This is a genomic window from Pseudoduganella sp. (assembly GCF_041914865.1).
In the GTDB taxonomy this organism is placed as follows: domain Bacteria; phylum Pseudomonadota; class Gammaproteobacteria; order Burkholderiales; family Burkholderiaceae_D; genus Rugamonas.
On sequence record NZ_JAYSCO010000005.1, the window covers coordinates 53,462 to 109,538 of the forward strand.

The 56,077-nt window shown below is 64.2% G+C and carries 48 protein-coding genes and 1 tRNA gene (2 of these 49 cut by a window edge); 16 read left to right on the forward strand and 33 right to left on the reverse strand.

Going from position 1 to position 56,077, the window contains the following annotated elements:
- A protein-coding gene (locus ACE3TQ_RS03805; RefSeq protein ID WP_374580616.1) for a response regulator crosses the window boundary here: on the forward strand, positions 1-1,358 show its 3' portion. 301 nt of this gene lie to the left of the window's left edge; 1,358 of the gene's 1,659 nt are visible here — the last part of the coding sequence; the start codon falls outside the window, past its left edge; it ends in the stop codon at positions 1,356-1,358.
- Here the strand turns inward: ACE3TQ_RS03805 and ACE3TQ_RS03810 are convergent.
- On the reverse strand, positions 1,355-2,572 hold the full coding sequence (locus ACE3TQ_RS03810) for an HD-GYP domain-containing protein (protein ID WP_374580617.1): 1,218 nt from the start codon (positions 2,570-2,572) through the stop codon (positions 1,355-1,357). The genes ACE3TQ_RS03805 and ACE3TQ_RS03810 overlap by 4 nt on opposite strands.
- A gap of 329 nt (positions 2,573-2,901) precedes the next feature.
- On the opposite strand from ACE3TQ_RS03810, the gene cysT reads away from it, so the two are divergent.
- Genes cysT through ACE3TQ_RS03835 form a run of 5 tightly spaced genes read left to right on the forward strand, consistent with a single transcriptional unit; the run spans position 2,902 to position 8,321 of the window.
- Positions 2,902-3,708 (forward strand): sulfate ABC transporter permease subunit CysT, encoded by an 807-nt coding sequence (gene cysT / locus ACE3TQ_RS03815; protein WP_374580708.1) that lies wholly within the window; start codon positions 2,902-2,904, stop codon positions 3,706-3,708.
- Entirely contained in the window at positions 3,705-4,589 is an 885-nt protein-coding gene (cysW, locus tag ACE3TQ_RS03820; protein ID WP_374580618.1) for a sulfate ABC transporter permease subunit CysW, read from the forward strand. The genes cysT and cysW overlap by 4 nt, the downstream gene beginning before the upstream one ends.
- Before the next feature lies 1 nt (position 4,590).
- Positions 4,591-5,655, forward strand: coding sequence for a sulfate/molybdate ABC transporter ATP-binding protein (locus ACE3TQ_RS03825; protein ID WP_374580619.1), 1,065 nt, complete (start codon positions 4,591-4,593; stop codon positions 5,653-5,655).
- The gene (locus ACE3TQ_RS03830) at positions 5,652-6,584 is read left to right on the forward strand and encodes a CysB family HTH-type transcriptional regulator (protein ID WP_374580620.1); all 933 of its coding nucleotides are present in this window, start codon (positions 5,652-5,654) and stop codon (positions 6,582-6,584) included. The genes ACE3TQ_RS03825 and ACE3TQ_RS03830 overlap by 4 nt, the downstream gene beginning before the upstream one ends.
- 15 nt (positions 6,585-6,599) lie before the next feature.
- Positions 6,600-8,321 (forward strand): methyl-accepting chemotaxis protein, encoded by a 1,722-nt coding sequence (locus ACE3TQ_RS03835; RefSeq protein WP_374580621.1) that lies wholly within the window; start codon positions 6,600-6,602, stop codon positions 8,319-8,321.
- Here the strand turns inward: ACE3TQ_RS03835 and ACE3TQ_RS03840 are convergent.
- The 4 genes from ACE3TQ_RS03840 to ACE3TQ_RS03855 form a co-directional block, all read right to left on the reverse strand.
- On the reverse strand, positions 8,318-10,078 hold the full coding sequence (locus ACE3TQ_RS03840; RefSeq protein ID WP_374580622.1) for a methyl-accepting chemotaxis protein: 1,761 nt from the start codon (positions 10,076-10,078) through the stop codon (positions 8,318-8,320). The two genes, ACE3TQ_RS03835 and ACE3TQ_RS03840, sit on opposite strands and share 4 nt — an antisense overlap.
- A 204-nt stretch (positions 10,079-10,282) precedes the next feature.
- Entirely contained in the window at positions 10,283-11,164 is an 882-nt protein-coding gene (locus ACE3TQ_RS03845; RefSeq protein ID WP_374580623.1) for a PHB depolymerase family esterase, read from the reverse strand.
- A 67-nt stretch (positions 11,165-11,231) separates the two neighbouring features.
- Positions 11,232-12,278, reverse strand: coding sequence for an aldo/keto reductase (locus tag ACE3TQ_RS03850; RefSeq protein ID WP_374580624.1), 1,047 nt, complete (start codon positions 12,276-12,278; stop codon positions 11,232-11,234).
- A 9-nt stretch (positions 12,279-12,287) separates the two neighbouring features.
- Complete coding sequence (locus ACE3TQ_RS03855; protein WP_374580625.1) at positions 12,288-13,328, reverse strand: quinone-dependent dihydroorotate dehydrogenase; 1,041 nt, start codon at positions 13,326-13,328, stop codon at positions 12,288-12,290.
- Positions 13,329-13,388: 60 nt separating this feature from the next.
- Between ACE3TQ_RS03855 and ACE3TQ_RS03860 the strand changes: the two genes are divergently transcribed.
- Entirely contained in the window at positions 13,389-14,720 is a 1,332-nt protein-coding gene (locus ACE3TQ_RS03860; protein WP_374580626.1) for an amidohydrolase, read from the forward strand.
- Here the strand turns inward: ACE3TQ_RS03860 and ACE3TQ_RS03865 are convergent.
- Genes ACE3TQ_RS03865 through ACE3TQ_RS03875 form a run of 3 tightly spaced genes read right to left on the reverse strand, consistent with a single transcriptional unit; the run spans position 14,689 to position 16,756 of the window.
- Positions 14,689-15,447 (reverse strand): arginyltransferase, encoded by a 759-nt coding sequence (locus tag ACE3TQ_RS03865; protein ID WP_374580627.1) that lies wholly within the window; start codon positions 15,445-15,447, stop codon positions 14,689-14,691. The genes ACE3TQ_RS03860 and ACE3TQ_RS03865 overlap by 32 nt on opposite strands.
- Before the next feature lie 26 nt (positions 15,448-15,473).
- Positions 15,474-16,181 (reverse strand): leucyl/phenylalanyl-tRNA--protein transferase, encoded by a 708-nt coding sequence (gene aat, locus ACE3TQ_RS03870; RefSeq protein WP_374580628.1) that lies wholly within the window; start codon positions 16,179-16,181, stop codon positions 15,474-15,476.
- Positions 16,178-16,756, reverse strand: coding sequence for an NUDIX hydrolase (locus ACE3TQ_RS03875; protein WP_374580629.1), 579 nt, complete (start codon positions 16,754-16,756; stop codon positions 16,178-16,180). Before ACE3TQ_RS03875 ends, aat begins: the two co-directional genes overlap by 4 nt.
- A gap of 124 nt (positions 16,757-16,880) precedes the next feature.
- On the opposite strand from ACE3TQ_RS03875, the gene ACE3TQ_RS03880 reads away from it, so the two are divergent.
- Together ACE3TQ_RS03880 and ACE3TQ_RS03885 are read left to right on the forward strand one after the other, a co-directional pair.
- Positions 16,881-16,957, forward strand: a tRNA-Met gene (locus ACE3TQ_RS03880).
- A gap of 148 nt (positions 16,958-17,105) precedes the next feature.
- The gene (locus ACE3TQ_RS03885; protein WP_374580630.1) at positions 17,106-17,357 is read left to right on the forward strand and encodes a hypothetical protein; all 252 of its coding nucleotides are present in this window, start codon (positions 17,106-17,108) and stop codon (positions 17,355-17,357) included.
- A gap of 31 nt (positions 17,358-17,388) precedes the next feature.
- Here the strand turns inward: ACE3TQ_RS03885 and ACE3TQ_RS03890 are convergent, their stop codons facing one another.
- From ACE3TQ_RS03890 to ACE3TQ_RS03980, 19 genes are all read right to left on the reverse strand, one after another.
- Positions 17,389-18,402, reverse strand: coding sequence for a MerR family transcriptional regulator (locus ACE3TQ_RS03890; protein WP_374580631.1), 1,014 nt, complete (start codon positions 18,400-18,402; stop codon positions 17,389-17,391).
- 60 nt (positions 18,403-18,462) lie between these two features.
- A complete protein-coding gene (locus ACE3TQ_RS03895) occupies positions 18,463-19,392 on the reverse strand; it encodes a DNA-3-methyladenine glycosylase 2 (RefSeq protein ID WP_374580632.1) in 930 nt (309 codons plus the stop codon).
- The gene (locus tag ACE3TQ_RS03900; RefSeq protein WP_374580633.1) at positions 19,389-20,288 is read right to left on the reverse strand and encodes a DMT family transporter; all 900 of its coding nucleotides are present in this window, start codon (positions 20,286-20,288) and stop codon (positions 19,389-19,391) included. Before ACE3TQ_RS03900 ends, ACE3TQ_RS03895 begins: the two co-directional genes overlap by 4 nt.
- Before the next feature lie 100 nt (positions 20,289-20,388).
- The gene (locus ACE3TQ_RS03905) at positions 20,389-21,396 is read right to left on the reverse strand and encodes an XdhC family protein (RefSeq protein WP_374580634.1); all 1,008 of its coding nucleotides are present in this window, start codon (positions 21,394-21,396) and stop codon (positions 20,389-20,391) included.
- Positions 21,397-21,416: 20 nt separating this feature from the next.
- On the reverse strand, positions 21,417-21,806 hold the full coding sequence (locus ACE3TQ_RS03910; protein WP_374580636.1) for a surface-adhesin E family protein: 390 nt from the start codon (positions 21,804-21,806) through the stop codon (positions 21,417-21,419).
- 8 nt (positions 21,807-21,814) lie between these two features.
- Complete coding sequence (locus tag ACE3TQ_RS03915; RefSeq protein ID WP_374580637.1) at positions 21,815-22,939, reverse strand: M48 family metalloprotease; 1,125 nt, start codon at positions 22,937-22,939, stop codon at positions 21,815-21,817.
- A gap of 10 nt (positions 22,940-22,949) precedes the next feature.
- Positions 22,950-23,399, reverse strand: coding sequence for a dUTP diphosphatase (gene dut, locus ACE3TQ_RS03920; RefSeq protein WP_374580638.1), 450 nt, complete (start codon positions 23,397-23,399; stop codon positions 22,950-22,952).
- The gene (gene coaBC, locus ACE3TQ_RS03925; protein WP_374580639.1) at positions 23,396-24,616 is read right to left on the reverse strand and encodes a bifunctional phosphopantothenoylcysteine decarboxylase/phosphopantothenate--cysteine ligase CoaBC; all 1,221 of its coding nucleotides are present in this window, start codon (positions 24,614-24,616) and stop codon (positions 23,396-23,398) included. Before coaBC ends, dut begins: the two co-directional genes overlap by 4 nt.
- A 10-nt stretch (positions 24,617-24,626) precedes the next feature.
- The gene (lspA, locus tag ACE3TQ_RS03930; RefSeq protein ID WP_374580640.1) at positions 24,627-25,133 is read right to left on the reverse strand and encodes a signal peptidase II; all 507 of its coding nucleotides are present in this window, start codon (positions 25,131-25,133) and stop codon (positions 24,627-24,629) included.
- Positions 25,134-25,266: 133 nt separating this feature from the next.
- Positions 25,267-28,131, reverse strand: a complete 2,865-nt coding sequence (gene ileS / locus ACE3TQ_RS03935; RefSeq protein ID WP_374580641.1) for an isoleucine--tRNA ligase — start codon at positions 28,129-28,131, stop codon at positions 25,267-25,269.
- 12 nt (positions 28,132-28,143) lie between these two features.
- Complete coding sequence (locus ACE3TQ_RS03940; RefSeq protein ID WP_374580709.1) at positions 28,144-29,094, reverse strand: bifunctional riboflavin kinase/FAD synthetase; 951 nt, start codon at positions 29,092-29,094, stop codon at positions 28,144-28,146.
- Positions 29,095-29,196: 102 nt separating this feature from the next.
- The gene (locus tag ACE3TQ_RS03945; protein ID WP_374580642.1) at positions 29,197-30,414 is read right to left on the reverse strand and encodes a tetratricopeptide repeat protein; all 1,218 of its coding nucleotides are present in this window, start codon (positions 30,412-30,414) and stop codon (positions 29,197-29,199) included.
- 84 nt (positions 30,415-30,498) lie between these two features.
- Entirely contained in the window at positions 30,499-30,921 is a 423-nt protein-coding gene (locus ACE3TQ_RS03950; RefSeq protein ID WP_202419649.1) for a biopolymer transporter ExbD, read from the reverse strand.
- Positions 30,922-30,975: 54 nt separating this feature from the next.
- Positions 30,976-31,401: an ExbD/TolR family protein gene (locus ACE3TQ_RS03955; protein WP_374580643.1), complete on the reverse strand. Its 426-nt coding sequence runs from the start codon at positions 31,399-31,401 to the stop codon at positions 30,976-30,978.
- A gap of 4 nt (positions 31,402-31,405) precedes the next feature.
- The gene (locus tag ACE3TQ_RS03960) at positions 31,406-32,314 is read right to left on the reverse strand and encodes a MotA/TolQ/ExbB proton channel family protein (protein ID WP_374580644.1); all 909 of its coding nucleotides are present in this window, start codon (positions 32,312-32,314) and stop codon (positions 31,406-31,408) included.
- Positions 32,315-32,401: 87 nt separating this feature from the next.
- Complete coding sequence (locus ACE3TQ_RS03965) at positions 32,402-33,067, reverse strand: energy transducer TonB (RefSeq protein WP_374580710.1); 666 nt, start codon at positions 33,065-33,067, stop codon at positions 32,402-32,404.
- A gap of 369 nt (positions 33,068-33,436) precedes the next feature.
- Positions 33,437-34,966, reverse strand: coding sequence for a SpoVR family protein (locus ACE3TQ_RS03970; RefSeq protein ID WP_374580711.1), 1,530 nt, complete (start codon positions 34,964-34,966; stop codon positions 33,437-33,439).
- 5 nt (positions 34,967-34,971) lie between these two features.
- Positions 34,972-36,240: a YeaH/YhbH family protein gene (locus tag ACE3TQ_RS03975; protein WP_374580645.1), complete on the reverse strand. Its 1,269-nt coding sequence runs from the start codon at positions 36,238-36,240 to the stop codon at positions 34,972-34,974.
- Between the two features lie 49 nt (positions 36,241-36,289).
- Positions 36,290-38,212 carry a PrkA family serine protein kinase gene (locus ACE3TQ_RS03980; protein WP_342119155.1) on the reverse strand — a complete coding sequence of 641 codons (1,923 nt, stop codon included), beginning with the start codon at positions 38,210-38,212 and terminating at the stop codon, positions 36,290-36,292.
- Between the two features lie 333 nt (positions 38,213-38,545).
- Here ACE3TQ_RS03980 and ACE3TQ_RS03985 point away from each other — a divergent pair, with 333 nt between their 5' ends.
- Both ACE3TQ_RS03985 and ACE3TQ_RS03990 read left to right on the forward strand, forming a co-directional pair.
- Entirely contained in the window at positions 38,546-39,559 is a 1,014-nt protein-coding gene (locus ACE3TQ_RS03985) for an adenosine deaminase (RefSeq protein ID WP_374580646.1), read from the forward strand.
- Between the two features lie 3 nt (positions 39,560-39,562).
- Positions 39,563-42,088, forward strand: a complete 2,526-nt coding sequence (locus ACE3TQ_RS03990) for an ABC transporter permease (protein WP_374580647.1) — start codon at positions 39,563-39,565, stop codon at positions 42,086-42,088.
- A 23-nt stretch (positions 42,089-42,111) separates the two neighbouring features.
- Here ACE3TQ_RS03990 and ACE3TQ_RS03995 read toward each other — a convergent pair whose 3' ends face one another.
- A complete protein-coding gene (locus tag ACE3TQ_RS03995; protein ID WP_374580648.1) occupies positions 42,112-43,107 on the reverse strand; it encodes a response regulator in 996 nt (331 codons plus the stop codon).
- A gap of 3 nt (positions 43,108-43,110) precedes the next feature.
- On the reverse strand, positions 43,111-44,340 hold the full coding sequence (locus ACE3TQ_RS04000; protein WP_374580649.1) for a sensor histidine kinase: 1,230 nt from the start codon (positions 44,338-44,340) through the stop codon (positions 43,111-43,113).
- Between the two features lie 92 nt (positions 44,341-44,432).
- Here ACE3TQ_RS04000 and ACE3TQ_RS04005 point away from each other — a divergent pair, with 92 nt between their 5' ends.
- Genes ACE3TQ_RS04005 through ACE3TQ_RS04015 form a run of 3 tightly spaced genes read left to right on the forward strand, consistent with a single transcriptional unit; the run spans position 44,433 to position 46,441 of the window.
- The gene (locus tag ACE3TQ_RS04005; RefSeq protein WP_374580650.1) at positions 44,433-44,825 is read left to right on the forward strand and encodes a group II truncated hemoglobin; all 393 of its coding nucleotides are present in this window, start codon (positions 44,433-44,435) and stop codon (positions 44,823-44,825) included.
- Positions 44,825-46,093, forward strand: a complete 1,269-nt coding sequence (locus tag ACE3TQ_RS04010; protein ID WP_374580651.1) for a DNA recombination protein RmuC — start codon at positions 44,825-44,827, stop codon at positions 46,091-46,093. The genes ACE3TQ_RS04005 and ACE3TQ_RS04010 overlap by 1 nt, the downstream gene beginning before the upstream one ends.
- Positions 46,094-46,105: 12 nt before the next feature.
- Positions 46,106-46,441, forward strand: a complete 336-nt coding sequence (locus ACE3TQ_RS04015; protein ID WP_374580652.1) for a hypothetical protein — start codon at positions 46,106-46,108, stop codon at positions 46,439-46,441.
- Here the strand turns inward: ACE3TQ_RS04015 and glp are convergent.
- Genes glp through ACE3TQ_RS04035 form a run of 4 tightly spaced genes read right to left on the reverse strand, consistent with a single transcriptional unit; the run spans position 46,438 to position 53,940 of the window.
- Positions 46,438-48,336, reverse strand: a complete 1,899-nt coding sequence (gene glp, locus ACE3TQ_RS04020) for a gephyrin-like molybdotransferase Glp (protein ID WP_374580653.1) — start codon at positions 48,334-48,336, stop codon at positions 46,438-46,440. The two genes, ACE3TQ_RS04015 and glp, sit on opposite strands and share 4 nt — an antisense overlap.
- Before the next feature lie 7 nt (positions 48,337-48,343).
- Positions 48,344-49,456, reverse strand: a complete 1,113-nt coding sequence (gene moaA, locus ACE3TQ_RS04025) for a GTP 3',8-cyclase MoaA (RefSeq protein ID WP_374580655.1) — start codon at positions 49,454-49,456, stop codon at positions 48,344-48,346.
- A gap of 13 nt (positions 49,457-49,469) precedes the next feature.
- Positions 49,470-50,828, reverse strand: coding sequence for a chromate efflux transporter (gene chrA / locus ACE3TQ_RS04030; protein WP_374580656.1), 1,359 nt, complete (start codon positions 50,826-50,828; stop codon positions 49,470-49,472).
- Positions 50,821-53,940 carry a ribonuclease E/G gene (locus ACE3TQ_RS04035; RefSeq protein WP_374580657.1) on the reverse strand — a complete coding sequence of 1,040 codons (3,120 nt, stop codon included), beginning with the start codon at positions 53,938-53,940 and terminating at the stop codon, positions 50,821-50,823. Before ACE3TQ_RS04035 ends, chrA begins: the two co-directional genes overlap by 8 nt.
- A gap of 569 nt (positions 53,941-54,509) precedes the next feature.
- On the opposite strand from ACE3TQ_RS04035, the gene rluC reads away from it, so the two are divergent.
- On the forward strand, positions 54,510-55,529 hold the full coding sequence (gene rluC / locus ACE3TQ_RS04040; RefSeq protein WP_374580658.1) for a 23S rRNA pseudouridine(955/2504/2580) synthase RluC: 1,020 nt from the start codon (positions 54,510-54,512) through the stop codon (positions 55,527-55,529).
- Positions 55,530-55,539: 10 nt separating this feature from the next.
- On the forward strand, positions 55,540-56,077 hold the 5' portion of the coding sequence (locus ACE3TQ_RS04045; RefSeq protein WP_374580659.1) for an HAD-IA family hydrolase. Its footprint extends 122 nt past the window's final position; only the first 538 of its 660 coding nucleotides appear in the window; it begins with the start codon at positions 55,540-55,542; its stop codon lies off the right edge, out of view.

Here is a 56,077-nt window from a genome sequence, read left to right on the forward strand (position 1 = left end):
GCACCATGGCCAACGGGCTGAAACTGCATATCATCGGCCGCCCGATCTTCGGCGCCGACGGCGCGGTCAGCGGCTTCGTCACCATCTACCACGATGTGACGGCCGAGCGGCGCCATGAGGAGGCGCTGGAAGCCAAGAACCGCGAACTGGAGCAGGCCCGGCAGCAAGCCGAGGCCGCCAGCATGGCCAAGGGCCAGTTCCTGTCCAAGATGAGCCACGAGATCCGCACGCCGCTGAATTGCGTGATCGGCATGGCTTACCTGGCCTTGAAGACGGAACTCGACCCGCGCCAGCGCGATTACCTGGAAAAGATCCGCTTCGCCGGCGAGCATGTGCTGGGCCTGATCGACGACATCCTCGATATTTCAAAAATCGAGGCCGGCAAGATGGAGGTGCAGTGCATCGACTTTTCGCTGCAGCAGGTGATGCAGACCGTGATGGCGGTGGTGGCGCCCAAGGCCGCCAGCCGCAACCTGGAGCTGGTCATCGATATCGACCCGGCTGTGCCGCCGACCCTGGTGGGCGACCCGCTGCGGCTGGGCCAGGTCTTGATTAACTATACCAACAATGCCATCAAGTTCAGCGAACGGGGCCGGATCGAGGTGCGGGTCCGCATGGTGGCCGGCGGCGGCACCGACTGCCTGCTGCGTTGTGAGGTGAGCGACCAGGGCATTGGCCTGAGCGAAGCGGAAATCGCGCGCCTGTTCGTTTCCTTCCAGCAGGCTGACGCCTCGACCACGCGTGAATATGGCGGTACCGGCCTTGGCTTGGCCATCTGCAAGGAGCTGGCCGAGCTGATGGGCGGCGCGGTAGGCGTGCGCAGCCAGCCGGGGCAGGGCAGCACCTTCTGGTTCACGGCCCGGGTCGGGCTGGCCGCCGCGCACCTGGCCGCGCTGGCCGAACAGGCGCACGAGGCCGCCAGCCGCCTGCTGGCCCAGGAGCACCCTGCGGCGCGGCTGGGGACGGCCCGCATCCTGCTGGCGGAAGACAATGAATTCAACCAGCAGATCGCGCAGGAAATGCTGGAAGAGGCGGGCGCCATCGTGCACGTTGCCAGCAACGGCGTGGAAGCCATGGACTTGCTGCGCCAGCATGCCTTCGACTGCGTGCTGATGGACGTGCAGATGCCGCAGATGGACGGGCTGGAAGCGACGCGCCGCATCCGCGCCGACCCGCGCCTGGCCCGCCTGCCGGTGCTGGCCATGACCGCCACCGCCACCACCGAGGCGCGCCAGCGCTGCATCGAGGCCGGCATGGACGACTTCATTTGCAAGCCGATCCAGCCGGCCCTGATGTGCCGCACCATCGCCAACTGGCTGGCGCCAGGCGCGCAGGCGGCGGGCGTGGCCCGTGCTTAAGCCGCGTCCAGCCAGTAGCGGCTCAGGTCCTGCAGCCCCCATTGCTCCTGGTCTTCGCGGCCGGTAATGCTGTCCAGCGCGCCGGCGGTCGCCAGGTCGAGGCTGAGGGGCGGGATGTAGCTCATCGACTTGGTCGAGAAGAAGACGCGCACCAGCGGCTGCAGCAGGGACTTGCTGTTGTCCACCACCACGGCCAGCCGGCCCGACTTGAGCTTGACCAGGGTGCCGACCGGGAAGATGCCGATGCATTTGACGAAGGCGCCAAACAGCTGCGGGTCGAAGTGGCCCTCCTTGGTCCACTCGGCCATGCGGCGCAGCGACTCGGCCGGGCACCAGCCCGCCTTGTAGGGGCGGTTGGAGGTGATGGCGTCGTACACGTCGCAGATGGCCCCCATGCGTGCATACAGGCTGATCTCCTCGCCCTTCAAGCCGTGCGGGTAGCCGCTGCCGTCGAACTTTTCATGGTGGTGCAGGCATACGTCGAGCACCATGGCCGGCGCGTTGCCGCTGCCGGCCAGCATGTCGTAGCCGGCCATCGGGTGCCCTTTGACCTTGCCGAACTCGGCATCGGTCAGCCGGCCCGGCTTGTTCAGGATCTCCAGGGGAATGGCCATCTTGCCGATATCGTGCAGCAGGCCGGCCAGGCCGCAGTCGCGCAGCTCCGCATCGGGCAGGCCGATCTGCTTGCCCAGCGCCACCATCATGGCCGACACGGCAACCGAATGCAGGTAGGTATAGTCGTCGGCCTGTTTCAGGCGCAGCAGGCTGACCAGTGCGCCCGGATTGCGCAGCACGGACGAGGCCAGGTCTTCCACCAGCGGCATGATGGTGCCGAAGTTCTGCAGGCGGCCCATGCGCGCGTCGTCAAACATGTCGCTCACGGCCTGGCGCGACTGCTTGACCAGGCGCGCCGCGTGCTGCAGTTCGTCCGCCATACTGGTCGGCTGCACATTCGCGAAGCGGAAAGGCGGCGCCGCTGCGGCAGTTGCCGCTGCCGGCGGGGCCGCGGCGGGCGCCTCGGCATCGACCACATCGAGTCCCTTTTCCAGGTCGATCCATAACTCTTTCACCCCGCTCGCCAGCAGTTTATGGACGATTTCCTGGCTATCGAGCGCGAAAGAAGGGGCCCAGAAAGGGTTTTTGATCCAGGAGCCGCGCATGGCATGCACGTACATTCCCCGGCGCACCTGGTCAATGGTGATTTTCTTAATCATGGCAAAGGGATAAACAAGCAGGCTCGGGGCCGGGAGCCTGGAAACAGCAGGAAGCTGCGGGAGGACGCGGGGAAGAGGCGTCCTGGACAGGATAGCACATCGATAGCATTTTGGCTTGCCCAGCCGGGCCCAGCGTCGCACCCCCGCAATAGCATCTAAGCAAATGACAAAAGGTTAGTTTGGTTTATAACGCGCGAATGCGACTATGCGACCCTGTTAGTCGAAAATGTAATAAGGGAGCGAGCATGTCTGCAGTAGCCGCATCAGTCCCACGCCCGGCGCCGCTGGCGGCGGGGGAGGTCAAGGCCAGGAAGGCGCCGTATCGGGTGATGCCTGGCTTTAACCTGTCGCTGGGATTCACCATCCTGTACCTGACGCTGATCGTCCTGATCCCGCTGTCGGCCATTTTCCTCAAGACCTTCACCATGAGCTGGGACGGTTTCTGGGCGGCCGTGACGTCGGAGCGCGTGGTGGCATCTTATAAGCTGACCTTCGGCGCTTCCTTCATCGGCGCACTGGTCAACGTCTTCTTCGGCGGCATCGTGGCCTGGGTGCTGGTGCGCTATCAGTTCCCCGGCAAGCGCATTGTCGACGCGCTGGTTGACCTGCCGTTCGCGCTGCCGACCGCCGTGGCCGGCATTACCCTGACCGCGCTGTACTCGTCCAACGGCTGGTTCGGCCGCTTCATCGAGGGCGTGCTGGGCATCAAGGTGGCCTTCACCCCGCTTGGCGTGGTGGTGGCGCTGACCTTCATCGGCCTGCCGTTCGTGGTGCGCACCGTGCAGCCCGTGCTGGAAGACGCCGAGCGCGAGCTGGAGGAGGCTGCCGCCAGCCTGGGCGCCTCGGCCTTCCAGACCTTCCGCCGCGTGGTGTTCCCGACCATCCTGCCGTCGCTGCTGACCGGCTTTGCGCTGGCGTTTGCGCGTGCCACCGGCGAATTCGGTTCCGTCATTTTCATCGCAGGCAATATGCCCCTGGTCTCCGAAATCACCCCGCTGTTCATCATCACCAAGCTGGAACAGTACGATTACGCCGGCGCCACCGCCATCGCCGTGGTGATGCTGGTCGCCTCCTTCATCATGCTGCTGACGATTAACCTGCTGCAGGCCTGGTCGCGCGGGAGGGCTGGCAAATGAGCGGCAGCGCAACCCCAATCCGCCGCGGCGAACTGCCGCAACGCCATGACGTGCTGGAGCCGCGCTGGGTGCGCTGGACCCTGATCGCGGTGGCGCTCACTTTCCTTACCCTGTTCCTGTTCGTGCCGCTGGTGGCTGTTTTTACCGAGGCGCTGAAGAAGGGCTGGGACGTGTACGCCTCCGCCATCCTGGAGGACGACGCGATTTCCGCCATCAAGCTGACCCTGTTGACCGCCGCCATCGCGGTGCCGTTCAACCTGGTGTTCGGCGTGGCGGCGTCGTGGGCCATCACCAAGTTCGAGTTCCGCGGCAAGAGCCTGCTGCTGACGCTGATCGACCTGCCGTTCTCGGTGTCGCCGGTGATCTCGGGCCTGATCTATGTGCTGCTGTTCGGCGCCCAGGGCTGGTTCGGCCCGTGGCTGGCGGAGCACGACATCAAGATCCTGTTCGCGGTGCCGGGCATCGTGATCGCCACCGTGTTCATCACCTTCCCCTTCGTGGCGCGCGAACTGATCCCGCTGATGCAGGCGCAGGGCAGCGAAGAAGAGGAGGCGGCGGTGGTGCTGGGCGCCAACGGCTGGCAGACCTTCTTCCGCGTGACCCTGCCGAACATCAAGTGGGGCCTGCTGTACGGCGTGATCCTGTGTAACGCCCGCGCCATGGGCGAATTCGGCGCGGTGTCGGTGGTGTCCGGCCATATCCGCGGCGAGACCAATACCATGCCGCTGCAGGTCGAGATCCTGTACAACGAATACAACTTCGCCGCCGCCTTTGCCGTGGCCTCGCTGCTGGCGCTGCTGGCGCTGGTGACCCTGGCAGTGAAAACCTTTATCGAATGGCGCCTGCACGAAAACTACGACGACGCCGCCAAGGAGCATTGAAATGACGATCGCAGTCAAGAACATCAACAAGCGTTTCGGCGACTTCGTCGCCCTGGACAATGTCACGCTCGACTTCCCGCAGGGCGAGCTGACCGCGCTGCTGGGCCCATCGGGCTGCGGCAAGACCACGCTGCTGCGCTGCATCGCCGGCCTGGAACATCCCGATTCGGGCCAGGTGCTGCTGGACGGCGAAGACGCCTCCGACCGCCACGTGCGCGAGCGCCAGGTGGGCTTCGTGTTCCAGCACTACGCGCTGTTCAAGCACATGACGGTATTCGAGAATGTGGCCTTCGGCCTGCGCGTCAAGCCGCGCAAGGAGCGCCCGTCGGAAGAGCAGATCCGGCGCAAGGTCAAAGAGCTGCTGGAACTGGTGCAGCTGGACTGGCTGGCCGACCGCTATCCGCCACAGCTGTCCGGCGGCCAGCGCCAACGTATCGCCCTGGCGCGCGCGCTGGCGGTGGAGCCGCGCGTGCTGCTGCTGGACGAGCCGTTCGGCGCGCTGGACGCCAAGGTGCGCAAGGAATTGCGCCGCTGGCTGCGCCGCCTGCACGACGAGCTGCACGTGACCTCCATCTTCGTCACCCACGACCAGGAAGAGGCGCTGGAAGTGGCCGACCGCGTGGTGCTGATGAACAAAGGCCACGTCGAGCAGCTCGGCTCGCCGGACGAGGTGTACAACCATCCGGCCTCGCCGTTCGTGTACGGCTTCCTGGGCAACGTCAACGTCTTCCATGGCCGCGTGCACGAAGGCGTGCTGGCCAGCGACGGCGTGGAGTTCGATGTGGAGGGCCACGGCAGCGGCAAAGGAACGGCCTACATCCGCCCGCACGACCTGGAGGTGGAGCGCTACCAGCCGGGCGCGGAAGGCATCGTGGTCAAGCTGCGCCGCGCGCATGCCATCGGCCCGCTGGCCCAGCTCGACCTGGAGCGCGCCGACAACGCGCAGATCATTGAAGCGACGATCTCCAACGAACGCTATATCGCGTTGAACCTGAAAGACGGCGAGACGCTGGTGGTGCGTCCCAAGCGCCTGCGCGTCTTCGTCGATGAGGGCGCCCACGCATGAACTTCCAACAGCTACGCTCCGTGCGCGAAGCCGCGCGCCGCAACTACAACCTGACCGATGTCGCCAACGCGCTGTTCACGTCGCAGCCGGGCGTAAGCCGCCAGATCCGCGAGCTGGAAGACGAACTGGGCGTCGTCATCTTCGAACGCAATGGCAAGCGCCTGACCGGTTTGACCGAGCCGGGCAAGGGCATCCTGAAGATCGTCGACCGCCTGCTGGTGGAGGCGGAAAACCTGCAGCAGGCCAGCCTGGAGTTCACCGGCCAGAAAAGCGGCACCCTCAGCATCGCGGCCACCCATACCCAGGCGCGCTACGCGCTGCCGAAGGCGGTCTCGCATTTCCGCAACGAGTTCCCGGACGTGCGCATCGCCCTGCAGCAAAGCGCGCCTGACCATATCGCGGAATGGGTCCTGTCGGGCAAGGCCGATATCGGCATCGCCACCGAAGGCCTGTCGCAGTTCCCCGACCTGGTCTCCTTCCCATGCTACAAATGGAGCCACCTGATCGTGGTGCCGGACAACCACCCGCTGCTGGCGCGCTCCCCGATCCGCCTGGAGGACCTGGCCGATTATCCTTTGATCACCTACGACGTCGGCTTTACCGGCCGGGGCCACATCGACGCCGCCTTCGAGAAGGCCGGCGTGCGCCCGGACATCGTGCTGACCGCCATGGACTCGGACGTGATCAAGCAATACGTCGCGCTCGGCCTGGGCGTCGGCGTGGTGGCTTCGATGGCGTTCGACCATGGCCGCGACAAGGGCCTGCGCGCGATCGAGGCCTCGCACCTGTTTGCGGTAAATACAACAAGACTTGCGTTGCGTAAGGGAGCATACTTGCGTTCGTATGCCTATGAGTTCATCTCGCAGTTTGCCCCGGATCTGAAACGCACCGACATCGAGCAGGCCTTGCAGGGAGGCGATGCCCTGTAACCTTGAGGAGGTTGTATGGCAATCGGCAACGGGAAAATCGGCGTCCGCCTGGCCGCCGGATTGGGTCTTGCACTGGCTTTCATGGTGGGCATTGCCGTTACCGGCATCGCCAACCTGGGTAAGCTAAACCACGGCACGGAAGATATCGCCACCGACAAGGTGCCGAAAGTGGTGTTCGCCTACGAGGCGATCGGCGGCGTCAACGACATCGCGCGCGCCATGCGCAACGCCATGCTGTCCACCGATCCCGAAACGGTGCAGAAGGAGCTGAAGCGCGTCGAGGACAAGAAGGCCGAGATCGATGGCAATCTCGATAAGCTTGCCAAATTGATCGAAGACGACACGGATGCCGAAAGCAAGGCCAGGCTCAAGGCCGTGCAGGAAGCGCGCGAACGCTACCTGGTGGTGCAGACCAGCTTCCTGCAGAAGTCCGCCGACGACAGCCAGCGCGATGAAAACGTCAAATTCCTGCTCAGCGCCGTGCGCAAGGAGCAGACCGCCTACCTGAATGCGCTGACCGAGCTGGTGAAATACCAGACGCAAGCGGTCAACACGGCCAGCGATGTGGCCAACCAGGCCTACGCCAGCTCACGCAACCTGATGATCGTGCTGACCGTCGCCGCTGCCGTATTGGCGGCCTGGGTCGCATGGTGGGTCACGCGCAGCATCACCCAGCCACTGAACCGCGCGGTGGGCGTGGCCGAGGCGGTGGCCGGCGGCGACCTGACGCAGCGCATCGAAGTCACCAGCAGCGACGAAACCGGCCAGCTGCTGCAGGCGCTGGCGAATATGAACGACAGCCTGGCGCGCACGGTCGGCAAAGTGCGTTCCGGTTCGGACACCATCACCACCGCCTCCAACGAAATCGCCAGCGGCAACCTGGACCTGTCTTCGCGCACCGAGCAGCAGGCCAGCTCGCTGGAGGAAACCGCTTCCTCGATGGAGGAGCTGACCTCCACCGTGCAGCAGAATGCGGAGAACGCGCGCCAGGCCACGCAGCTGGTGGTCACGGCATCCGACTTTGCCACGCGCGGCGGCGCCGTGGTGGGGCAGGTGGTCAGCACCATGGGCGCGATCAAGGAATCGTCCAACAAGATTGTCGACATCATCGGCGTGATCGACGGCATCGCCTTCCAGACCAATATCCTGGCGCTCAATGCGGCGGTGGAAGCGGCGCGCGCCGGCGAGCAGGGACGCGGCTTCGCCGTGGTGGCGTCGGAGGTGCGCAACCTGGCGCAGCGCTCGGCGGCGGCGGCCAAGGAAATCAAGGAACTGATCGGCAGCTCGGTGGAAACCGTGGACGAGGGCGCGCGCCTGGTCGACCAGGCCGGCGAGACCATGGACGGCATCGTCAAGGCGGTGCAGCAGGTGAGCGACATCATGCAGCAGATCAGCATGGCGAGCCAGGAGCAGAGCACCGGCATCGCCCAGGTCAACCAGGCCATCGTGTCGATCGACGACGTGACGCAGCAGAATGCCGCGCTGGTGGAAGAAGCGGCAGCGGCCGCCCAGTCCATGCGCGACCAGGCCGAGATGCTGGCCGAGGCGGTCAGCGTGTTCCGCCTGGCCGACCAGCAGGCTGCGCCGCAGCGCCTGGCGGCGCGGGCCATCGTCAAGGCCGCGACCCGGCCCGCGCCGCGTGCGCCGGCACGGCCTGCGCCGCCCGCTGCCGAACCTGCCCGCCCGCACCTCGTCAAGTCCAGCAGCAAGGGCGAAGGGGAGTGGGAAGAGTTTTAGAACTCTGCCCAGCCGTCGTTGCCATTGGCCGCGACGGCCGTCCTCAGGGTTGGCGCGGGCTTGGCTGCTACCTTGCGGCCGGGCCGCAGGCGTGTGACGCTGGCCAGTGCCTGGGATGCCACGGCAGTGCGCCCCGCTTGTGCGCGCGCAGGCGGCGCAATGCGGGCGCGTGCGGCACTGGCCACGGCCTGCGTGGTGGCGGCGGCCTGGTTGGTGGCTGCCAGGCGGAACACGCTGACCGCCTGCGACAGCGAAGCCGCCTGCTCCTGCAATGCCCCGGCCGCGGCCGCGGCCTGCTCCACCAGCGCTGCGTTTTGCTGCGTCACATTATCCATCTGCACCACCGCTTCGTTGATTTGCTCGATGCCCGCGCTCTGCTCGCCGCTGGCGGCCGAGATCTCGCCGATGATGTCCGACACCTGCTGCACGCTGTTGACCACCTCCTGCATGGTGCTGCCGGCTTGATCAACCAGGCGGCTGCCTTCTTCCACCTGCGCTACCGAGTTGTCGATCAGGTGCTTGATCTCCTTGGCCGCGTTGGACGCGCGCTGCGCCAGGTTGCGCACTTCCGATGCCACCACCGCAAAGCCGCGCCCCTGTTCGCCCGCGCGTGCTGCTTCCACCGCCGCATTCAGCGCCAGGATGTTGGTCTGGAAGGCGATGCCGTCGATGACCGAGATGATTTCCACGATCTTGTAGGCCGATTCGTTGATGGCGCTCATCTTGTCCACTACCTGCGACACCACCGCCCCGCCGCGGCGCGCGACCTCGGACGCATTGCCGGCCAGCTGATTGGCCTGGCGCGCGTTGTCGGCGTTCTGGCGCACGGTGGAGGTCAGTTCCTCCATGGAAGAAGCGGTTTCCTCCAGCGAGCCGGCCTGCTGCTCGGTGCGCGACGACAGGTCCATGTTTCCGCTGGCGATTTCCGCCGAAGCGGTGCTGATCGAATCGGTAGCCTGGCGCACGTTGCCGACGATACCGGACAGGCTGTCGTTCATGGTGCGCAGCGCGGCCAGCAGCTTGCCTGTTTCGTCGTTGCTGTCCACTTCAATGTGTTGCGTCAGGTCGCCGGCAGCGACAGCTTCGGCCACGCGCACGGCGCGGTTCAGGGGCAGGGTAATGCTGCGCACCAGCCACCAGCCGATGGCAGTGGCCAGCGACAGACCGCCGACCAACAGGACAACGACCGCCACACGCAGCGTCTCGTAAGAGCTCTGTGAAGTTTCGAACTCCTTTTTGCTCACTTCGATCTGTAACTCGATCAGTTCGTTTATGGTATCGCGCAATGGCTGGAAGTTGGACTCCATCGGGCCGTGCAGCACGCTCTTAAGCTGTTCGATGTCGCCTTGTTTGGCCGCTTCCAGCGCCGGCCTCAGGCCATTTTGCACAAACGTGGCGCGGGCCGATGCGAAGCGGTCCGCCAGCACTTTTTCATCTGGGGTGACGAAGGTTTCGGAATAGGCGTTCCACAATTCGTTGGCGCGTGCAACATTCTTTTCCACAGTCGCGATCATCGCGGGCAGCTTGGAAGGGTCGTCGCTAGCAGCCTTGCTGATGGCGATCTGGTTGCGGTTGACTGTGCGGATCACGCCATCGAGCTGCCCCAGTGCGACCAGGCGGTCCTCATAGACTGTTTTCAGTGCGCTGTTGGACTTTGACAGGCTGGTGATGCCGGCGATACCGAGCACCGTCATGATGATCGACAGGATTGCTAACGCCGCCACCAGGCGGGTTCGGATTGTAAGATTCTTAAGCATGAGCGACTCCATCCGAGGCGCGTCGGCGCCAGGAAGAAAAATAGACTTCTATGGGATGTGTTGAAGCCGCAAAGGTGGGGCGGCAGGCAGGCAGGGCGCTTGGACGCGTTATCTTTCGGTCACCCTGAGCTTCAATCGTAGCAACAAAGCTTACCTCCTGGCAAGTGATAATGTGTGAGATTGTGGCAAAGTGATGACAGTCAGTTACAACGCCTGCTGGCGATGCTTGCGCAGGAAGTCCCAGATCACGCCATTGGCGTCGATATCGCGGCTGGTCTTCCCGAGTGGCAGCCCGACATTGAAGGCATCGGCGCCGGGCCAGGTGTGGCCGCCGTTCCGCACGGTGACCATGGCCACACTCACGCCGTCCTGGCTTTGCTCCGTGAACGAGACGCTGGTGCCGTCATGCTGGTCGGGGTCCACGCTGCGCTCCGTCATGGCGGCGCCAGCGATGCCGTTGCTCTTTATCCAGTATTGATACGACGCGTTGACCGGCAGATAACTGTCCGCCTTGCCTGTCGATGCGACGACCTGGTCGGCAGTGCCGTGCAGGTGCAGGACGCCGACTTTTCCGCGCGGCGCCGCCTGCGCCGCCAGCCAATGCGGGGTGGTTGCGCCGACCGCCGCCACGGCGGCAAACAGCTGGGGCAATTCGGCCGCCAGGCGCAAGCTGAAAAAGCCGCCGCGCGACAGGCCGGTGGCATACACGCGCCGCGCGTCGATGCGGAAGTCCTGCTGCAGCTTGGCCAGCATCGCGGCGGTAAAGCCGATATCGTCGGGGCCTTCGCTTGGCGCGCGTTCGAAACCGACGTTCCAGTCCTGCCTGATGCCCTGCGGGTAAACCACGATGAAGTTCTCGCGCTCCGCCGTCCGGTTCATTTGCGTGTAGAGCATCTGTTCGCGCATGGTCATGCCGGCCCCGTGGAAGTTGAGCACGACGGGAAATTGGCGCTGCGGCTGCGCCGCGTAGGAGGAGGGCGTGTAGACGATGTATTTGCGCTTCACGTCCTGGTGCACCAGCTGCTGTTCCTGTGCCGCGACGGCGGCGGGGATGCAGAGGGAGACGGAGAGCAGGAGTATTTTCATGGCGGGCCCCAGGGTAGTGTTGAAGCACCTACCTTAGGGCGCCGCCTGTGAAGACGATGTGAACGGCCTACTGGCCTGGGTTGGGCAGGCTGGCGTGGATCGCGTCGACCGCCGCCATGACTTCCGGCGACAGCTTGACGTCGAAGGCGTCGATATTTTCGCGCAGCTGCGCCAGCGAAGTGGCGCCGATGATGGTGGAGGCGACGAACCAGCGGGAATAGCACCAGGCCAGTGCCAGCTGGGTCGGCGTCAGGCCGTTGGCGCGCGCCAGTTTGGCGTATTGCGCCACCGCGTCCAGCACGCCCTGGCGCAGGTAGCGCGGGCTCCAGCTGGCCGGGAAGATGGTCAGGCGCCCATGTGCTTTCGGGTTGTCGTGGTACTTCGCCGTGAGCTGGCCGAAAGCCAGTGGGCTATATGCCAGCAGGCTTACCTGCTCGCGGAAGCAGGTCTCGTCCAGGAAACTGGTTTCGAAGTGGCGCGCCGTGAGGTTGTACAGGTTCTGGATGGTGGCGATGCGCGGCAGGCCCTTCATCTCGGCCTGCTTGACGCATTCGGACACGCCCCAGCAGCTCTCGTTGGAGACGCCGATGTGGCGGATCTTGCCCTCCTTGACCAGCTCTCCCAGCACCGCCAGCGATTCTTCCACCGCCACGCTGTGGCGTTCCTTGCCCGGGTCAAACTGGCTGGCGCCGAAGATCGGTACATTGCGGCTGGGCCAGTGCAGCTGGTACAGGTCGATATAGTCGGTCTGCAGGCGCTGCAGGCTGGTCTCCACCGCGGCGCGGATATTGGCCGCGTTATGGTTGCTCTTGCCCTTGCGGATCCAGTGCATGTACGGATTTGGCCCGACGATCTTGGTGGCCAGCACCACTTCGCTGCGGCGGCCCGACTTCTTCAGCCAGCTGCCGATGAAGCGTTCGGTCGCACCCTGGGTTTCAGCGGCAGGGCGGACCGGGTACAGCTCCGCCGTGTCGATGAAGTTGATGCCGCGCTCCAGCGCATAGTCGATCTGCGCGTGCGCTTCGGCCTCGGTATTCTGCTCGCCGAAGGTCATGGTGCCGAGGCAGATTTTGCTGACCTTCAGGTCGCTGCGGCCCAGGATGGTCTTTTCCATCTCAGCCCCTTAGCCCCTGAGCGCGTCGGCGCACTCGCGCACCAGGGCCGGGCCGGCGTAGATCAGGCCGGAGTACAGCTGCACCAGCTGCGCGCCCGCATCGATCTTGGCCTTGGCGTCCTTGCCCTGCATGATGCCGCCCACGCCGATGATCGGCAGCGCATCGCCCAGTTCCGCCTTCAGCGCGCGGATCACCTGGTTCGACAGCTCGAACACCGGCGCGCCCGACAGACCGCCCGCTTCCGCGCCGTGCTGCATGCCTTCCACGGCGGTGCGGCTCAGGGTGGTGTTGGTGGCGATCACGCCGTCGATCTTGTGGCGCAGCAGGGCGTCGGCGATGTTCTTCACCTGGTCGCCATCCATGTCCGGCGCGATCTTCAGCGTCATCGGCACATAGCGCTTGTGCTGGTCGGCCAGGCGCAGTTGCGCTTCCTTCAGCTGCGACAGCAGGCCGTCCACCTCCGAGGCACCCTGCAGCTGGCGCAGGTTCTTGGTGTTGGGCGAAGAGATATTGACCGTCACATAGCTGGCGTAAGGGTAGACCTTTTCCAGGCAGTGCAGGTAGTCGTCGGCCGCGCGCTCGATCGGCGTATCGGCGTTTTTGCCGATGTTCAGGCCCAGCACGCCCTCGCGGTTCTGGTAGAAGCGCGACGACTGCACGTTGGCGACGAAGGCATCCACGCCGCCGTTATTGAAGCCCATGCGGTTGATGATGCCGTGCGCCGCCGGGATGCGGAACATGCGCGGCTTCGGGTTGCCCGCCTGCGCGCGCGGGGTCACGGTGCCCACCTCGATCGAGCCGAAGCCCAGGTCGGCCAGCGCGTCGATGAAGGCGCCGTCCTTGTCCAGGCCGGCGGCCAGGCCGACCGGGTTGCGGAAGGTCAGGCCCATCACCGTGCGCGGGTCGTCCTTCGGGCGGCGCACCATGGCGCGCGTCAGGCCCAGGGCCGACAGGCGTTTCAGTGCGGGCAGGGTGAAATGGTGGGCGGATTCCGCGTCCATCGAGAACAGAATGGGGCGGGCGAGGGAATACAGGAATTTATCGGACATTATTGGGCAGCTTTGGTGTATTTTGTAGCATTTTACACCGCACCACTCGGAGAACCTTACGTGATCAAGCCCGGACTCGCCTTGCTGGCCTGCCTCGCCCTGCCTGCCGCCGCTGCCCCTGCCGCTGCCGCTGCCGAAAACCCGCTCGCCGCCGCCATTGCGCGCGACTACAAAGCCAGGCTGGCGCCGCTGTACGACCACCTGCACGCCAACCCCGAGCTCTCTTACATGGAAGTGCAAACGGCGGCGCGCATGGCGCAGGAACTGCGTGCGGCCGGCTTCGAGGTGACCGAAGGCGTGGGCAAGACCGGCCTGGTCGCCATCCTGCGCAACGGCAAGGGCCCGACCGTGATGGTGCGCGCCGACATGGACGCGCTACCGGTGGAAGAGAAGTCCGATGCGCCGAACGCCTCCAAGGTCAAGGTGAAGGACCTGGCCGGCAACCTGGTGCCGGTGATGCACGCCTGCGGCCATGACGTCCACATGACCAGCCTGGTCGGCACCGCGCACCAGATGGCCGCGCGCAAGAACGACTGGAAAGGCACCTTGATGCTGGTAGGCCAGCCGGCCGAGGAGCGCACCGGCGGCGCGCTGGACATGATGGCGGACGGCATCTACAAGCGCTTCGGCAAGCCCGATTACGCGCTCTCCATGCACGTTATCGCCGACATCGAAGCCGGCAAGATCGAAGTCAGCGAAGCGCCGTTCTCCGGCGCCGACCTGCTGGAGATCGTGGTGCACGGCATCGGCACGCACGGCGCCAGCCCGCACATGGGCAAAGACCCGGTGGTGATCGCTTCGCAGATCGTGCTGGCGCTGCAGACCGTGGTCACGCGCGACATCGCCCCGCGCGAAGCCGCGCTGATTACGGTGGGCTCCTTCCACGCCGGCACCAAGGGCAATGTGATCGGCGACAGCGCGCGCCTGGAGCTGACCGTGCGCTCGGAAAGCGACGAGACCCGCGCCAAACTGCTGGCCGGCATCAAGCGTGTGGCGGAGAACACCGCGCGCGCGGCCGGCATGCCGGAAGACAAACTGCCGGAGATCCGCCACACCGACCGCCCGGTGCCGCCCACCCTGAACGACAAGGCGCTGATGCAGCGCCTGCGCGGCGTATGGTCGGCCAAACTGGGCGAGGGCATTTTCGACAAAGGCTACCAGCGCGGCGGCATGGTGGGCGAAGACTACTCCCACTTCATCTACGGCCAGGGCATCTCAAGCGTCTACTTCGTGATCGGCGGCACGCCGGGCGGGCAGGTAGCGGCGGCGCGCGCCGGCAACGGCACGATCGCCTACAACCACAGCCCCCTGTTCCGCGTCGACGCCGAGAAGTCGATCCAGACCGGCGTGCTGGCGACGACTACGGCGCTGCTGGACCTGATGAAACGCTAGCCGGGGTAAGCGGGCCCCACACGCCCTTGATGCGGGCTTGCAGGGGCTGGAACTTGATCTTGTAGTTCATCTTCGGGCTTTCCTCGATCCAGTAGCCCAGGTAGACATAGTCCAGCCCCAGTTCGTGCGCCTGCGCGATCTGCCACATCACGTTGAAGGTGCCGAACGAAGCGCCCGGCACGTCCGGGTCGAAGAAGGTATAAACCGACGACAGCCCGTCCGACAGCACGTCGATGATGGACACCATGCGCAGCGTGCCATCCGGCTCGCGGAACTCCACCAGGCGCGTATTGACACGGCTTTGCAGCAGGAACTGCGCGTACTGGTCGCGCGAATCCTGGTCCATGCCGCCGCCCGCGTGGCGCGTGCTCTGGTAGCGCAGGTACAGCTCGTAATGCTCGTCCGAGAACGACAGGCTGGCGACGCCCGCCTGCAGGTGGCAATGGCGCGCCCAGGCACGGCGCTGGCCGCGCGTCGGCGTGAACCCGGCGGCCACCACGCGCACCGGGATGCAGGCCTGGCAACCATCGCAATATGGACGGTAAGTAAAGATGCCACTGCGGCGGAAGCCGTTCTTGACCAGCTCCGAATACACGTCGGCATTGATCAGGTGCGAAGGCGTTGCCACTTGCGAACGGGCCTGGCGCGCGTCGAGATAGCTGCACGGATAAGGCGCCGTTGTATAAAATTGCAACGTTGCGAAGGGGAGGTCGTTAAGCTGCGTCATGCGTCATATCATAACGCGGTCTTGGCTTAGAACGGTGCGGTAGGGCACCAATCGCGTATCTGCGGCATCACAATGTTCTTTTGCAAGTGGGCGATGAACTCCTGGCGCGGTATAGGGCGCGCACCCAGCGACGCCAGGTGGCCGGTCTCCTGCTGGCAGTCGATCAGCTCCACGCCATGCTGTCGTAAAAAGTGTACGAGGTAGGCCAGCGCCACCTTCGAACCGTCGGTCACGCGCGCGAACATCGACTCGCCGTAGAACATGGTGCCGATGGAAACACCATAGGCGCCGCCCACCAGCTCCCCATCCAGCCATAACTCGGACGAATGGGCATAGCCCTGGCGGTGCAAACCAGTGTAGCCGGCGATGATCTCTTCCGAAATCCAGGTGCCGGGGCCGTCGCGGCGCGGTGCGGCGCAGGCCCGCATCACCTGTTCAAAGGCGCTGTCGAACTTCACCTGCCAGCGCCCGCTGTCGCGCGCCACCTTCTTCAGCGTCTTCTTCAGGCTCTCCGAAATTTTGAAATCGGCCGTGCGCAGGACCATGCGCGGGTCGGTGCTCCACCACAGGATGGGCTGGCCTTCGGAAAACCAGGGGAAAATGCCGCGCTCGTAGGCCGCCAGCAGGCGTGCCGGGGACAGGTCGGCGCCGGCCGCCAGCAGGCCGGGCGCGTCCGTGGTCAAGGCGAGGGAAACGTCCGGAAAAGGCGCGTTGGCATCGAGCCAGGGAATCATGTGGCGGCGGGCAGGCGCATCGGCTGGGTGATGTCCTGCGTATGGAAACCGTAGCTGCCGCCTTCGCGCATGCGGGCGCGGTCGGCAAAGAAGAATTCCAGCGTGCTGCGGATGGTGGGGAAGGCCAGGTCGTCCCACGGGATTTCCGCTTCCGTGAACATTTTGACATCCAGGCTCTCCTCGCCCGGCGCAAAGTCGAGGTCGCGCAGCGTCGCCATATAAAACATATGCACCTGGTGCACGCGCGGCACGTTCAGCAATGTGAACAGTTTGCCAAGTTCGATATTGGCGCCGGCTTCTTCCTCGGTTTCGCGCTGGGCCGCCTCGGCGGTGGTTTCATTGTTTTCCATGAAACCCGCCGGCAAGGTCCAGAAACCGCGGCGCGGCTCGATGGCGCGCTTGCATAGCAAGACTTGCAACTCTCCATCGCGTTCCCAGACCGGCACCGTGCCGATCACCATCTTGGGATTCTGATAATGGATTGCCGAACAGTTGACGCAAACATAACGCGGCCGGTTGTCACCGGCCGGTACCATCAACTCAACAGGGTGGGCGCATTCTGAGCAAAATTTCATAGTGTCTACTTTACACCGAATGGCCACGTCACGGCATGCGGCGGAATATATCGGATCTATCGTCGGGTCGCTGGAGATAAATATTGCCTAAAGTGGCGCGTTGCCCTATAATACTCGCATCAGACGCGGGGTGGAGCAGTCTGGCAGCTCGTCGGGCTCATAACCCGAAGGTCACAGGTTCAAATCCTGTCCCCGCAACCAGAATTCCGAAGAAAACCGTCATTATGCAGATCGCAAATGGCGGTTTTTTTTCGTCCTTTTTCCGCGCCGGCGCAACTGGACGAAAGTCCAATGGCCGAATACTCATCAATGAATTGCGCTTGGCCAGCGCGAGACGCCACTGGCGGTGATGGCTGGCGCCAAACACAGCCGCCTGTTTTATCCGTTCCATTATCCGCTTCGGTATTGCCGCATGAATTGCCGATTAATGGCAGTGGCGCAGCCCGGCTATCCGGGTCAAATACTGGAAAAGCCGCCCGGCGAATTCCTTGGTGGCGTAGATTACGGCGCCGAAAAGGCTGGCGGGAAATTCAGCTATTTACCCGCCGGCGTGCCGGTCGATGGAAAGGACGCCCCCCGTGCATGCCAGCCATTGGCCTGATTAAGCCAATCGCTGGCATGAATGGCCCGGTTTATGCCCCTGCGTGTGCCTGGCGCAGGAATTCCAGCAGGTCGTCGCTCATCAAGCGGCCCGCGTTCAAGGCTGGCTCATTATCGTGCGCCTTACGGAATCGCAGGCGCGCATCCGGTGCCGTGCCGACCATATCGGTAAATAGCTCAAACCATTTGCGCGCTAATTCGCGCGCCGCTGGCGCCGCCGGCGACGGGTCCGACGATATTTGCGCCCGGAGCGCACCGATTAATTCCGGCCATTCGCGGGCACGGCATTGAAAATGTTTTCGCATGATGGCGATTTCTTCGGGCAGCATATATTTGGCATAAATCGCCAATTTAGCCTCGCCATTCGCGGAGGCAATATATCCGCGCATCTCCGGGGTAATGCCGGACTGGGTGCGGACAGTTTCCTCCCGCGCCCACATATTATCCAGCCGCTGCATGATGTCAGCGCTGCCACCGGCATGCTGGGAGAATGTCGCCATCCAGCGCGCCGCCAGTTGCTGTACTGCCGGATCGGCTGGCGAAATTCCCGCCGCCATTTTTTCACCGACCGCCGCCACCAGTTGCGCCCATTCACCACGCGCCGCGGCATCGTGATAAATCGGCATTTGCTGCAATTCCTGTTTCGAAAAATATTTGTCGTACACGGTCATCTGCTCCAATGTGGTTAGCCAGGAAGCCAGCTCCGGTTCCTCGCCGGCAAGCAACTGACCGCGCAGGGCCGACAGCTGCGCGCGCAGCTTGGCGGCCTCGGCAATTTGATGATCGAGGGCATCGATCTGGCGTGCGATCAGGTCGGGCAGGGAAGCACCAGGCTGGGCCAGGAAATGACCGATATCGGCCAGCGCCATGCCGAAACGGCGCAGCGCCTGCACCTGGTGCAGGCGCGCCACGTCGTCCCGGTTGTATAGACGATAGCCGGCATCGGAACGTCCCGAAGGCTTGAGCAAGCCAATGCTGTCGTAATGGTGCAGGGTGCGCACGGTCAGTCCGGCACGGCGCGCCAGTTCACCCACTTTCAACATCATCGCTTAGCTCCTTGTCATCGTTACGTGACCGACATGCTGGAGCCTGACGTCACGTGAGGGTCAAGCGCTTTCGTTGGGGCGGTCGGCCAGGCTGGCCCACAAATGGGCCGCCGCCATTGTGCGGTGTGGTTGCCATTGCTGCAAGATCTGCTCGGTGCGTGCCATGTCGGGCTTGCTGTCCTCGCCCAGCAGGCGCTGCAGGGCGGCGCGGATCGCCACGTCGCCGTGCAGCGAACAGTCGGCATAGCCATAGCCGCGCAGCAGCGCATAGTTCACGGTCCAGGGGCCTATGCCCTTCACCGCCAGCAGGTTCTTGCAGATGGCCGGGATGGGATTGTCGTCACGCTCCTCGATATCGAGCTCGCCGGCCGCCACCAGCTGCGCGAAACGGATCAGGGTTTCGGCCTTCGCCCGCGAGAATTTGCGGCTGGTCAGGTCCTCCACCTGCAGCCGCGCCACGTCGGACGCCTCCGGATAGCACCACAGGCCATCCCGATGCTGGCGCCCGGCTTGCAGGATGAAGGTGCGGCGCAAGGCAATGGCGAACGGCAGGTTGATCTGCTGGCCGATGATGGCCCAGGTCAGGGCCTCGAACACGGTGGCCGATTGCACGATCCGCAAGCCCGGCTGGCGCGCCACCAGCGGCCCGAGCAGGGCATCGCCGCGCGCAAACGCCACGAACGGTGCTGGATCGATATGCAGGCCCAGGATGTTGCGCGCGGCCGCCTCGATGCGTGCCGCCAGGCCTGCCGGTAGCTTGCGCGCGCGCGGCAAATCGATATCCGCCTCGCAGGCCACGCAGGCATCGCCACCGGCGCTGGACGGCAGGGCGACTTCCAGCACGACCGGCACCCCGTCCAGCAGCATGCCCTTGCGGATGGCCTGCGGGCTGACTTGCTCAGCCACGCTTTCCGCATCCCGGCTATGGAAAGCCAGCACATCCTGCACCCGGTAACCAGCCGGCAATGCCAGCGCAAATGCGTGCTTCATGCTGCCTCAGCCTTTCGCAGCCACGGCAACTTGGGCTTATAGCCCGTCACCAGCATGGTTCCCAGGATCACCGTCGCCGCCCCCGCCACGGTATGCCAGCCGACCACCTCATCCAGGAACAGCGAGCCCCACAAGATGCCGAACAAGGGATTCAGGAACGTCACCGTCAACGCCGAGGTCGGCCCGACATCGCGCACCAGCCCGAAATACAGCAAATAGGCGATCCCGCTGCACAGCACGCCCAACGCCAGGGCCGCGCCCATGATGCCGGCCGTCGGCACGCCCGGCTGCGGGAAGATGGCCAGGGAAGGCAAGGTCAGCAAGGCCGCCGCCCACATGCTGCCATGCGCGTTCGCGAACGGCTCCACGCCCTGCGCCGATTTCGCCACCTTGGTATAAGTGGTCGCAATGCTATAGCTGAAAGCCGCCACGGTGGCCGCGGCGATGGCCAGCGCCGCCCCATCCTTGCTGCTCACGTGGTCAAAGCCCACCAGCATCGCCACCCCCACCGTGCCCAGGGCCAGGCCCAGCATCACCCGCCCGCCCACCATATGGCGGTGCCAGACCGCACCGACGATAGCGCCCCAGATGGGCGCCGTGGCGTTCAGTACCGACAGCACGGAAGCGGTCAAGGTCTTGGCCGCGAATGCGAACAGCACAAAGGGCAAGGCAGAATTGAAGAAGCCCAGCACCAGGTAATGGCGCCAGTTGCGCGCCAGGTCCAGGCGTTTGCGCAGCACCAGCGCCACCACTGCCAGGAAAATGGCAGCAAACGTGACCCGATACTCAATCAGCACCCCCGGCCCCAGCACCGGCGCCGCGATCCGCATAAACAAGAATGAGCCGCCCCAAATGGCAGCCAGTAAAACCAGCTTCAAAAGATTCGATGTATTCATACGGTCCAGTTCGTGCCAAGCTCGGCGTTCCCATCATGGCCCCGAGGTTGCCACGGGCCGGGCGGCGCTGAAACCCGGTTCTTGCTTTTGAATTCGGCGGTCATGTGGGACAGGCGGGGCCGGGCGGGGACTCCAGGGCGCTGGCGTGGTTGATCTGGAGAATTTCGGGCACGCCGTTTTTGACGGCGGTCATCTCGGCCAGGATGGAGATGGCGATCTCGGGCGGGGTCTTGCTGCCGATGTAGAGGCCGATCGGGCCGTGCAGGCGGGCAATCTGGGCTTCGCTGAGGTCAAACTGCAGCAGCCGTTCGCGCCGTTTGGCATTGTTGGCGCGCGAGCCGATGGCGCCGACATAAAACGCGTCCGATTTCAGCGCTTCCATCAGCGCCAGGTCGTCCAGCTTGGGGTCGTGCGTGAGGGCGACCACGGCGCTGCGGCTGTCGAGCTTCATTTCCTGCACCAGGTCGTCCGGCATGGCATGCACCAGGGGCACGTCGGCCAGCGGCCAGCCGGCGCGGTATTCCTCGCGCGGGTCGCACACGGTGACGTGGTAGTCCATGGCGGTAGCGATCTGCGCCAGCATGCGCGAGAGCTGGCCGGCGCCGATGACCAGCAGGCGCCAGCGCGGGCCGTGCTGGGTGACCAGCTGCTCGTCGCTGCGTTCGAGCACGGCGCCGGGGCGGGCGCGTTCGAGCCGGACCTCGCCGGTGCGCAGGTCCAGGGTGCGCGCGACCAGTTCGTGCGCGGCCAGGCGTTGCAGCAGTTCGTCGATGCGGCTGTGCGGGCCAAGCGGTTCGAGCGCGAGTTCGATGGTGCCGCCGCAGGGCAGGCCAAAGCGGTGCGCCTCGTCGGCGCTGATGCCGTAACTGACGATCTCCGGATGCTGGCGCACGATGCCTTCCCGCCGTACGCGCTCTATCAGGTCGTCCTCGATGCAGCCGCCGGAAACGGAGCCGATCACGCGCCCGTCATCGCAGATGGCAAGGGTGGCGCCGACCGGGCGCGGGCTGGAACCCCAGGTGCGGATCACGGTGACCAGTTCGCAGCGGTGCCCGGCCGCGAGCCAGGCGGAGCAAGTCTTGAGCACTTCGAGGTCGATGCTGTCCATGCCCGGAACTATAGCAAGGCTCAGCGCTTTTTGCAGACTGCCTTCAGGGCCTTCTCGGCCAGGCTGCCGGGGGCAATGGTTTCGGGGTCGTAGGATTCGTACTTGAAGGTGCCGAGCGGCTCGCCTTTGCCCAGCACCTCGCCGTAAAACGCTTGCGCCAGCAGGGTGCGGGTAGCGCCTTCGCAGGCGTAGCTGTGCTGGCTGCGTACCGAGAGATAGAGCTTGCCATCCGGCCCGGTCTGCGGCTTGCGGTAGCTCTCCATGGTCCAGGCCTTGCGGTGGCCGTCGTCGGCGCGCACGGAACCGCGGTCCAGCAGCATGGTGCTGTCTTTGTCTTTGGCGAGGGGCGTCCACGGCCCTGCCAGCGCCAGGCCCGGCGCCAGCATGGGCGCGAGCACGAGCGCGAGCATGGCCGGCTTCATGGCAGGAGCGGGCGCTTGGCGGCCTGCTTGGCCTTGATCTCGGAAATGCTGCGGTCCATGGCGGCCAGGCGCGCCGTGACGTTCGGGTGGATCGCGGTATAGCTGTTCAGCACCGTGGCCGGGTATTGGCCGGACAGGCGCTGCCAGAACGAGCGCGCGTTGCTGATGTTGTAGCCGGCGCGCGCCAGCATGTAGAGGGCCAGGTTGTCGGCCGCGACGTCGTAGTCGGCCGGCATCGGGCGTACGCCGGCGCTGCCGACCAGCATGGTCAGGTCGGGCCGCACCGAGGCCAGGTTGTCGATGATGCTGGCCATGGTGGCGGTGCTGCGCGTCTGGCTGGCGTGGCCGAGCACATTGTGCGCCAGTTCCTTGGCCATGACGTAGGCGATGGCTTCGTCGTTCTGGGCGAAGTTGATCATGCCGCGCGTCAGCAGCACGCGGCTGCCGTCGTTATACGCGTTCACATTGTCGGAGTTGCCCAGGTCGACGCGGAAGGCGCAGGCGCGCGTGACCGGCACGTTCAGGGTCTGGCTGCTGCCGTTGCGGGCGATGGTCATGCTCAGCGTGGCGCTGTTGGCGGCCAGCGGCGCGAACACGGCGGCAGCCTTGCTTTCGGCATCGCGCCCTTTGGGCAGGGCTTTGCCGCCGGCCGCCACCAGGTCGTCGCCCTTGCGCAGGCCGGCTTTGGCGGCGCCGCTGCCGGCCAGCACGCCGGACACCTGCAGCACGTCGTCATACCCGAGCACGGCGGTCGAGGCATCGACGTATTCGCCCGGGTAGGAGTATTTGTTCTTGGCGGTGAAGCCGAGCAGGTTGCGCGCCTGCGATTTGCACAGGTCGGCGTTATTGATCAGCAGCGGCGCCGCCACGCGGTACAGGCGCTCCTGCAGGCTGGCGATGACTTTCAGGTTGTCGCGCGCCGCCTGCATCTGCGGCGTGACGACCGGGGCCGGCGGCGGCAGTGGTTGCGGCGGTGGGGCCGGGGTTTCCGGCGCGCTGGTGCTGCTGGGCTGGAAGGTGGAGCAGGCAGAGAGCAGCAGTGCGGCCGCCATGGCAGCCCAGGCTGCGGGACGGGCCGTGGTGGCGGACGCGGGGATGCGGATTACTTGCTCTACTGCCATAACTCTTTCCTTAATGCTTGCCTGTGCTGCCGAAACCGCCGGCGCCGCGGTCGCTGGCTTCAAAGTCGTCGACGACATTGAAGCCAACCTGCAGCACGGGCACGATGATCAACTGCGCCAGGCGCTCCATTGGGTTCAGCGTAAACGTGTTTAAGCCCCGGTTCCAGGTAGACACCATCAATTGTCCCTGGTAATCGGAGTCAATCAAGCCTACCAGATTCCCCAAAACAATGCCGTTCTTATGGCCCATGCCGGAACGCGGCAGGATCATGGCGGCATAGCCCGGGTCGGCGATATGGATGGCCAGGCCGGTCGGCACCAGCACGGTCTGGCCCGGCTCGATGGTGAGCGGGGCGTCGATGCAGGCGCGCAGGTCGAGGCCGGCGCTGCCGGGGGTGGCATAGGCCGGCAGCTGGTCCTTCATGCGCGGGTCGAGGATTTTGACGTCTACAGTTTTCATTGGAAGAGCGAGTTCTTGTCGATGCGTTTGGCGATTTCGGAAATCAGCTGGCGCGCCAGCGTGAGCTTGTCGGCGCGCGGCAGGATGGTGTGTCCGTGTTCGTCAAACAGGATGATGGTGTTGTCGTCCTGGCCGAAGGTGTTGTGGCCGATGTTGCCGACCAGGAGCGGGATGCCTTTGCGTTCGCGCTTGCTGGCGCCGTATTCGATCAGGTTTTCCGATTCGGCGGCGAAGCCGACGCAGTAAGGCCAGCCCGCCAGGCTGGTGCGGGTGGCGACGCTGGCCAGGATGTCGGGGTTCTGTTCGAACTTCAGCTCGGGCACGCTGCCGTCGCCGGTCTTCTTGACCTTCTGTTCGCTCGGGTTGACCACCTTCCAGTCGGCCACGGCGGCCACCGAGATGAAGACGTGCTGGCCGCCGATGTGCTCCATCACGGAGTCGAACATCTGCTGCGCGCTCTTCACGTTGTGGCGCTCGACGCCGTACGGCGTGGCCAGGGCGACCGGGCCGGACACCAGGGTCACTTCGGCGCCGGCTTCGCGTGCGGCGCGCGCCACGGCGTAGCCCATTTTGCCGGACGAGAGATTGGTGATGCCGCGCACCGGGTCGATGGCTTCAAAGGTCGGGCCGGCGGTGACCAGGATGCGCTTGCCCGCCAGGACCTTGGGCTGGAAGGCGGCAATCATTTCGGCCAGCAGCTGTTCCGGTTCCAGCATGCGGCCCAGGCCCGTTTCGCCGCAGGCCTGGTCGCCGGCGGCCGGGCCGAAGACGGTGATGCCGTCTTCCATCACCTGCGCCACGTTGCGCTGGGTGGCCGGGTTGGACCACATTTCCACGTTCATGGCCGGGGCGATCAGCAGCGGCACGTTGCGCGGGCGCGCCAGGCACATGGTGGAGAGCAGGTCGTCGCACACGCCGTGCGCCAGCTTGTAGATGAAGTCGGCGGAGCAGGGCGCGATCAGGATGGCGTCGGCGTCGCGCGTGACGTCGATGTGGGCCATATTGTTGTTTACGCGTGGATCCCACTGGCTGCTGAACACCGGCTTGCCGGACAGGGCCTGCATCGTCACCGGGGTGATGAAGTGGGTGGCGGCGTCGGTCATCACGACCTGCACCGAGGCGCCTTCCTTGGCCAGGGCGCGGCACAGTTCAGCGGCCTTGTAGCAGGCCACGCCGCCGGACAGGCCGAGCACGATTTTTTTGCCAGTCAGTTCCATAGTGCTGCTCCTACTTGTTCACGCGGCGCAGTTCGTCCAGCACGAACAGTGCGGCGCCGATGCAGATGGCGGTGTCGGCCAGGTTGAAGGTCGGGAAGCTGGCGCCGCGCCAGTGGAAGTCGAGGAAGTCCACCACGTGGCCGTAGGAGATGCGGTCGATCACATTGCCGATGGCGCCGCCCAGGATCAGGGCGAGGGCCCAGCAGAACAGGCGCTGGCCGCTGTGGCGCTTGAGCAGGTAGGCGATGTAGAGCGCTGCGCCAATGCCGATGGCGGTGAAGAAGTGGCGCTGCCAGCCGCCGGCGTTGGCGAGGAAGCTGAACGCCGCGCCCGGGTTGTAGTGCAGGGTCAGGTTGAACCATTCCGTGATCGGCATGACCTCGCGGTAGTGGAACACCTTGAGGATGGCGATCTTGCTCAGCTGGTCGAGCAGGACGATGATGAAGGCGATGCCTAACCAGGGGAGCATGCTGCCGCCGCTGGAGGGGCTGCTGAAGGTTTTCTTTTTTGTGGCCATTGTTTCTTTCTTTGCTGCGCGTTCTGTAAAACCCGGAAACCCGGGTCAGTCCCAAGGGTCTGACGCGGGGTGTGGGCGTTCCGTGTCCGGTGTCTGAGCCTTGGTTCTGACCCGGGTTTCCCGGGTTTCGATTTTAGGCGAACTGGCGCGCCTCGCCTGCGCCAAACAGGTTCGAGTGGCAGCGGCCGCACAGCCCTGGATGGTCGGCGTGCGAACCAACGTCGGCGCGGTAGTGCCAGCAGCGCTCGCACTTGGCCGCGGTGGAGGCGGCCACGTTCACCGCTTCGTCGGCTTCCGCCGCCACTTCCACGGCCTTGGCCAGGGAGGTGATGAAGATGAACTTCAGGTCGTCGTCCAGCGAGGACAGCACCTTGAACTTGTCGCCGGCCGCCTTGATTTCCAGCTCCGCCTGCAGCGAGGAGCCGATCGCGCCGGAGCCGCGCAGCTCTTCCAGCTGCTTGGTCACGTCGGCGCGCACGGCGATGATGGTGGCGTACTTGGCCAGCAGGGCATCGGCGTCGGCCAGTTGCGGCAGCTGCCACCAGGTCTGGGTGAAGATGGTTTCATCGCTGGCCTTGAAGCTCTCGTCGCCGGCGAAGAAGCCCCACGCCTCTTCGGCGGTGAAGCACAGGATCGGCGACATCAGGCGCAGCAGCGACTGGGTGATGTGCCACAGCGCGGTCTGCGCCGAGCGGCGCGCCTTGGAATCGACGGCGCTGGTGTACAGGCGGTCCTTCAGGATGTCCAGGTAGAAGCCGCCCAGGTCCTCGGAGCAGAAGTTCTGCAGCTTGGACACCACCGGGTGGAATTCGTAGCGCTCGTAGTGCGCCGCCAGGTCGGCCTGCAGCTTGGCCATATTGGCCAGCGCGTAGCGGTCGATCTCCAGCAGCTCGGCCACCGGCACGGCGTGCGCCTTGTGGTCGAAGTCCGAGGTGTTGGCCAGCAGGAAGCGCAGGGTGTTGCGGATGCGGCGGTAGGACTCGGTCACGCGCTTCAGGATCTCGTCCGAGATCGACAGCTCGGAGGTGTAGTCGGTGGCGGCCACCCACAGGCGCAGGATGTCGGCGCCCAGCGTATCGGACACTTTCTGCGGCGCGACGGTGTTGCCGATCGACTTGGACATCTTCTTGCCTTCGCCGTCGACCACGAAGCCGTGGGTCAGCAGCTGCTTGTACGGCGGACGGCCGTTCAGCATGGAGGAGGTCAGCAGCGAGGAGTGGAACCAGCCGCGGTGCTGGTCCGAGCCTTCCAGGTACAGGTCGGCCGGGAAGTGCGACTGTTCAGGGTGCGAGCCGCGCAGCACGGTCTGGTGCGTGCAGCCGGAGTCGAACCACACGTCCAGCGTGTCCTTGTTCTTTTCGTAGTGGGCCGCGTCTTCGCCCAGCAGGGTGGCCGCGTCCAGCGCGTGCCAGGCGTCGATGCCGCCCTGCTCGATCAGCTTGGACACCTGCTCCAGCAGTTCCGGCGTGCGCGGGTGCAGCTCGCCGGTCTCCTTGTGGATGAAGACGGCCATCGGCACGCCCCACTGGCGCTGGCGCGACAGGGTCCAGTCCGGACGGTTGGCGATCATGCCGTGCAGGCGCGCCTTGCCCCAGTCCGGGAAGAATTCGGTCGCTTCGATGCCTTCCAGCGCGGTTTCGCGCAGGGTGGAGCCGCCGTCCAGTGGCTGGATGTCCATGCCGGCGAACCACTGCGAGGTGGCGCGGTAGACGATCGGGGTCTTGTGGCGCCAGCAGTGCATGTAGCTGTGGTCGAACATCTTCAGCTCGAACAGGGCGCCCGCTTCGCGCAGCGCTTCGCAGATCGGCTTGGAGGCTTCCCAGATGCCCAGGCCACCGAACAGCGGCAGGGAAGGGACGTATTTGCCGTCGCCCATCACCGGCTTCAGGATCTCGTCATCCTTCATGCCGTGCGCCTTGCAGGACACGAAGTCGTCCTGGCCGTAGGCAGGGGCCGAGTGCACCACGCCGGTACCGCTCTCGGTGGTCACGTAGTCGGCGATGTAGACCGGCGACAGGCGGTCGTAGAAGGCGTCGCGCGCGTGCAGCGGGTGCTTGAAGGCGATGCCGGCCAGCTTGGCGCCGGCGGCGGTGGCGATGATGCTGCCTTCCAGCTTGTAGCGCTGCAGGCAGGATTCCACCAGGTCTTTGGCCAGGATCAGCAGCAGCGGCTTGCCATCGCGCTCGGTCTGCACCAGCGCGTATTCCACCTCGTGGTGCATGTTCAGCGCCTGGTTGGACGGGATGGTCCAGGGGGTGGTGGTCCAGATCACCACGAAGCCGTCGCCGGCCGGCAGGGCTGGCAGGCCGAAAGCGGCGGCCAGCTTGTCATGCTCATGGAAGGCGAAGCCGACGTCGATCGCCGGGTCGCGCTTGTTCTGGTATTCCACTTCCGCTTCCGCCAGCGCCGAGCCGCAGTCGAAGCACCAGTTGACCGGCTTCAGGCCGCGGTAGACGTAGCCTTTCTCCAGCAGCTTGCCCAGGGCGCGCAGCTCGTCGGCTTCGTTGCGGTAGTTCATGGTCAGGTAAGGGTTGTCCCACTCGCCCAGCACGCCCAGGCGGATGAAGTCCTTCTTCTGGCGCTCGACCTGCTCGTGCGCGTAGGCGCGCGCTTTCGACAGCACTTCGGCGGTCGGCAGGTTCTTGCCGTGCAGTTTTTCGATCTGGATCTCGATCGGCATGCCGTGGCAATCCCAGCCCGGCACATACGGCGCGTCGAAGCCGGCCATGGTGCGCGACTTGACCACGATATCCTTCAGGATCTTGTTGACGGCGTGGCCGATGTGGATGTCGCCGTTGGCGTATGGCGGGCCGTCATGCAGCACGAATTTCGGGCGGCCGGCGGCAGCCTTGCGCACGCGCTCGTAGATTTTCTTGTCCTGCCACTGTTTCACCCAGCCCGGCTCGCGCTTGGCCAGGTCGCCGCGCATCGGGAATGGGGTTTCGGTCATATTGACCGGGTACTTGCTCTCTTGCTTCTTAGGTTTGTTGTCGGACATGATAAATAGCTTTTAGTTCGAGTTGCGGGTGGCGAAGAAGGCGCGCGCTTGGTCGGCGTCGCGATCGATGGCTTTGACCAGGGTAGGCAGGTCAATGAACTTTTCTTCGTCACGTATCTTTTGCAGGAATTCGACGCGCACCACCTTGCCGTAGCAGTTCTGGGCGAAATCGAAGATGTGCACTTCCAGCAGCACGCGGCCGGCGTCTTCCACCGTCGGGCGCACGCCCAGGCTGGCCACGGCCGGCAGCGGCCGGTCGCCCAGGCCGTGCACCTGCACGATGAAGATGCCCGCCAGGGCAGGGCGGTGCGGCACTTTCAGGTTCAGCGTCGGGTAGCCGATATCGCGACCGAGTTTGGCGCCGTGGATCACGTGGCCGGAAATGGCGTACGGGTGGCCCAGCAGCGCCTGCGCGTGCTGGAAATCGCCTTCCGCCAGCGCGGCGCGCACGGCGGAGGAGGAAATGCGGGTGTCGCCATTGCGCACGGTGGGCAGCACTTCCACCTCAAAGCCATGCTGCCTGCCGGCTTCCATCAGCATGGCGACATTGCCGGCGCGCTTGGCGCCGTAGCAGAAATCGTCGCCCACCATCAGCCATTTCACGTGCAGGCCTTCCACCAGCACCTGTTCGACGAAGGACTGCGGCGACTGGGCGGCGAAGGGCTCGGAGAAGTGCTCGACGATCACGCGGTCCACGCCATTGTTTTCCAGCGCCTGCAGCTTGTCGCGCAGGTTGGCGATGCGCGGCGGCGCTTTCGACAGGTCGCCCATCTTGCGGGCGAAGAATTCGCGCGGATGCGGCTCGAAGGTCATCACGGCCGATTCCAGGCCCAGGCGATCGGCGGCCGCGCGCACGCGCGCCAGCAAGGCCTGGTGGCCGCGGTGGACACCGTCGAAGTTGCCGATCGTCAAGGCGCAGGGCGCGCGCCCGGCTGCGTGGGCACGCCCCCCAAAAACCTCCAGGCTCCTGTGTTTTGCCGTAAATCATTGATTATACGTTGTGAAACAAAAAACGCGCGGCCGGGGGGTGCCGCCCCCGCTTTTCTTGGCTCAGCCCGGCTTTGCTTAGACCGGGTTGTTAATGTACATGGTCCAGTAACGGGCCAGTTCAGGTTCGCCAGCGGTGCCTTTCACCGACTTCAGGGTGCTGATGGCAGCAGCCTTCTTGCCGGCGTGGTACTGGGCGATGCCGTAGTGCAGCTTCATTTCTTCCGGCTTGCGTGCCGAGCCCAGCTTGATCGCTTCGTCGATCAGCTTCAGGCCAGCTTCACCCTTGCCATCGGACACCAGGGCGAAGCCCAGGTTGGCCAGGCCGTCGGCATCCTTTTCCTTGCGGAAGTTGGCTTCCTGTTCGGCGGCCTTGGCTTGCTGTTCCGCCAGGGTCTTGGCGGCCAGGTCTTTCAGGCGCTGGTGGCGGCCGGCATCTGCGCCGGTGCCCAGGGCACCCTTCTTGTAGCCTTCTTCCACGATCTTCAGGGCTTCCGCCGGGTTGCCGGCCTGCAGGGCCAGCTGGCCCATTTCCATGAATTCGGCGGGCTTGGCGATCTGCTTCAGGGCCAGTTTCAGGCGCATCACGTCCAGGTTCAGGGAGCTGGAGAAGCCAGGCTTGCCGACCACGCGGTTCAGCAGGTCAGCCCAGTAGGATGCCTTCGGATAGGAGGCAGCCAGCTTTTCCAGGGTTTGCACGTAGCCGGCCTTGTCGTTCTGCTTCAGCTGGATATTGGCCAGCATCTGCAGGTTGCCTTCCGACTTGGCGCCGCCAGCCTGCAGTTCCTTGGCCGCTTCGGCCAGCTTGCCGCTCTGGTAGTAGGTCTGGATCAGCTGCTCGCGCATCTGGGTGTTGCCCGGATTGTCCTTCAGGACTTTCTGGATGTAGGTGATGGCTTTTGGATAGTCACGCGCGCGCAGGTAGATGCTGGCCAGCGCTTCGGTGATCTTCGATTGCTGGTTGGCGTTCAGCTTGCCGGACGCCAGCACGGATTCGAAGGCGCGGGCGGCGGTGTCATTCTCGCCGGCAGCGGCAGCGATCGAGCCACGGGTGTACTCCAGCTGGAATTTTTCCAGTTCGGACTTGTTGCCAACAGCGTCAGCTTCTTTCAGTTTCGCCAGAGCTTCCTTGTTCTTGCCGGAAGCGGCCAGTTTCTGTGCTTCTTGCAGTGGCTTGCCCACTTCGGCGCGGACAGTTTGCGCGTGTGCGACGGACAGGCCCACCATCGGGGCGGCTGCATTGAAACCAATGGCGGCCATTACCAGGCCGAGATGTGCGAGACGAAACTTGGTCATGGGGTGATTTTCTTTCTTCAAAATGCGAAATAGGCAGGATAACCTGCCTATTTGGGAAAATAAAGGGTGTATTGACCCAATTATTTACTGGAACTGCTCGTTGCCGACCAGACCGATCTTGGTGACGCCGAGACGCTGGGCCGAAGCCATTACGCCTGCAACCACACTGTAGTTAACCAGCTTGTTGGGACGCAGGTGCACTTCAGGCTGGTCAGCCTGTGCCGCTACGTTCATCAGCTTGGCTTCCAGGGCGCTGCGGTCAGGAACGACCACGTTGTCCCACAGGATGGTGCCGTCGAAGTCAACGTCGATGGTCACAACCACAGGTTCCTTGGTTGGCGGTGGTGGGGTACCGACCGGCATGTTCAGGTTAACCGAGTGGTTAGCTTTCGGAATGGTAATGATCAGCAGAATGATCAGAACGAGCATGACGTCGATCATCGGCGTCATGTTCATTTCCATCATCGGTTCCGCTTCGCCGCCGGAACTGCCTACGCTCATACTCATGAATTGTTTCCTTTTCAGAAGGCCGCCCCCAATACTGCCGGGGGCGGCTTGTTCTTACATCTTATCAGGCGGTTCGGTGATGAAACCGACCTTCTGGATGCCAGCGCGCTGGGTGGTGTAGATCACACGGCCGATCGATTCATATTTCGCGTCTTTGTCGCCGCGCACATGAACTTCAGGCTGAGGCACCTTCACAGCTTCCTCTTTCAGAAAATCGAACAGCTCATTGGCGTCGCGCATTTTCTTCTGGTTCCAGTAGATGTCGCCATCTTTGTTAACAACGATGTTGACGTTCTCTGGTTTGGTCTGGATCGCCTGGTTGATCTCTTCTGGCAGAGAAATCTTCTGCAGTTTGAGAACGACCGGGCTCGTGATCAGGAAGATGATCAGCAGAACCAGCATGATGTCCACGAGCGGAGTCGTGTTGATCTCACTGTTAAGCTGCTCTTCTCCGCCTTCGGAGCCTACAGACATTGCCATGGTATTAGCCTACTTTTTTCGATGCAGCGTTCGAGGTGGACATGGCGCCGGAGATCAGCACGGAGTGCACGTCAGCCGAGAAGGAACGGATGTCTTCCATTGCGGTCTTGTTACGACGCAGCAGCCAGTTGTAGCCCAGAACGGCTGGAACTGCTACCAGCAGACCGAAAGCGGTCATGATCAGAGCGGCACCCACTGGACCTGCAACTTTGTCGATCGATGCGTTACCGGACATACCGATGTTGGTCAGCGCGTGGTAAATACCCCAAACGGTACCGAACAGACCGATGAACGGGGAGGTCGAACCAACAGTTGCCAGGAAGGACAGGCCATCGGACAGGCGGGACTGCACTTTGTCAACAGCGCGCTGGATGGACATGGTTACCCAGGTGGACAGGTCGATCTGTTCCAGCAGGGCGCCGTCGTGGTGCTGGGTGGCCTTGGTGCCGGTTTCCGCGATGAAGCGGAATGGGGAACCTTCGGTCAGGGTAGCGGTGCCGGCAGCGATCGAGGAGGCTTTCCAGAACTTGGTAGCCGCTTCTTTCTGCTGCTTGAAGATCTTCTGCTGGTCGATCAGCTTGGTCACGATGATGTACCAGGAGCCGATGGACATGATGGACAGGATGATCAGGGTAGCGCGGTCAACGAAGCCGCCATCCCAAACTGCAGCGATACCGAATGGGTTTTCCGCTTCTTCTTTAGCGCCGGCAGCAGCTGGGGCAGCTGGAGCGGCTGCTTCGGCTGCTGGTGCTGCGGCCGCGTCAGCTGCTGGAGCGGCGGCTGCGTCAGCAGGGGCCGAAGCTGCCGGGGCTGGTGCGTCAGCCATTGCTGGCGCGCTCACCAGGGCGGTAGCTGCGGTCACCGAGAACAGCACAGCGGCCAGTACAGCGGACAAACGGGTATTCTTAAACATGCTTCCTCCAAATTTGAAAAATTATCAGTTCGCTGGCTTAAACGACAACGGACTTACTTAGTTGCGAGACGGTGTACTGTCTCAGGTTTATTCCAGCGTCCAGACGTATTGCATCTGTTGCCAGGTTTCTTGCGGCTTGCCGTCCACGGTGGCCGGCTTGAATTTGCACTTGGAGATGCCGGCAACGGCAGCCTTGTCCAAATCACGGAAACCACTAGATTTCACTACTTTCGAATCGCCTACACGGCCGTCCGCAGAGATCAGGAACGACAGGGTAACCGTACCGGTTTCTTCGTTACGCAGCGACGACTTTGGCCACTCTGGCTTAGCGCAGGTGGTGAAGTCAACCACGGCAGGGGTCTTCACACCAGTTGCCGGAGGGGCAGGAGGTGCTGGCGGAGCCGCTGGCGGGGCTGGACGAATATCGGTGGTGGCTGGCTTCACGTTGGTCGCGTTGGCGATCACGTTCTGCTGCGGCGGCGGTTGCTGCACGTTCACTTCGACCGGAGGAATGAATGGCGGTGGTGGTGCCTTCATCTCAGGAGGAGGTGGCGGTGGCGGCAGTTCTTTTGGTGGAGGTGGGGCAACCTCCTCGATGATCTTGGTCTCCACCGGTTCGATCATCTTGCTGATCATACGCTTGCCCAGGCCGGATACGATGCCGTAACCGACTACAAGGTGCAGGACTACGACGAACGCGATGCCCGTATAGTTCTTCTTCCCGGCAATTTTCTCGTTATCACTGAAATTCATGCCTGCTTTCTCCAATACCAACTCTTTGTGTTGCTACTTTTAAACCCCCAAAATGGCGACACAAAACCTACAGCCGCATCCGGGACGTCGGCGAATTATACATACGAATTTTGGATTTTTGCATAGAATTTTGTCCGTAAAACCGTTTAAATTTCATGCCCTTAGCCCCATATTGGCAGGCTGGCATCTGATGCCCGCTAGACCATCTGGCAGAAAAAGCAAGAGAAAATTGAGTGTTTTTTCGCCCTTGCGATTGATCTTCATCAGTTTTTTGCGAACACTGAAGATTCCTCGCCAACAGCGCTGGCGAGGTTGAGGAAATTTGGTGAAGTGTGTTGCTTTGACGTAACTATGTCAAAACACGCCCGGTCAGATCACCCGGTTACGCTTTTCGCGCTTGCACTCGATGGTGCTGATCACCTGGCCGTCCGGTGATACCGTGTCCAGGTGGACGTCGAATCCCCACAGCCGGGCTACATGTTTCAGCACTTCGTTGGCCTGCTGGTTCAGGGGACGGCGGTTGTACTGCGTATGGCGCAGTGTCAGGGCGCGGTCGTCGCGGGTATTGACCGACCACACCTGTATATTAGGCTCGCGGTTGCCCAGGTTGTACTGGTCGGCCAGCATTTGCCGCACGTAGCGGTAGCCCAGTTCATCGTGGATGGCCGAAACGGCCAGCTTGTCATTCTTGTCGTCGTCCAGGACCGCAAAGAAGTGGAACTCGCGGATCAGGCGCGGCGAAAGGTACTGGGCGATGAAGCTTTCGTCTTTGAAATTGCGCATCGCGAAGTCGAGCGTCTTCTTCCAGTCGCTGCCGGCGATGTCGGGGAACCATTCGCGGTCTTCCGGCGTTGGGTTCTCACAGATTCGTCGGATGTCTGACATCATGGCGAATCCGAGGGCATAGGGATTGATGCCGTTGTAATACGGGCTGTGCACCGGCGGCTGGTACACGACATTGGTGTGGCTCTTGAGGAATTCCATCATGAAGCCATCGCTCACCACGCCTTCGTCGTACAGCTGGTTGAGGATGGTGTAGTGCCAGAAGGTGGCCCAGCCTTCGTTCATGACCTGGGTCTGGCGCTGCGGGTAGAAGTACTGGCTGATCTTGCGCACGATGCGCACGATCTCGCGCTGCCACGGTTCCAGCAGCGGCGCGTACTTCTCTATAAAGTACAGCAGGTTTTCCTCCGGCTCCGGCGGGAAGCGCGGCGCCGGCTTGTCGACCGCTTCCTCCTCGCGCCGCGGCACGGTGCGCCACAGCTCATTGATCTGCGACTGCAGGTAGGCTTCGCGCTCCTTCTGCTTCAGCTGTTCCTGCGCCAGCGACAGCTTGGCCGGCCGCTTGTAGCGGTCGACGCCGTAATTCTGGATCGCATGGCAAGAGTCGAGCAGCAATTCCACCGCGTCGATGCCGTGCCGCTGTTCGCACTCGCTGATATAGTTCTTGGCAAACAGCATGTAATCGATGATGGCGTCGGCATCGGTCCAGGTGCGGAACAGGTAGTTGCCCTTAAAGAATGAATTGTGCCCATAGGCAGCATGCGCTATCACCAGCGCCTGCATGGTCAGGCTGTTCTCCTCCATTAAATAGGCAATGCAGGGATTGGAGTTGATGACGATCTCGTACGCCAGCCCCATTTGCCCGCGCTTGTAGCCTTTCTCGGTAGCAAGGAAGTGCTTGCCGAACGACCAATGGGCGTAGGACACCGGCATGCCGACCGAGGTGTAGGCATCCATCATTTGCTCGGCCGTGATGATTTCCAGCTGGTTCGGATAGGTATCGAGGCCGAAATTGTGCGCCACGCGCCGGATTTCCTCGTGCGCCTGCTCGATCAGTTCAAAGGTCCACTCCGACTGCTCCGGCAGGGCCCGTGGATGCGGCGGGCGTTTGGTCATCTGGTTCATTTTGGCTGCTTCTTGAACAGTTCGCGGAACACCGGGTAAATATCGGCCGGCGTGACTATCTTCTGCATGGCGAAGTGCTGGTGGTATTCCGGCACCTGGGAGTATTGCTCCCACAGGTTCTGCGGCGGCCCGTCGGTGATCTCGACATAGGTGTAGTACTGCACCTTGGGCATGATGGTGTTGACCAGCAGCTGCCGGCACAGCACGGAATCGTTGTCCCAGTTGTCGCCGTCGGACGCCTGCGCCACATAGGCATTCCAGCTGCCGCCGCCAAAGCGCTCGTCGATGATCTTGTTCAGCAGGTGCAGGGCGGAGGACACCACGGTGCCGCCCGACTCGCGCGAGTGGAAGAATTCATTTTCGTCCACCTCGGACGCCGCCGTATGGTGGCGGATGAACACCACTTCGATCTTGTCGTACACGCGCTTGAGGAACAGGTAGAGCAGGATGAAGAAGCGCTTGGCCGTATCCTTGCGCTGCTCGTCCATCGAACCCGACACGTCCATGATGCAGAACATCACGGCCTGGGTCATCGGTTTGGGTACCTTGATGCGGTTCGAATAGCGCAAGTCGAACGGGTCGATGTACGGAATCGCCAGCAGCCGCGTGTGCAGGTGGTGGATCAGCTTCTTCAGCTCGATCACCTGCGGGTCGTCCAGCGGCGCGCCGGCCACCAGCAACTCCTCCAGCTCGCGCTCGGCCTCGATCAGCCGCTTGCGCGAGGAGCCGCCCACGGCAATGCGCCGTCCGAGCGCGCCGCGCAGCGAGCGCAGCACGTGGATATTGGACGGCGTGCCGGACACGGTATACCCGGCGCGCTGCTGCTTGAACTCGGTGGTCGCGGTCAGTTGGGTCTTGACCATATGCGGCAGTTCCAGGTCTTCGAAGAAGTAGTTCATGAATTCTTCGCGCGACAGTTCGAAGATGAAATCGTCCTCGGTGGTCTGGTCGCTGTTGCCGGCGCGGCCACGGCCGCTGCCGCCACCGCCTTTGGGGCGGTTGATCTGGTCGCCTTTCTGGTATTCCTGGTTGCCCGGGTTCACTACTTCCCAGACACCGCCATGGGCATGCCCGAACGAGGGCTCGTTCACGTCCTTGACGGGAATCGACACCTTTTCGCCATTCTCGATATCGGTAATCGAGCGCCCCTTGATGGCGCGCCCGACCGCATCCTTGATCTGGCCCTTGTATCGCCGCAAAAATCGTTCGCGGTTGATCGCGGACTTGTTCTTGCCCTGCAAACGACGGTCGATGAGGTAAGTCATGTGCCTCCTGCCTGCTTGATTGGCGCGTCCTGATTATCCACCTTTTGGCTCAGGACGACTTCCGCACGCGCAGATACCATTCGCACAACAGCCGGACTTGCTTGGCCGTGTAGCCCTTTTCCACCATGCGCGCCACGAAATCGGCGTGCTTGTTGGCGTCCTCGGCGCTGGCCTTGGCGTTAAAGGAAATCACCGGCAGCAGTTCCTCGGTATTGGAGAACATTTTCTTCTCGATCACCGTGCGGAACTTCTCGTAACTGGTCCAGGCCGGGTTCTTGCCGCCATTATTGGCACGCGCGCGCAGGCCGAAGTTGACGATCTCGTTGCGGAAGTCTTTCGGGTTCGAAATCCCGGCCGGCTTCTCGATCTTCTCCAGCTCGTTGTTCAGCGATTCGCGGTCGAAACTCTCGCCGGTATCCGGGTCGCGGTATTCCTGGTCCTGGATCCAGAAGTCGGCAAAGGTCACGTAGCGGTCGAAGATGTTCTGGCCGTATTCCGAATAGCTCTCCAGGTAGGCGGTCTGGATCTCCTTGCCGATGAATTCGACATAGCGCTGGGCCAGGTGCTCTTTTATATAGGAGAAGTATTTTTGTTCGGTCTCCGGCGGGAACTGCTCGCGCTCGACCTGCTGCTCCAGCACGTACAGCAGGTGCACCGGGTTGGCCGCCACCTCGGTCGAGTCGAAGTTGAACACCTTCGACAGGATCTTGAAGGCGAAGCGGGTCGACAGGCCGCTCATGCCCTCGTCCACCCCGGCATAGTCGACGTATTCGTGGATGGACTTGGCTTTCGGGTCGGTATCCTTGAGGTTTTCGCCGTCGTACACCAGCATCTTGCTGAAAATGCTCGAGTTTTCCGGCTCCTTCAGGCGCGACAGGATGGCGAACTGCGACATCATGCGCAAGGTGCCGGGCGCGCAGGGCGCCTTGTCGAGCGAGGAATTGTGCAGCAGCTTCTCGTAGATCTTGATCTCGTCGGTGACGCGCAGGCAGTAGGGCACCTTGACTATATAGATACGGTCGAGGAATGCCTCATTGTTGCGGTTGTTCTTGAAGCTCTTCCACTCAGATTCGTTCGAGTGCGCCAGGATGATGCCCTCGAAGGGGATGGCGCCAAAGCCTTCCGTGCCCTTGTAATTGCCTTCCTGGGTGGCAGTCAGCAGCGGGTGCAGCACTTTGATCGGCGCCTTGAACATTTCCACGAATTCCATCAGGCCCTGGTTGGCCAGGCACAGGCCGCCGGAATAGCTGTAGGCGTCCGGATCGTCCTGCGCATAGTCTTCCAGCTTGCGGATGTCGACCTTGCCGACCAGGGAGGAAATGTCCTGGTTGTTCTCGTCGCCCGGCTCGGTTTTGGAGATGGCGACCTGTTTCAGCACCGAAGGGTAGCGCTTGACCACGCGGAACTGGTTGATGTCGCCATTGAACTCGTGCAGGCGCTTGACGGCCCAGGGCGAGGGAATATTGCGCAGGTAACGGCGCGGGATGCCGTAGTCCTCTTCCAGGATGGTGCCATCCTCCGCCTCGCTGAACAGGCCGAGCGGCGATTCGTTCACCGGCGAACCTTTCAGGCAATAGAAAGGCACTTGCTCCATCAGGGATTTGAGCTTTTCCGCGATCGAAGACTTGCCGCCGCCGACCGGGCCCAGCAGGTAGAGGATTTGCTTGCGCTCTTCCAGCCCCTGCGCCGCATGGCGGAAGTAGGCGACCACCTGCTCGATCACGTCTTCCATGCCGTAGAACTCGCGGAAGGCGGGGTAAATCTTGATGACCTTGTTGGCGAAGATGCGGGACAGGCGCGTGTCGTTGCGCGTATCGACCAGGGTGGGTTCGCCAATGGCAGCCAGCATGCGTTCAGCCGCCGAAGCGTAGGTCAGGCGGTCCTTCTTGCAAAGCGCGAGGTATTCGGAGAGGGACATTTCCTCTTCCTTGGTGCGCTCATACCGTGCTGCGTAGTTGTCAAAAATGGTCATGTGAATGTCCTTTATTGAAAAACCTACTCGTCACATGGTCGGCAGTCTTAGCGTGGGCTGCAGGCCTGCTCTAACTTGCGCCAGCTTGCCTGAGGTGCCAGGGATTGCCCGAGGCTCGGAGCTGGATCATTATTAGCCGGCGGAGGGATGGTTGCCGGGCTCGAAACGCATCTTACGTTGATGAAATTTATTATTGCTCTATTGGATGGAGAAGTAAAGCTGGCTCTGCCCCCCTCGCGCGTTGGCACCACAGTAGCACGGCTGGCCCGACTCTGCAGCACACTTAATTGAAGTAAGATGGCACACCTAGCCCGCAGCCAGAGAGAACAAGAAATGACCATCCAAATGCGCTCCATCGTGCAGAACATGCCCAAGGCTGAACTGCACATCCATATTGAGGGTTCGCTCGAGCCCGAACTGATTTTTGCCCTGGCTGAACGCAATGGCGTGCAGCTGGCCTACCCGTCGGTGGCAGCGCTGCGCGCCGCCTATGCCTTCACCGACCTGCAGTCCTTCCTCGACATTTACTATGCCGGCGCCAGCGTGCTGCTGAAAGAGCAGGACTTTTACGACATGACCATGGCCTACCTGCAGCGCGCCAAGGCCGACCATGTGCGCCACGCGGAAATCTTCTTCGACCCGCAAACCCATACCGCGCGCGGCGTGCCGATCGAAACGGTCATCCATGGCATCCACCGCGCCTGCCAGGAGGGCCCGATCAGCGCCACGCTGATCCTGTGCTTCCTGCGCCACCTGAGCGAGGAGGATGCCATGGCCACCCTGGAAGCGGCGCTGCCTTACCGCGACAAGTTCATCGGCGTCGGCCTCGACTCGTCCGAAGTGGGTCACCCGCCGGAAAAATTCGCGCGCGTCTTCGCCCGCGCGCGCGATCTCGGCCTGCACCTGGTGGCGCATGCCGGGGAAGAGGGGCCGCCGGCCTATATTGAAGCTGCCCTCGACGTGCTGAAGGTCGAGCGCATCGACCACGGCGTGCGCTGCCTGGAAGACCCGGCCCTGACACGCCGCCTGGCGGCCATGCGCATGCCGCTGACGGTCTGCCCGCTGTCCAACACCAAGCTGCGCGTGTTCGACCAGATGACAGACCACAACCTGCTGCAACTGCTGGATGCCGGCCTGGTGGCCATGGTCAATTCCGACGACCCGGCCTATTTCGGCGGCTATATGAACGACAATTTCGTCGCGGTGTTTGATGCGCTGCCGCTGGGCCTGGCACATGCCCACCAGCTGGCGCGCAACAGTTTTGAGGCCGCCTTCCTGCCGGCGGCCGACAAACAGCGCTACCTGGACGAAGTCGATACCTATTTTTCTGCCTTCAACGTGGTCTGACCAATGTTTAGACAAGCCCTGAGGATGACGGCGCGCGACTGGCGCGCCGGACAGTTGCGCTTCCTGCTGGTGGCGCTGGTGGTGGCGGTGGCGGCGCTGTCGGCCGCCGGCTTCTTCATCGACCGCCTGCGTGCCGGCCTGAACCGCGACGCGCACCAGCTGCTGGGCGCCGACATGGTGGCGGCCTATGACAACCCGATCCCGGCCGCCTGGCGCGAGGAAGCGCTGCGGCGTGGCTTGCGGGTGGCGGAAACGCAGGCCTTCCCCAGCATGGCGCAAGCCGGGGAGGGCGCTGCCGCGCGCTCGGTGCTGGTGTCGCTGAAAGCGGTCAGCCCGGACTATCCGCTGCGCGGCCGCGTCAAGGTCAGCACCGATTTCGCCCAGGCCAGCGAGAGTATCGGCAGCCCGGCCGCCGCCGCGCCCGCGCCCGGCACGGCCTGGATCGACCCGGCGGTGGCCAGCGCGCTCGACGTCAAGGTGGGCGCCATGCTGCAGCTGGGCGACAAACACTTCCGCGTGACCCAGCTGATCGCCGCCGAACCCGACCGCGGAGGCGGCTTCATCAACTTCGCCCCGCGCGTCTTCCTGCCCTTGTCCGACCTGGCCGCCACCAACCTGGTGCAGGAGGGCTCGCGCGTCGGCTACCGCCTGCTGGTGGCCGGCAACGGCCCCAGCGCCAAGCCGGCGCAGGAATACGGCGAATGGCTGCGCGACCTGGTCAAGCGTGACAATGTGCGCGGCGTGCGCGTCGAATCGCTGGAAGAAGGGCGCCCGGAAATGAACGCCACGCTCGACCGCGCCGACCGCTTCCTGTCCCTGGTCGGCCTGCTGTCGGCCATGCTGGCCGCCGTTGCCGTCGCCATGGCGGCGCGCCGCTTCATGCAGCGCCACCTGGACGCCTGCGCCATGCTGCGCTGCCTGGGCCTGACGCAGAACCAGGTGACCGTGCTCTATCTGGTGGAATTCCTGCTGGTCGGCCTGGCCGGCAGCGCGCTCGGCGTGCTGGTCGGCTTTGGCGCGCACTATGTGCTGGTCGAGCTGCTGGGCAGCCTGGTCGGGGCCGACATCCCGCCGCCGTCCGCGCTGCCGGCCCTGCAAGGCATGGCCACCGGCCTGCTGCTGCTGGCCGGCTTCGCCCTGCCGCCCATCCTGCAGCTGCGCAACGTGCCGCACAACCGCGTGATCCGGCGCGAACAGGCGGCGCCGAAACCGGCCGCCCTGGCCACCTACGGCCTCGGCATCGCCGCCTTCGGCGCGCTGCTGCTGTGGCAATCGAACGACGTCAAGCTGGCCGCCATGACTGGCGGCGGCTTCCTGCTCGGCTTTGCCTTGTTCGCCCTGGTCGGCTGGCTCGGCCTGCAGGCGCTGCGCCCGCTGCGCAACCTGTTCCCGCAGCAGGCCTGGCGCTTCGCCGTCACCTCGCTGCGGCGCCGCCCCGGCGCCACCGTGGTGCAGGTGGTGTCGCTCTCGCTTGGCCTGATGGCGCTGCTGCTGCTGACCGTGGTGCGCGGCGACCTGATGACGACCTGGCGCAACACCATGCCGCCGGACGCGCCGAACCGCTTCATCATCAATATCCAGCCCGACCAGAAGGACGCCATTGCCAGCCGCCTGCACGCGGCCGGGGTCAAGGAATTGCCGCTGTACCCGATGATCCGCGGCCGCCTGCTGGCCATCAACGGCAAAGTCATCACGCGCGACACCTATAGCGACGAGCGCGCGCGCGGCCTGGCCGAACGCGAATTCAACCTCTCCACCATGACCGAACTGCCGGCGCAGAACCAGGTCACCGCCGGCAAGTGGGCGATGGCGGGCCAGGCCGGCGAGGCCTCGGTGGAGGAGGGCCTGGCCAAGACCCTGGGCCTGAAGCTGGGCGACAGCATCCGCTTCGACATCGCCGGCTCGCCGGTGGAAGCGCGCATCACCAGCCTGCGCAAGCTGGAATGGGGCTCGATGCGGGTGAATTTCTTCGTCATCCTGAACCCGGCGCTGATGGCGGACACGCCGCAGACCTACATTACCGCCTTCCACATGCCGAAGGCGGGCGCCCATGCCGGCACGGCCCTGTCACGCGAATTCCCCAACCTCACCATCATCGATGTGGGCGGCGTCGTGCGCCAGGTGCAGACCGTGCTCGAGCAGGTGATCCAGGCGGTGGAATTCCTGTTCGCCTTCACCCTGCTGTCCGGTGTGCTGGTGCTGTATGCCGCCCTGATGGGTTCACAGGATGAACGGCGCCGCGAAGCGGGCCTGCTGCGCGCCCTGGGCGCCACGCGGCGCCAGCTGTCGCAAGCCCAGCTGATTGAATTCATGCTGGTGGGCGGCCTGGGCGGCCTGCTGGCCGCCACCGGCGCCGGCCTGATGGGATGGGGCCTGGCCACCTACCAGTTCAAGTTCCCCTGGACCATCAGCATCTGGGTCTGGCTGGCCGGCTTGCTGGCAGGCGCCGTGTGCGCCGTGATCGGCGGCTGGCTCGGCCTACGCAACGTGCTCAACCACCCGCCGCTGCAGACCCTGCGCGAAGCCTGACCGGCCCGCGCCGCCCGGCCGCCCTAGGCGGCCAGCGGCGGGGTATGCTGGCGCAGGAATTCGGCGTAAGGGGTGGGCTCGATGTCGAGCAGGGCCGGATCGACGTCGAACAGGGCGTAATAGTAGGTTTCCAGGCCCTGGCATACCTGCGGTTCCTTGCAGTAGCGGTGCCAATGCTGGCCCACTTCATCGGAATACATGCCGTCCGGCGGGAAGAAGGGCAGCATGCGCCGTTCTTCCAGCGCCTGCACCAGCGATTGCGGCGCGCCGCTGTCGCGCGCCATTTCCACCTGCGACTGGTAGCCGCGCGCGGTTTCCACCACCATCAGCTTGGCCGCGCCCTCGGCATTGAAGAACAGCACGCCGCTCGGGGCGGGGAACAGGTAGTGCTCGACAAAGCCATGCTCGCGGTACAGGCGCTGCACCACCTGCGCCAGCGCGCCGCAGCGCAGGAAGCTGAATTCGTGCAGCACCAGCATGTCGAGCAGGGTTTCCGACTGCTCCTGGAAGAAGGCTTTCTGCAGCGCCGCCACCTCTTCCTCCAGCCGGTCCAGCGCGTCGTCGGCGCTTTTCTTGATGTAGCGGTCGATCAGGCCGCGGTTGAAGGCGTCCACCGCGATCTTTTCGTCGGCCTGGCCGGTAAACAGGATCTTCTTGCACGGCAGGTGCTGGATCGCCTGGCAGAACGCCACCCCGTTCATCTGCGGCATCGAGTAGTCGACCACCAGCACCGAGGGGATGGAAAAACGCTGGCGCTGGCCGGAAATGCGGTAGATGCGCTCCAGGTCGACCGCCACATTGCGCTGCTCCGCCGACTGGTTCGGGTTATCGAAGTCCACCTGCAGCGGCAGTTCGCTGCTGCGGGCATTCACCTTGAACCATTCCAGGGCCTGCAGCGGGTCGTGGAAGCACACGCTGGCCTGCATGGGGTCGAGCTGGAACACCAGGCTATGCAGGAAGGTGTCGCTGTCGTCCACCAGGACGGTCATGGTGGGGTGGGCGTAAACGGGCAGTTTCATGGTTCAACGGCTGGCTGGTAATGGAAATTCGAGCACAAAGATAGCATATGCATGCTCGCGGGAGACACAATGCAGTCGCGCTTCCCACGCATGCATCACCTGGCGGCACAATGCCAGGCCGATACCGGCGCCATTATGCTCCGGATAGGCGAAGAAGCGTTGGAAAATCAGCGGCAAGTGGCGCGGCGCGATGCCGCAGCCGGTATCGATCACCAGCAGGCGCGGTACGCTGCGCGCGCCGTCGATCACGATGCGCACGCGCCCCTTGCCGGCGCGCTGCACCGATTGCATGGCGTTGCGCAGGAGGTTCAGCAGCAGCATGATGGCCAGCTCGTTCTGGCCGCCGAAGCGGAAATCGCTGCGCACCTGCAGCGCCACCAGCTGGCGCTGGGCCTCGCCGGTGAACGGGTAGCGGCGCAGGGCCGATTCCACCGTGTCGAGCATGGACACGGTTTCGTGCGGGTCCAGCTTTTGCCGCACCGCCTGCGCGCTCAGCAGGAACAGGTCGATCATGTGGTTCATGTGGCGCACCTCGTACTGCATGCGCCCCAGCGCCTGGCGCATGACGGGGTTGTCCTGGCCGCTGCGCTGCTGCAGGCGCGACAGGCCGCGCACATTGGCGTCCAGGCTGGCCAGCGGCGTGCGCATTTCGTGCGCCACCGCGCCCAGACCTCCGCCCAGGCCATCCAGCTTTTCCTCCTCCAGCGCCTTGCGGCTCAGGGAGAACACCCACATCCAGCCCACCAGGAACAGCTGCGCCGGCAGCAGCTGCAGCACGTCCTGCGACAGCAGCGTGTCGCCGGCGCCCAGCAGGGCCGCCAGCAGCGCCGCCGCGGCCACGCCGATGGCGCCCGCGCGCAGGGCCATGCGGAAGTCGAAATGGAACAGCGCCACCACCATCACCAGCATCACTTGCGACCAGGTGGCATTGGCGCGGTTCATCAGGAACATGAAGGTGCAGAAGAACGGCAGCTCAAAGGTCACCAGCAGCAGGGTGTACTGGTCGCGTTGCCGCGGCGGCAACCGGCGCGCCAGCAGGCCGCCCAGTGCCAGCACGGTGCCGATGGCGCGCAGCAGGACGCTTTCATACGGTTGCGGCAGCAGCCAGGCGAAAAAGGCGTAATACAGCGGGAAGCAGGTGATGCCCACCCAGCTCAGGGCGGCCAGGCGCAGGTCGGCAATTTCTTCGGCGCTGCGGGCGCGCAGCACCGATCGGATCAGGCGTGGGATCATCGTTCAATAATGGCGTTTTGTGCCGCTGTTTTGCGCGGAATCAGCACGAAGCTTGATCCACATCAATACCTCCATGCGCTATCATTATCCATATGAATGAAGAATCACGCACCCTGTATGAGGTTATCGGCGGCGAAACCAAGCTGCGCGAGATGGTCGACCGCTTTTATGACCTGATGGAGCTGGAGCCGGAATTTGCCGGCATCCGCGCCATGCACCCGCCCAGCACCGATGGTTCGCGCGACAAGCTGTTCTGGTTCCTGAGCGGCTGGATGGGCGGGCCCGACCTGTTTATCGAACGCTTTGGCCACCCGCGCCTGCGCGCGCGCCACCTGCCGTTCGCGGTCGGTTCCAGTGAACGCGACCAGTGGCTGCGCTGCATGGCCTGGGCCATGCAGGATGTCGGCATTGCCGAAGACCTGCGCCTGCGCCTGATGGAGTCGTTCTACCAGACCGCCGACTGGATGCGGAACAAGGCCGATTGATGGAGCTGTATATCCTGCTGGCGCTGGCCGCCGTCATCCTCGTCCTGCAAATCGTGATGCTGCTGCGCAGCCGTGGCGCCGACGTGGCCGACCAGCTGGACCGGGTCGAGCGCGAAGTGCGCCTGCAGCTGCAGGCCACCGCCCAGGCGCAGCGCCAGGAAATGGGCCACACGCTGGCGCAGGCACATGCCGCCACCGTGCAGCAGCTGGAAACCATGCGGCGCCAGATCGAGGTCCTGACCGAATCCAATACGCGCCGCCTGCTGGAAGTGCGCGTGGCGCTGGAAACCAAGATGCGCGAGCTGCAGGCCGACAACGGCGCCCGGCTGGAGCAAATGCGCAAGACGGTCGACGAAAAACTGCACGAGACCCTGGAAACGCGCCTGACCGAATCGTTCCGCCAGGTGTCCGAGCGCCTGGAGCGCGTGCACCAGGGCCTGGGCGAAATGCAGCAGCTGGCGCTGGGCGTGGGCGACCTGAAACGGGTGCTGACCAATGTGAAAACGCGCGGCACCTGGGGCGAAGTGCAGCTGGAAATGCTGCTGGAGCAGATTCTCACGCCCGACCAGTACGCCAAGAACGTGGAAACCGTCCCCGGCACCAATGCCCGCGTCGAATTCGCCCTCAAGCTGCCGGGCCAGAAGGAGGGCGGGGCGCCGGTGTGGATGCCGATCGACGCCAAGTTCCCGAAAGAGCAGTACGAGCGCCTGCTGGAGGCGGCCGACCGGGCCGACGCCGAAGCAGTGGCGGCGGCCGGCCGCGAGCTGGAACGCGCCGTGCGCAACGAAGCGCGCACCATCGCCGAGAAATACCTGTCGCCACCCATGACGACCGACTTCGCCATCCTGTTCCTGCCGACCGAAGGCCTGTACGCGGAAGTGATGCGCCGTCCCGGCCTGGCGGACGAGCTGCAGCGCGTGAACCGCGTCAGCATTGCCGGCCCATCGACGCTGACCGCGCTGCTGAATAGCCTGCAAATGGGCTTCCGCACGCTGGCGCTGGAAAAACGCTCGTCGGAGGTATGGCAGGTGCTGGGCGCGGTCAAGACCGAGTTTGCCAAGTTCGGCGACGTGCTAGCCGCCACCAAGACCACCCTGGAACGCGCCGCCCGCAATATCGAATCGGCCGAGGTGCGCAGCCGGCAGATGGCGCGCAAGCTGAAATCGGTGGAGGCGCTGCCGGCCGAGGCCGCGCTCCTGATGCTGGGCGGCGCCGACGCTGCCGAGGGCGCGGACGCCGCCGATGCCGACGCCGACAGCGCTGCCTGAGCGATGAGGCGCGTGGCCTGCCTGGCAATGGCAGTGCTGCTGCCTGCAGCCGCTGGCGCGCAGGCCGAAGCCTTTGTGCCAGCGGACGCCAGGCCCGCCATCCGCCCGCGCATCGGCGCGGCAAGCCTGCCCCCACAGCGCGACAGCTTCGGCCGTCCGCTGGGCATGCCCCACCCGCAAACCGCCGCCGCGCGCGCCATTGACCAGGCCTGGAAAAGGGATGCGGCCGAAGCCAGCCTGAAAGCCTGGTCAGAGGTCCTGGTCAAATGCCAGCAGGCCACCAACCCCGCCTGGACCAGCGCGATCATGCGCAGCGAACCGCAGCAGGCCCACTGCTACCGCTACTAAACCAGTCCTTCGAACAGGACGACATCGACCATATCGCCTGGTGCGATATTGCCTTGTTCATCGGGCAGCACCAGCATGCAGTTGGCCTCCGCCATCGAGCGCAGGATGCCCGAGCCTTGCGCGCCGGTGATGCGCACCTCGCGCGTGCCGTCCAGTGCGGTGGTCAGGATGCCGCGCTGGTACTCGGTGCGGCCCGGCTTTTTGCGGATCGCCTGCGCCGAGCGCACGCGCAGCAGCTGGTCGGCCGGCGCCTCGGCGCCCATCATGCGCAGCAGGGCGTGGCGCGCGAAGAAGTAAAAGCTCACCATCACCGCCACCGGATTGCCGGGCAAGCCAAACAGGTAGGCGCTGCGGCCGTTGGAACGCAGGCGGCCGAAGGCCAGCGGGCGGCCCGGGCGCATGCCGATCTTCCAGAAATGGACGTCGCCCACGGCGGCCATCACCTGCTTGGTGTAATCCGCCGCCCCGACCGACACGCCGCCGGAGGTGATCACCGCATCGGCGCATTCGCAGGCCGTGCGCAGCGCCTCTTCCAGCGACGCCGCGTCATCCTTGACGATGCCCATGTCGACGATGTCGCAGCCCAGGCGCTGCAGCATGCCGAACAGGGTGTAGCGGTTACTGTCGTAGACGCAGCCCTCGGCCAGCGCCTCGCCGATCGAGCGCAGCTCGTCGCCGGTGGAGAAGAAGGCCACGCGCAGGCGGCGCTGCACCGGCAGCTCGGCCAGGCCGAGCGAAGCGGCCAGGCCCAGGTCGGCCGGGCGCAGCAGTTTGCCTTTGCGCAGGGCGGGCGTGCCGGCGGCCAGGTCCTCGCCCTTGAAGCGGCGGTTGTCGCCGCTGCGCACCGTGTTGGGCGCGATGGTTACCGCCACCTCGCTCAGGTCGGCCGCCAGCTCCTGCGGCAGCACGGTGTCGCAGCCGTCCGGCATGACGCCGCCGGTCATGATGCGCACGCATTCGCCCGGTCCCGGCTGCAGCGCCGTCGGGCGGCCGGCGAGGACGGTGCCGATCACCTTCAGCGTGGTGTTGCCGTCGGTCTTGAGCTGGCTGCCGGCGAAGGCGAAGCCGTCCATCGCCGAGTTGTCGTGCGCCGGCACGTTGATCGGCGAGATCACATCGGCCGCCAGCACCCGGTCCAGCGCGCTGCGCAGGGCGACCTGTTCGACGCCGCGCACCGGCTGGACGAAGTCGCGGATGATGCGCTGCGCGCTGCGCACCGGCAGCGCATCGGGGTCGTAGGCGGACAGGCAGCTGGCCACGTCCTTCAAGGATGGATTGGCGGCCGCCTGTTCCTCCTGCTGCAGCTCTTCCAGCGTGTTGATGTTGCGGAAGGCTGCGCTGTCGCTGAACAGCACTTGCGCCACCTTGATCGATCTGTACCAGCCGTCCATGCGGCGTGCGCCGCTGGCGAGGTAGGCGTCCAGCGCCGGCAAGGCGCTCTTGCGCACCAGGCAGAACACGGGGTGCAGCTGGGTATGCGTGCTGCCTGCCGCATCGGTTTCCAGCGTGGCGGCAACGGCCAGGTCGGCGCCTTGCGCCTGCAAGGCGTCCAGCAGCCGCTGCGCCAGGTCGCTGGGCAGGAAGGGCGAGTCGCAGGGGGCGGTCAGCAGCAGATCGGTGGCGCAGTGGCGCAAGCCGGTTTGCAGGCCGGCCAGCGGGCCCTCGTAGCCTTCCAGCTCGTCCGGCAGCACCGGCACGCCAAGCGCGCTGTACGCGCCCAGGTTGCGGTTGGCGTTGATGGCGACGCTTGCCACTTGCGGCGCCAGGCGTTGCAGCACATGGGAAGCCAGGGTAGCGCCGCGGAAGGGCTGCAAGCCTTTGTCGACCCGGCCCATGCGGGTGCCGCGCCCGCCCGCCAGGATGAGTGCACTGATGCTGTGAAGCCGGTAATCCATCGACTGCTTAACCCCCGATATAAGACATTTCAACTTTGCCGCGCGCGCCTTGCGCCAGGCCGTCGGTATTGATGGTGCGCAGTTCCGAATAGCGGTCGCTGCGCGCGCGCCACAGCGCGCCGATGGCGGCCGATAGTTCGGCATCGCTGTGGCCGGCGCGCAGCAGGGCGCGCAAGTCATGGCCGCGCGAAGCGAACAGGCAGGTGTACAGCTTGCCCTCGGTCGACAGGCGCGCGCGCGAGCAGTCCTTGCAGAAGGCTTGCGTGACGCTGGAGATGACGCCGATCTCGCCGCTGCCGTCGGCATAGCGCCAGCGTTCGGCGGTTTCGCCGCTGTAGTTGGGATCGACCGGCAGCAGCGGCATTTCGGCGCCGATCATGCGCACCACGTCGGCCGATGGCACCACGTCGCGCATATTCCAGCCGTTGGAGGAACCGACGTCCATGAATTCGATAAAGCGCAGGATGGCGGGCGTGCCTTTGAAGTGGCGCGCCAGCGGCAGGATCTCCTGCTCGTTCATGCCGCGCTTGACGACCGTGTTCACCTTGACCGGGCCCAGGCCGGCCTGGTGCGCGACATCGATCCCGTGCAGCACGTCGGCCACGGCGAAGTCGACGTCGTTCATGCGCTTGAAGGTGGCGTCGTCCAGGGCGTCGAGCGAGACGGTGACGCGTTTCAGGCCGGCGTCCTTGAGCGACTGCGCCTTGCGCGCCAGCAGGGAGCCGTTGGTGGTGAGCGTGATGTCGAGCGGCTGGCCGCTGACGGTGCGCAGGCCGGCCAGCATTTCGACCAGCCGTTCGATGTGCTTGCGCAGCAGCGGCTCGCCGCCGGTCAGGCGGATTTTTTCCACGCCGTGCTCGATGAACAGGCGCGCCACGCGCGTGATCTCTTCGAAGGTCAGCAAGGCGTTGTGCGGCAGGTACTGGTAGTCCTTGTCGAACACCTCCTTCGGCATGCAGTAGACGCAGCGGAAGTTGCAGCGGTCGGTGATCGAGATGCGCAGGTCGTGCAAGGGACGGTCGAGCCGGTCCCGCAGGCTGCCGCTGGGCGCCTCGAGCGTGGCGGGGATGGCGGGCATCTGGCTGCGGCCATCGTTCAGGAGGATGATTTTTTCGGTCATGCTGGGTGTTCGCTTACATCCGGTACGATAGCACGACGCCAGCGATTGCACAGGCTATCAGCACGCGGATCGTTCCTTGCTTGAACCGCATTAAGGCTATCGCTGCCGCAGCGGCAATAGCCATGGCTGGCCATTCCCATCGGCCGCCCGGATGGAACACATGGATGCCGAAAAATAGTGCCAGGCTGGCAATGACGCCAACCACGGCGGCGGCGATGGCGGTGAGCGGGGCGGTCATGCGGATATTGCCGCGGGTGGATTCCACCAGCGGTCCGCCGGCCAGGATGAATACGAAGGAGGGCACGAAGGTGAACCAGGCGGCCACCAGGGCGCCCAGCACGCCGGCCATGGCGGGCTGCCCGGCGATGGCCTGGTGGGTCCAGGCGCCGACGAAGCCGACGAAGGCCACCACCATGATCAAGGGGCCGGGCGTGGTTTCGCCAAGCGCCAGGCCGTCCACCATCTGGCTGGCGGTCAGCCAGTGGAAGTGTTCGACGCCGCCCTGGTAGACGTAGGGCAGCACGGCATAGGCGCCGCCGAAGGTCAGCAGGGCGGCCTTGGTGAAGAACCAGCCCATTTGCGCCAGCGTCTGCTGGCTGCCGAAGCACCAGGCCAGCAGCAGCCAGGCGCCGGCCATCAGGGCGATGCCGGCGGCGCTGGCGCGCGCCAGCCCGGCCCAGCTGAAGCGGGCGTGCGGCGGCGTTGGCGTGTCGTCGTCGATCAGCGCGCGCGCATGGGCGCTAGCCGGCGCGGCGGCGGCGTGGCCGGCGGCCAGCGTGAAGTAGCGTGGGCGCAGGCGGCCGCCGAGCCAGCCCACCAGGGCGGCGCCGGCGACCAGCGCGGGGAAGGGCAGGTGCAGCAGGCTGATGGCGATAAAGGCCGCCAGCGCGATGGCGGCCAGCAGGCCGTTGCGCAGGGTGCGCTGGCCAATGCGCCAGGCGGCGGCCAGCACAATGGCGACCACCGCCGGCTTCATGCCGTACAGGATGCCGGCCACCGCCGGCAGGCTGCCGTATGCCATATAAGCCCACGACAGGCCGATCAACAGCAGCAGCGAGGGCAGCACGAACAGGATGCCGGCGATGATGCCGCCCAGCGTGCGGTGCATCAGCCAGCCGATGTACACGGCCAGCTGCGTTGCTTCCGGGCCGGGCAGCAGCATGCAGTAGTTGAGGGCGTGCAGGAAGCGCTGTTCGGAGATCCAGCGCCGGCGCTCGACCAGTTCGGCGTGCATCATGGCGATCTGGCCGGCCGGGCCGCCGAAGCTGATGCAGCCGAGCTTGAACCAGTACAGGATCGCTTCCGGCAGGGGCACGTAAAAAAGGGAAGCACCAGGCTTCCCTTTTTCGGTGGCGTCTGGCCGGTTAGCCATTTACCTTGGTTTCAACCTGCACCAGCGGCTCGTTGGCGACCGGCGGCTGCGGCTTGCGCTCGCGCGGCACACGGATCGGCTGGGCGCTGGCGGCAGCGGCGGCAGCTTCCTGCGCGGCGCGTACCTTGGCGGGGTCGGTCACGGCCATGGACAGGCCGGCAGCAGCCAGCATGTCGTCCACATTGGCGGCAGCAGCGGCCGGAGCCGGGGCTGGCGCTGGTGCTGGTGCCGGCGCTGGTGCGGCAGCCACTGGGGCGGCTTCAGGGGCGGCGGCAGGTGCAGCCTCCACTACCTCGGCGGCGACTTCTTCCGCTGCTGCCGGCTCGGCAGCAGCTGGCGCCGCTTCGGCGAATGGCAGGACGCCTTGTGGCGATGCCGGGGCTGCCGGCTGCGCCGCAGGGGCTGCTTCGCTGACTTCGGCCGCAGGGGTCGTCACCGGCAGTTCGACAGCGATTGGTTCCACTGGCGCAACTGCGACCGGCGCGGCGGCCGGGGCTTGCACGGCAGGCTCAACGGCGGCCGGGGCAGCGGCAGGCGGCTCGGCGGCAGCTGGCGCTTCCGCAACTGGCGCGGCCACGACTGGCTCGGCAGCAGCTGCAACTTCCACAGCGGCGGCAGCGGCAGCTTCGGCAGCGGCGCCTTCAACCGCAGCGGTGGCAGCCGCCTCGGTCGCGACCGGCTCAGCGGCAGCGCTGACCGCGACGCTGGCCGGCGCGGCGGCCTCGCCTTCGGCCGGTGCCACGGTGAAGGTGGCTTCGGTCATGCCTTCCACGCCTTCGGCGCCTTCGCGCTCACGGCGGTTGCGGTTGCGGCCGCCGCGACGGCGGCGACGGCGTGGCTCATCGCCACTTTCCGCGCCTTCGTTTTCTTCAGCGTCCGGGCCGGTGTTGGCGACTGCTTTCACCAGGACCGGGGCGTCCGGGGCGCCGGTGCCGGTGCCGACCGGGCCGACGCCGGCGGCTGCCAGTGCCAGTTCCTCGGCCTTGGCTTCCGCTGGTGCCGGTTTCTCGGCACGTGGCTCGCGCGGTGGGCGCGGCTGGCGTGGCTCACGCGGTTCGCGTGGTTCGCGCTCGGCACGTGGCTCGCGCTCGGCGCGCTGGCCTTGCGCCGCCTCGGCGCCTTCACGCTGCTCGCGTGGCTCACGCGGCTGGCGTGGTTCGCGCGGCTCGCGCGGCTCACGCGGTTTGCGCGCTTCGGCTGCCGGCTTGGCTTCCTCGGCCCCTGGACGCGGGCCTGGCTCGCGCTCTTCACGCTCGCCACGGCCGCCTTTGCCGCCACGGTTGCGGCCACGCTGGCCGCGGTCCTTGCGGTCGCCGCGCTCGGCGTTGGCAGGGGCCTTGGTCACGATGACCGGTGCTTTCGGCTGTACCGGCTCTTCCTTGTCACCGCCGGTGAAGAAGGAGATCAGCTTGGCGAAGAAACCTTTTTCCGCTGGTGCGGCCGGGGCGGCAACGCGTGCGGCCGGCGCTTTGGCCGCTTCCGGCTTGTGCTCCACCATCGGCGCTGGTTGCTCAGGGGTAATGGTCTTGACCACGGCTTCCTGGCGCGGCTTCGACTCTTCCTTCTGGCGCTTGCTGAAGGACATATCGGTTTCCGCGGCTTCCGCCATGGTGTACGACGCGGCGTGGTCTTCCAGGCGCGGATCGTCGTGCTTGATGCGTTCCAGCTTGTAGTGCGGGGTTTCCAGGTGCTTGTTCGGGATCAGGATCACGGTGATGCGGTGACGGGTCTCGATCTTCAGCACTTCGCCGCGCTTCTCGTTCAGCAGGAAGGCTGCCACATCGACTGGCACCTGCACGTGGATGGCGGCGGAATTTTCCTTCATCGCCTCTTCCTGGATGATGCGCAGCACCTGCAGGGCGGACGATTCGGTATCGCGGATGTGGCCGGTGCCGGAGCAGCGCGGGCAGGTCACGTGCGAACCTTCCGACAGGGAAGGGCGCAGGCGCTGGCGCGACAGTTCCATCAGGCCGAAGCGCGAAATCTTGCCCATCTGGACGCGCGCGCGGTCGTGGTGCAGGGCGTCTTTCAGGCGCTGCTCGACTTCACGCTGGTTCTTCGACACTTCCATGTCGATGAAGTCGATCACGATCAGGCCGCCCAGGTCGCGCAGGCGCAGCTGGCGCGCCACTTCGTCGGCCGCTTCGCAGTTGGTGTGGAAGGCGGTGGTTTCGATGTCCGAGCCGCGGGTGGCGCGGGCCGAGTTGACGTCGATCGACACCAGCGCTTCGGTGTGGTCGATCACGATGGCGCCGCCGGATGGCAGCGGCACGGTGCGGCTGTAGGCGGTTTCGATCTGGTGTTCGATCTGGAAGCGCGAGAACAGCGGCACGTCGTCGCTGTAGCGCTTCACGCGGTGCACCATGTCCGGCATCACGTGCGACATGAACTGGTGCGCCTGTTCGTAGATCTCGTCGGTGTCGATCAGGATCTCGCCGATGTCAGGCTGGAAGTAGTCGCGGATGGCGCGGATGACCAGGGAGGATTCCTGGTAAATCAGGAAGGCGCCGGAGGCTGCCTTGGAGGCGCCTTCGATCGCGCGCCACAGTTGCATCAGGTAGTTCAAGTCCCACTGCAGCTCTTCCACGGTACGGCCGATGCCGGCGGTACGGGCAATCACCGACATGCCTTGCGGCAGGTCCAGCTTGTCCATGGTTTCGCGCAGTTCCTGGCGCTCTTCGCCTTCCACCCGGCGCGAAACGCCGCCGCCGCGTGGGTTGTTCGGCATCAGCACCAGGTAGCGGCCGGCCAGCGAGATGAAGGAGGTCAGTGCCGCGCCTTTGTTGCCGCGTTCTTCCTTTTCCACCTGCACCATGATTTCCTGGCCTTCGCGCAGCGCTTCCTTGACGGATGCATTGCGGACGTCGACGCCTTCGCGGAAATAGGAACGGGCAACTTCTTTAAAGGGGAGGAAGCCGTGGCGGTCTTCGCCGTAGCTGACGAAGCAAGCTTCGAGGGAGGGTTCGATTCGAGTGATGACGCCTTTGTAGATATTGGACTTGCGCTGCTCTCGTCCGGCGGTCTCGATGTCGATGTCGATCAATTTTTGACCGTCGACAATTGCTACGCGCAGCTCTTCCTGCTGCGTAGCATTAAACAACATGCGTTTCATTTTTATTAACTCCGCGACCCTTGGGCCATGTCAAAGCCGCCTCCGTGGAAGCGGCGAAGTACAAGGATATACGCGTGAATTAAGGAGGCTGTAGGGAGAAATGCCTCACCATGCGGCGCAGCTGCGCGAAGCGCTGCCGCCGCATTGGGCGCATGAAGCCGATCGTCATGCCGAGTTTGCGCACAGCGTGCAACATCATCCAACGGCCCGAAACGTGTCGGGTGGCGGGAGAATGCAGGCGTGCGCACATCGTCGGGCCAGGGCATCTTGTATGGTGCCTTGGCGAAACGGCAAGCGTTATCCACTTCATCAAACCAGCGAGCAACGACTGTAGTGCTTGCTCGCCGGACTTATCCTAACAATCCAGCCAGTCTAATCCAGCACCCGCGCGCTCGAACCGATGGCAACAGTGGTTGCAACCCTGAACCGCGCACGAATGTGCGTATACAATTTTTTCCACCGAATTTGCTTGTAGGCGAGGCCAGTGGATACGCCCCTGTGTAAAATGTACGTTTAATTCTTTACACATGCAGCAGTTAAAACCGCGGCAAAACGATTATATATTCAAAATGAAGGACTTAGAGAGATTTTCTGGGAAGTCGGGCCAAAACAAGCCGCAAAAAGCCGATTCCGCTTCCACCCAACAGGTCCTGCCGCAAGCGCAATTCGTCACAATCACTGAAGAAGAGGCCGGACAGCGCATTGATAACTACCTGTTGCGTGTTTGCAAAGGTGTGCCGAAGAGCCACGTGTACCGTATCCTGCGTTCGGGTGAAGTGCGGGTCAACAAGGGCCGCATCGACCAGCTGTACCGCCTGAATGCCGGCGACCTGGTGCGCATCCCACCGATTCGTATTGCTGAGAAGCAAGAGTCGAGCGTTCCCGCCGCCGAATTCCCGGTTGTGTATGAAGACGCCCACCTGCTGGTGATCGACAAGCCGGCCGGCGTGGCCGTGCATGGCGGCTCCGGCGTCTCGTTCGGTGTGATCGAGCAGCTGCGCGCGGCCCGCCCGGAGGCCAAGTTCCTGGAGCTGGTGCACCGCCTGGACCGGGAAACCTCTGGTATTTTGTTAATCGCAAAGAAACGTTCGGCCCTGAACAGCCTGCACGACCAGATGCGCGACGGCCTGACCGACAAGCGCTACCTGACCCTGTGCGTGGGCGACTGGAAGAACAAGCGCCAGCACGTCAAGCTGGCATTGCATAAATACACGCTGCCGGACGGCGAGCGCCGCGTGCGCGTGCAGGCCGACGGCCAGGCCTCGCACACGGTTTTCAGCCTGCTGAAAAAGTTCGACGGTTTCGCCTTGCTGGAAGCCGAGCTGAAGACCGGCCGCACGCACCAGATCCGCGTTCACCTGCAATCTTCGGGCTTCCCCATTGCAGGTGACGACAAATACGGCGATTTCGCACTGAATAAGGCGCTGCAGAAAGCTACCGAAACGCGCGGCGCGCTGAAGCGTATGTTCCTGCACGCGCACCAGATTACGTTTACCCACCCGGAAACGGGCAAGCCGATGACCCTGAATGCGCCGCTGGCCGCCGAATGCCAGCGATTCTTGGTAAGCTTGGGTAATCCATTGAATTGAGAAAAACATAATGCCGAGAAAGCAATTTGACCTGATCGTTTTCGATTGGGATGGCACGCTGATGGACAGCACCGCCACCATCGTGAAATGTATCCAGGCCGCCGCCAAGGACCTGGCTTTGCCGATCCCGAGCCGGGAGCAGGCCGCCCACGTGATCGGGCTGGGCCTGGGCGAGGCGATGCAGGTGGCAATGCCGAATATCGACCCCAAATATTATCCGCGCATGGTGGAGCGCTACCGCTACCACTACCTGGCCAAGGACCATGAACTGACCTTGTTTGATGGAGTCCAGGAAATGTTGCAGGATTTGTCACAGCAGGGCTTCTTCCTCGCGGTGGCTACCGGCAAGAGCCGCGTCGGCCTGAACCGGGCGTTGAATGCGGCCGGCTTGCTGTCGACCTTCGATGCGACCCGTTGCGCCGACGAGACTTTCTCCAAGCCGCATCCGGCCATGCTGCAGGAACTGACCCGGGAACTGGGCCAGGACCTGAAGCGCACAGTCATGATCGGCGATACCACGCATGACTTGATGATGGCGCAAAATGCGG

Bases quoted from the DNA above. Each gene is read 5' to 3' on its own strand.
- ACE3TQ_RS03965 (WP_374580710.1), bottom strand. From the start codon at position 33,067: ATGAATTTCAGTGATAACGAGAAAATTGCCGGGAAGAAGAACTATACG.
- ACE3TQ_RS03975 (WP_374580645.1), bottom strand. From the start codon at position 36,240: ATGACTTACCTCATCGACCGTCGTTTGCAGGGCAAGAACAAGTCCGCG.
- cysW (WP_374580618.1), top strand. From the start codon at position 3,705: ATGAGCGGCAGCGCAACCCCAATCCGCCGCGGCGAACTGCCGCAACGC.
- coaBC (WP_374580639.1), bottom strand. From the start codon at position 24,616: ATGGAACTGACTGGCAAAAAAATCGTGCTCGGCCTGTCCGGCGGCGTG.
- ACE3TQ_RS03985 (WP_374580646.1), top strand. From the start codon at position 38,546: ATGACCATCCAAATGCGCTCCATCGTGCAGAACATGCCCAAGGCTGAA.
- ACE3TQ_RS04005 (WP_374580650.1), top strand. From the start codon at position 44,433: ATGAATGAAGAATCACGCACCCTGTATGAGGTTATCGGCGGCGAAACC.
- ACE3TQ_RS03865 (WP_374580627.1), bottom strand. From the start codon at position 15,447: ATGACGCAGCTTAACGACCTCCCCTTCGCAACGTTGCAATTTTATACA.
- ACE3TQ_RS03825 (WP_374580619.1), top strand. From the start codon at position 4,591: ATGACGATCGCAGTCAAGAACATCAACAAGCGTTTCGGCGACTTCGTC.
- ACE3TQ_RS03890 (WP_374580631.1), bottom strand. From the start codon at position 18,402: ATGATGTTGAAAGTGGGTGAACTGGCGCGCCGTGCCGGACTGACCGTG.
- ACE3TQ_RS03810 (WP_374580617.1), bottom strand. From the start codon at position 2,572: ATGATTAAGAAAATCACCATTGACCAGGTGCGCCGGGGAATGTACGTG.
- ACE3TQ_RS03845 (WP_374580623.1), bottom strand. From the start codon at position 11,164: ATGAAAATACTCCTGCTCTCCGTCTCCCTCTGCATCCCCGCCGCCGTC.
- lspA (WP_374580640.1), bottom strand. From the start codon at position 25,133: ATGGCCACAAAAAAGAAAACCTTCAGCAGCCCCTCCAGCGGCGGCAGC.
- moaA (WP_374580655.1), bottom strand. From the start codon at position 49,456: ATGACCGAAAAAATCATCCTCCTGAACGATGGCCGCAGCCAGATGCCC.
- ileS (WP_374580641.1), bottom strand. From the start codon at position 28,131: ATGTCCGACAACAAACCTAAGAAGCAAGAGAGCAAGTACCCGGTCAAT.
- aat (WP_374580628.1), bottom strand. From the start codon at position 16,181: ATGATTCCCTGGCTCGATGCCAACGCGCCTTTTCCGGACGTTTCCCTC.
- dut (WP_374580638.1), bottom strand. From the start codon at position 23,399: ATGAAAACTGTAGACGTCAAAATCCTCGACCCGCGCATGAAGGACCAG.
- ACE3TQ_RS04000 (WP_374580649.1), bottom strand. From the start codon at position 44,340: ATGATCCCACGCCTGATCCGATCGGTGCTGCGCGCCCGCAGCGCCGAA.
- ACE3TQ_RS03945 (WP_374580642.1), bottom strand. From the start codon at position 30,414: ATGACCAAGTTTCGTCTCGCACATCTCGGCCTGGTAATGGCCGCCATT.
- chrA (WP_374580656.1), bottom strand. From the start codon at position 50,828: ATGGCTAACCGGCCAGACGCCACCGAAAAAGGGAAGCCTGGTGCTTCC.
- ACE3TQ_RS03915 (WP_374580637.1), bottom strand. From the start codon at position 22,939: ATGGCAGTAGAGCAAGTAATCCGCATCCCCGCGTCCGCCACCACGGCC.
- glp (WP_374580653.1), bottom strand. From the start codon at position 48,336: ATGGATTACCGGCTTCACAGCATCAGTGCACTCATCCTGGCGGGCGGG.
- ACE3TQ_RS03910 (WP_374580636.1), bottom strand. From the start codon at position 21,806: ATGCTCGCGCTCGTGCTCGCGCCCATGCTGGCGCCGGGCCTGGCGCTG.
- ACE3TQ_RS03980 (WP_342119155.1), bottom strand. From the start codon at position 38,212: ATGACCATTTTTGACAACTACGCAGCACGGTATGAGCGCACCAAGGAA.
- ACE3TQ_RS03850 (WP_374580624.1), bottom strand. From the start codon at position 12,278: ATGGAAAAGACCATCCTGGGCCGCAGCGACCTGAAGGTCAGCAAAATC.
- ACE3TQ_RS03995 (WP_374580648.1), bottom strand. From the start codon at position 43,107: ATGAAACTGCCCGTTTACGCCCACCCCACCATGACCGTCCTGGTGGAC.
- ACE3TQ_RS03955 (WP_374580643.1), bottom strand. From the start codon at position 31,401: ATGGCAATGTCTGTAGGCTCCGAAGGCGGAGAAGAGCAGCTTAACAGT.
- ACE3TQ_RS03990 (WP_374580647.1), top strand. From the start codon at position 39,563: ATGTTTAGACAAGCCCTGAGGATGACGGCGCGCGACTGGCGCGCCGGA.
- ACE3TQ_RS03950 (WP_202419649.1), bottom strand. From the start codon at position 30,921: ATGAGTATGAGCGTAGGCAGTTCCGGCGGCGAAGCGGAACCGATGATG.
- ACE3TQ_RS03875 (WP_374580629.1), bottom strand. From the start codon at position 16,756: ATGAAATTTTGCTCAGAATGCGCCCACCCTGTTGAGTTGATGGTACCG.
- ACE3TQ_RS03885 (WP_374580630.1), top strand. From the start codon at position 17,106: ATGGCTGGCGCCAAACACAGCCGCCTGTTTTATCCGTTCCATTATCCG.
- ACE3TQ_RS03835 (WP_374580621.1), top strand. From the start codon at position 6,600: ATGGCAATCGGCAACGGGAAAATCGGCGTCCGCCTGGCCGCCGGATTG.
- ACE3TQ_RS03895 (WP_374580632.1), bottom strand. From the start codon at position 19,392: ATGAAGCACGCATTTGCGCTGGCATTGCCGGCTGGTTACCGGGTGCAG.
- ACE3TQ_RS03960 (WP_374580644.1), bottom strand. From the start codon at position 32,314: ATGTTTAAGAATACCCGTTTGTCCGCTGTACTGGCCGCTGTGCTGTTC.
- ACE3TQ_RS03855 (WP_374580625.1), bottom strand. From the start codon at position 13,328: ATGTCCGATAAATTCCTGTATTCCCTCGCCCGCCCCATTCTGTTCTCG.
- ACE3TQ_RS03840 (WP_374580622.1), bottom strand. From the start codon at position 10,078: ATGCTTAAGAATCTTACAATCCGAACCCGCCTGGTGGCGGCGTTAGCA.
- cysT (WP_374580708.1), top strand. From the start codon at position 2,902: ATGCCTGGCTTTAACCTGTCGCTGGGATTCACCATCCTGTACCTGACG.
- ACE3TQ_RS03970 (WP_374580711.1), bottom strand. From the start codon at position 34,966: ATGACCAAACGCCCGCCGCATCCACGGGCCCTGCCGGAGCAGTCGGAG.
- ACE3TQ_RS04035 (WP_374580657.1), bottom strand. From the start codon at position 53,940: ATGAAACGCATGTTGTTTAATGCTACGCAGCAGGAAGAGCTGCGCGTA.
- ACE3TQ_RS03900 (WP_374580633.1), bottom strand. From the start codon at position 20,288: ATGAATACATCGAATCTTTTGAAGCTGGTTTTACTGGCTGCCATTTGG.
- ACE3TQ_RS03905 (WP_374580634.1), bottom strand. From the start codon at position 21,396: ATGGACAGCATCGACCTCGAAGTGCTCAAGACTTGCTCCGCCTGGCTC.
- rluC (WP_374580658.1), top strand. From the start codon at position 54,510: ATGAAGGACTTAGAGAGATTTTCTGGGAAGTCGGGCCAAAACAAGCCG.
- ACE3TQ_RS04010 (WP_374580651.1), top strand. From the start codon at position 44,825: ATGGAGCTGTATATCCTGCTGGCGCTGGCCGCCGTCATCCTCGTCCTG.
- ACE3TQ_RS03830 (WP_374580620.1), top strand. From the start codon at position 5,652: ATGAACTTCCAACAGCTACGCTCCGTGCGCGAAGCCGCGCGCCGCAAC.